This window comes from Nostoc sp. NMS9, assembly GCF_017114995.1.
Taxonomy (GTDB): domain Bacteria; phylum Cyanobacteriota; class Cyanobacteriia; order Cyanobacteriales; family Nostocaceae; genus Nostoc.
Window position 1 is genome coordinate 1 of sequence record NZ_JABXKL010000079.1, and the last position, 57,671, is coordinate 57,671.

A 57,671-nucleotide genomic window follows, 5' to 3' on the forward strand; every position below is an offset into this window, starting at 1 on the left:
TTTTGAACCCAGACTATTTGCATTATATGTCCTAACTCTCTTGGCGATTGCTATAACTGTGGCAAAGCCGATTAACACCAAAATGACTGAGGCAGTTCAACGGAAAGAGGTTTTAACTTTAAAAAAGTCTTGTTCAAGTTGCGAATAGCAGCCAGCACATGGGTAGAGTCGGTGCGCTGTTTTCCTCTTTCTTTGAGCCATCCGCGCTCTTTAAATTGCTTCAGTAAGGTGAAAAGCAGTTGTTGTTCTGCGCCACCAGCCACCAATCAGGCGCGAAATTCACACAATACAGAAAAATCAAAACCTGAGTCAGTCAATTTCAACCCTAAAACATATTTCCAGTCAATTCTACTGCGGACAGCAACAGAAAGGCTTGCCTATCTGACAAATCCTCAATAAATTGCAGCACAGAGATTAACACCAATCGCCAAGGTGTAACTGTTGGTTGACCAAGAGTGGGATACAAGATGGCAAAGTAACTGTCACTGTGTATTGTGTGCCAATTTATCTCGCAGGGTGAGATAAAGGTTCCCTTGAGGAAAGCAGCACGGGCGACACGAAGTGTTTCCTCTGGCACAGTCCTGCCTGACATATCCTTAACACTCCTGGCTATATATAGTACCAATCTTAGAGTGACACTCCACGGAATTTCTGTCTACTTTTGACTTCGCCAACAGCATCGGTTGCTCATTTCACCCCGTTACTGGTAATGTTTTGAGGGGAGGGATGGGAGATGGCGTTTCCGCCGACGTTGAAACTGAGTCCAGAGCAACACGCAGGTGAACACCAGGGTTGAAAGTAACACTACACTGGCACCAGAGGCGATGTCCAAGTAATAGCTGAGGTAGATACCCACAAATGCGATCGTTGCTCCCAGAATTCCAGAAAGAATCATTATGTGACCAAAGCGATCGCTGATCAGTCGAGCAATTGATGCCGGGATCACTACCGCAGAGATAATCAACGTTACTCCCAACACATTCAGTGTTGCTACTAGTAATGTTGCTAGCATCAAAGCAAATAAGGTATCCATCGCCACAACTGGTACACCATGAACTTGGGCAACTTCACGGTCAAAACACCAGAAAAGTAAAGGGCGGTAAAAGAAAAACACCAAACTCAAAAGCACAACGGTTACTACCGTCACTACCCACAAATCACTAGGTGAAACACCCAAGACATTACCAAACAGAGCCGCTTCAAAGTTATGGCTAAACTTGCGATAGCTACTGATCACAGCTACTCCTAAAGCAAAGCTAGCAGTTGTGACAATTCCAATAGCTGCATCCGAATAGACTTTGCGCCCTGTCAAGTACTGAATTAGTAAGGCGGCGGCAAAACCCCAAATCCCAGAACCAATATAGAAGTTTAAACCAAGCACGTAACTCAGTACGGCTCCTCCTAAAATCGCATGAGATAGACCGTGAGCAATATAGCTCATGCGACGAGTTGTAATATAAACTCCCATAACACCGCATAATAGCCCGGCCATCATCCCAACGAGGACGGCACGGCTAAAAAAATCATAACGAAAGGGCGCTAGAAGAAAATCCATAAGTCAATTTTGGATTTTGTGATTTGAATTTGCTTGCTTCAAGATTTGAGGCAAGTTGTCTTGCATTTGATGGCGTAGGGAAGTACCGCCACTAGCAATTAAAATCCGGTCTTCTTGTTGAAAAACTACCATTTCTCCCCCAAAAGTCTTTTCTAGGTTGGCGGGAGTAAAGATATCAATCGGTTGACCTTGACTGATTAAGCCGTGGTTGAAACATATTACCCAAGGTAGGTGTGTTGCTACTGAATTGAGGTCATGGGTAGAGAGCAAAATTGTTAAGCCTTGCTGATTCAAATTAGCCAACAGATGCAAAAGTTCGTGTTGAACGTGTAAGTCAGAACTACTTGTTGGTTCATCAAGAAGGACGATTTCTGGTTCTCCCACTAAAGCACGGGCGATAAAAATCCGTTGTTGCTGTCCACCAGATAAATCACCGATGGGTTTATGGGCAACATTAGCAACTCCCACACGTTCTAGAAGTTCTTGAGCCGCAAAGCGATCGCTTCTGGAAGCCCAAGGAAACATCTTCTGCTTTTGGTAACGCCCCATCATCACCACTTCCAAAGCCGTGACTGGAAAAGTCCAATCGACTGTTTCTACTTGCGGTACGTATCCCACTTTTGGCGGTGCTACTCCTGGCTTTAGTGGCCTTCCCCGGAACCAAATTTCCCCAGCCCAAGGATGAACTAATCCTAAAATTGCTTTGATGAAAGTGCTTTTACCGCAGCCTGAAGGTCCCACCAAGCCAGAAAGTTGACCTGGATATAATTTCAAATCCACCGACGTAAATATAGGCTGATTTTGATAACCGCAAGCTAAGTTTTTAACTTCAAGTATTGGTTGCATTCAACTGAGATACCTTTTTACTTAGCCGTTGTGGTTGTGGCGGTTGCTGTTGGGCCTACGACATTGGCTCTATTGAGACTGTCAACCAGCTTGGAATTACCCTTCAAACCATCAGCGATAATTCGCATATTGTTAGCCATCATGCCAATATAGGTGTGTTGAGGATTAGTATTTTGCATTGCATTCGCCAATCCCTGTCCAGGTAACTCGTCATCAGCAGTGTTGGCTGTTTTGACCTTGGCTTCGCGGGCAATTTGCTCTTCTACCTTGCTGGGGTAGACTTCAGAGCCAAAAATTGCGGGAACGCCGACTTTACGTACCTGGTCGATCAGCTTTGCCACATCTTGGGCGGAAGGTTCCTTAAAATCTGAAGGTTGGATAGCACCAATCACTTCAAAACCATATTCTCTTGCCCAATAAGCCCAAGAGTCATGGTAGGTCAAAAGTTTGCGGTTTTTGGCAGGAATACTTGCTACAACTTCTCTTGTTACCTTGTCGAGTGCATCAAGACGTTGCAGGTAGTTTTTCAAGTTTGTTGCATAGTAATCCTTACCAGCCGGGTCTAAGGCACTTAACTGTTGAGCCGCTAGTTTAGCGTAAGCCTCAGCATACTTGGGGTTTACCCATAAATGTGGGTTGGGATCGCCCTTTTCTTTAGGGAAGCTGAAGTCGAATAACCACTGGTCTTTAGTGATTGTATTACTACCAAGTTCGTAGATTTTAGTGTCTTTAGGTTTAGAAGCTTTAGCCAGCTTTTCCGTGGGGCTTTCTAAGTGTAATCCATTAACAATTACCAAATTAGCTTTTGACAGCAAACCAGTATCGCTAGGACGTGGTTCAAAGGTGTGGGAGTCAGTACCTTCAGGAATAATACCTTTAACTTCCAGGCGATCGCCTGCAATGTTACTGACAATATTCGTCAGGGGAGCTACAGTAGTTACAACTAAAGGTTTATTTTGAGTTTGGTTCTGGATAGGTTTTGCAGCAGGAGTATTTTCTGATGGGCTGGGGGATACTGCTGTGTTTTGAGGTGTACTGCAAGCTACCAGTGTTAAGTTCAGTACCAACAGCAATGCAGAGGTCTTTTTCATTTCCAGAAACTTAATAAAAATCTTTACAACTAGATTATCAGTAGACCAGCTTGTTCTTTGGTAATGCAATGCCCCAAGGGGGCATTTTTTGATAATTTTTTAGGTTTTTCCAGATAAATCTGCTTTCAGGCTGAAATTTCACTTCTGATAACTTCCAGGACTTACGCAAAATTATGAAAAAACGAACCACAAAGGACGCAAAGGACACGAAGGAATAGGAGTTTTGGAGGGTTTTTGCGTAAGTCCTAAACTTCTTTCTCTACTTGGAAATTTCTTTTTTGGAAATTATGATTTTGTAACCAACCTTGCTGTAACCAAGTCAAATAAAACACTGGGACTCTCCGAATCAACCCAGGCACGTCCGTACAGCCAACGAACCAATTGCCAGTGTCCTGCTTGGGCGCTTTCGCCAACAGTGTCAGTATCAGATGCTACTCAAACACCGTCACTATTGCTCTCAGTACAAGCGCTAACTGGCCTGTCTTGGGAATTCCTGAAAAGTGCGGCCATCCTAGTTAGCCACACTTTTGACATAAGATTGCAATGCCTCTGTCATTTAGATAGGTTTTACTAAACCTTACGTCAATGTTAATATAAGTAATTTTCATGAATGAAAACGAAATAGCTGGCTCAGTATGTTAGTACGGCTCATATAGAGTCTTATTCATCTGTTTTCAGGAATCTACTGTTCACTGCTGACTTTAGAAGTCAGAATGCCTGCCGAATCAACCATTAATATCGTTTTATTTGCGAGGTACAAAATGACAGTTCAATCTTCTAGTTCGATCCAGCAACAAGTCACCAGTCAAGTGCTATCAGTGCCTGTACAATCAGCGCTCTATGTCGCACTGTGTTCTTTGATTCTGTGGACAATTTATTTCACTACATACCCTGCTATCCATGACACGACTCACACTCTGCGTCACCACACACTGATGGTAAGTTGCCATTAGTTGATTGAGTCAATGATTAGGAGGAGTTGAAAAATCAAATGACGAGACTTAAGTGGTCTACGCTACTCGGTGCGATTTGCATAATCGGAATTACCCTGTATGGCTGGATCGGACTGGCCCAATCCCCTCAACCATCGGTGCGGCTAACAACTAATCCACCGATTAATCAGGTTCGACCCCTTGAGGCTGAAGCCACCACAGTGTTGGGATCGGGACACTACAATCCGCCAGTACAGCTGATGCTGCAAGCCTTCGATGCTCAAGGGCAATCTTTAAAGGATGCCAAAATCCACTTGCAATTGTTCACCCCTGGTAAAAACCCCTGGTTCACAACAGATTTTCCCATCGTCGAGGGAACAAAGTTGCTGGACATTGAGGGCAATGCACCAACGGGTCAGTTGCAAGTTCAACAAACCCTACCGATCCGGGGAACGTATCAACTCCTAGTAGGGGTTACTCCGCTCGTTGCCAATGCGTTTGAGCCGATTCAGCAAAAGCTGACGCTGACGCTGCCTGAAAATCCCTTAAAGTTCCGCTACTTTGGCATCCTGGTTGTGATTTTGCTGGCAGTTGGGCTACTAGGAGGTTGGGTGATTGGGGGCAGACAAACGATTCAACCGGGAGAAATTGCCCCGCAACGGGTGCGATTGCTGTTGAGTGGATTGATTGTGGTAGCGATCGCCGCGCTCCTCTGGGTCAACATCAGCGCTGAACTTGCCGAATCGCACCATACGATGTCGATGTCGATGCCAGGCATGGGAGAAGAAGTTCCGCCCTCTAGTAAGCCCGCTAAATTGCAGTCTCAAGGACTTTATATGCAACTATCGGGTGACCAGAGTGCAACGGTGGGTCAACCTGCCAAATTGCAGGTCAGCATCAGCGATCCCAAAACCAGCCAACCCTTAACAGATGTAGTATTGAAGGTAACAACTACCCAACTCGAAAATAATTGGGTGGCCTTTGCTTTTGAGGGGACTCCAGACAACAATGGAAAATTGGCGTGGGAGCAGGAGTTCTTTGACGGTGCCCCTCATAGCGTTGTTGTCGAGATTGCGCCGCAAGCAAACGCAAAAGAGCAATTTCAGCCATTCCAAGTTGCAGAAAATATTCCAGTCGAAGGTGTCGCTCCGCCGATGTCTGTCCGGTTGATTTCGCTGACTTACTTCACGGGAATTGTGGTAATTGGTTTGCTGCTGGGACTGTGGTTGCGACATCGGCAGACTCCGCGCACCGGGTTGACTTGGAATCGTAGTGTTTCGTAAGTCAGTGTTAAAGGGCGTTATTGCTGTGTCATTCGGTTGTAATACATTCGCCCTTAGTTTGTTCGCCCAATGACCGGACAGGCTGATTGCCTAAAATCCATGTCGGATACCATTGAGTGTTCGACATGTATTTTTATAGACACAGCATGAGAAATTGAACCCTGTAATTTATCTATGAATCATCAACACATTATATTCGTCTGTACGAGATGTGGAAGTAGTCATAACACAAAACAGTCTGTTGCTAAAAGCAGGGGTGAATTGCTGCTAGAGAAATTACAAACCCTATATCATGACTGGGTGTTGCAAGACGAGTTCTCGATTCAACCCGTTGAATGCATGGGTGTTTGTGATCAGGCTTGTGCAATTGCTTTCGTCTCTCATAACAAACACACCTACTTATTCGGCGACCTGCCTGCTGATGCTGAACGTGTAGAGAAGACAGCAACTGCCGTACTTGACTGTGCTAGTCAGTACCACGCCAAGCCGGATGGTTTGCTTCCCTACGCCAAGCGCCCTGAACTGCTCAGAGCCGGAGCGATCGCACGGATTCCACCGATACCGCCGTGTCAATGGACATTGTACTAAGAGATTGTCACGAAATAACCTTGACATTCATTGAGTTAGAAATGCTTTTTCAGTAAGCTTTCATCTTTGTGGATTATTGTCGCCAATTCATGGATGCAAACACCAGCAGGTGGCGAAATGGTGAATGGTAAATTTATGGTTCGCAGTTACCTAGAAGCCATTCTCAATCCAGCAGCTTTGAATAGTTGGTTTCACATGATATTAGCAATTCTGGAAACTGCGTTGTTTGTAATTGGTGGTATTAGTGCTTGGTATCTTCTCAACAAGCGCCATCAAGCATTTTTTAGCAAATCTTTCAAAACAGCGATCGCTCTTGCCATTCTCATCACTCCACTGCAAATTGTTGTTGGTAACTTTCGTCGTGTTTCCTTACATCATTCCCTTCCAAGTCACAATTTATCAGGCTTCCTTTTCCACTAGCGCCCAAGCTTTCATGATTGCTTTTACCGGGTATTTCAAGGTAAAGTCGTCAACCCCCATTACGGAGACTAAAGGGCTGTTATATTTGTCGATTAGACGTTGTGCTGTCTCGTTTTCCCTAGAGCGTTTGCTGCCGGCATAAACGACTCTTTCCAGTCTCCACTGTTTGGCATCTTAATTAGAACAGTGGGTGCAATGTGAGACAATAAATTGTAATTGTCCCGGTTCTCATCAATTGTGCCTAAGATTAAGTCTGGTTTAAGAGTCATAATCTTCTCTAGGTTCGTTGGCGAAAAAGCCGCGCCAATGTCTTCAATACCGAGCTGCTTATTATCTAACCCTAGCCCCTGGAGGGTTAAAGCCAGACCTAGAGCGCCCACCACCTTGACCCCCAGAGCTAGAGGTATTTGGACAAGCCATCGTTGGATGACGACGACTCGTTGAGGATGGACGGGAACTAGAGTTTGACCCATTGCGTGTTGGACTAAGTGGACTTCTACAGGTGATCTTTGACTTGAGGAAACGAGGCTGATATCGCGCTTTGGTAATTGAGGATTAAAGAAACTGCAAGCAGAAACCACTAGTAGCGTGAGCGGCACAATCAAATAGAATTTAAGCTTAGGCATATTGACAAAGTGAACAAGATAGAGGTCGTAGGAGAGTGATTGTAGTTAAGTGCGATCGCGTCAGCTTTGACGACAGCGATCACATCTTGGCTCTACAGAAGAAAAAAACTGAACTTAAAAATGTGTTTCTTTGAGTTCAACTTCCTTCGCCATACAGCTTCTTTCCTCAAAACTTCCAACTCACTGTTCCCTGCACCGTAAATGGATGAGAGGGTGTAGGAGTTGTACGGTCAAGAATAAACAACTCAATAAGAATACTGATGCGGCTAGATGATTTAAATCATCAGGTTCTCATGACAAATGAGTCAACTTAACGTTAAAAGGGCGGTTAGAAACCACGTCTACATAGACAAAACCCACCTCCGTGGGTTTCAAACCCTTAGTTCGACCTTAGTCCGCGGAGGCGGACTTCGTTGTTTCACAAGTTTATCGGGTAATACTCGTAATCCTTACTGAGACGACGATAGCGACCCAGCGACGCGAGTGTACGCTCTACTACCCAACGGCGAGGTAATACTTTAAACCCGTCTGTGCGATGCCTACGGCGGCAAGCTACGCAACGTTTGATAATTTCGAGTCCACAACCAATGAAATATTTCACCCAATCGACTAATGAGCCAGCATATCCGGCATCCGCCCAAATCAAATCTAGTTTAGGGAACAAGTGATCAATTTTGTCGAATACAAGCTTTGCGCCGTCACGGTCTTGAATTGAAGCTGTATGTACGACAACCATCAAAATTAAACCCATCGTATCAACAAGGATATGGCGTTTGCAACCATTAATCTTTTTTCCGGCATCATAGCCCTTCACCCCTGCTTTCTCAGTAGTTTTAACTGTTTGTGAGTCGATAATTCCTGCCGATGGCTCTATATCTCTTCCTTCCATCTGACGCAATTGCGATGGTGCTCTTTATTTTTTATTTATAAACACCCTCTAAAGCTGCATCATCACCATGTATTTGGTCTAACAAGCCTTTGTAAATTACGATTTTGTTTAACTCACCAGCGTAGGCATTGATATTATATTCATCAGTGATTTTTAATCCGACCTCACCAAATCGCGTTGCTCCCCCAGTTAACTTGAAAATTGAGCGATTGTATTTAGATAGAGAGTTCTTTTGTGTCCCAGTAATTCGTTAGTTGCAAGCTTTGGATATCCCATTTGAAATGCCAGCTATTATTCGAGGCAAATATGGAGGAACTAGACAGTTAATTAGAGGTTGCCACTGATGGTAGTCTGAAGTCCCATACTGACAAAGTGAAACACATTGAGTAGCCGTGTGCCGGGAAACTGGCAAGCACGGTTTCGGATGGGAGGGGTGGAACAGTAATGTTCCCCTCGACCCTCAAAAACCTGCAAGATGGTCTGGAAAGCCTTACTATATCTAACTTTCAGCGATTTACACTTCCATCGTTATAAGGCTTTCCACACAGTGGACAAAATTTATACCTCAAGGACACCACCTACTTACCCCAGATTATTGAGCCGATACGCTCAGAATATTTTACGTTCTTCTAGATGGGCAAGAATATCTGAGCGATCGCGCCACACAGGATGCAATTTTTTGTTGGCAAACATTTGTAACTGGTCGCTAATATGGGGCGATCCGGGTTGACTTGCATTACCATAGCTGGTGAGTGCCATTGCCCGTACAGGGTTGGAAAATTCAATTGCAGCTACATAAGAATCACCTGCAACGGCTTGGAACAGCCCATTTGCTTCAGGAGCAAAATCGAGTGCACGAAAAATTCCCAGATTGCCATCCCCACCATTGGCAGATAAATCCAGATCACCCAACCGTAGCCGAAAAACCTTGCCCCACGGTACATCAAGCGCCCCATAAGTCTTTTCTACCTGGGCTGCGACTGCTTCGAGAGTTGCAACTGCACTTTCAGGATTAGCTAAACCATCGGGTGTGGTGCGTGGAGAATTTTCATTCCACGGTTTACTAAACCCCTTATCCTTATCTAAGTGCATCTGTTGTACCCAAAAGGCAAATAATACGGCTCCGCGACTATCTGCATTGGCTTGCCGATCCCAGGCTTCTAAGACGTTAGCTGCTTGCTGCCCTAAATCCTTACCATACTTGCGTGCAGCCGGAATTAAATCATCCAAAATCCGATCAGCCAGTTCCATGCGGGTAGAGTGCTTGTCTGCAACCATTTCATCAAAGGAGATTTTGTCATCCTCAACCAACATCCTTACAGAACGTTGGGAGCGGAAATCCATGAAACGAGGTGCCATGTAAGGCGGGTAATCATCTGCTTTAATGGCGGCTGGAAATGTAGTTGTCCAAGGTGGGTCATTTGTATTTTGCAACCAGCCACTCTTAGGGTCAACTATGCGCGGTAAATCTTGGTAAGGATGAATTTTTGTCCACAAGGTTTTAGATGTATTTCCTGGAATTATGCCTTGCCAATATTTAAAGTCACCAAAGGAGCGTACCGGAACTTGACCGTTGAATAGGTGCATAATATGCCCTTCTCTATCCGCATACATCACCGTAAACATTGGCAATTGCAAGCGCTTGAGTACTGTTTGAAACTGGGTAAGGTTTTTTGCTCGTGCCATATCCCACCACTCCTGGAGTACACCTGGTCGGTCAAGACCTGCAACTCTCAGCGCCACGGCTTTATCATTTTTCTCGACGATCACAGGTCCGTGGACAGAACTTTTCACTACTAATGGTTGCTCTTGCAAGGAGCCATCTTTCTGCTTCACCTTTAAGGAAAGAGTTTTGGAAAGGAAGTTACGAACTTTGTCATCAAAGCGGTATCCATTACCTGCCAGTGTGAGTTCATAAACATCCCAACCATCATAGGTGTTAACGGTGTGAGTCCAACCTAAGTTGTTGTTAAATGCGATCGCTAATACGGGAATACCTACAAGTGTTGCCCCATAAGCATCAATTCCTGGTGCAGTGATTTGGGCTTCATACCACAAAAATAAATCTGACCAAGGTAGGTGTGGATTTGCCAAAAGCATTGCCTTACCACTGGCAGAATGAGTTGGTGCGATCGCCCAACCATTAGATCCTGCTTGCAATTTTTGTTTGCTTAAGCCTAATACTTCCTCCGGATTGACCACAAAGGTGAAATTGAGTACCCGATGTAAGTGAGCCATGACATCTTCTGCCTTGACTGGTAGCACCGCCTCAACTTCATCATTAATCAAGTTAGGATTTTGGGAAGCATAAGCATTGATCCCAGTAGCAAAAGCATCGAGATAACTGCGAAAAGTTGGACTCTGTGCCTTGTACCAAGAACGAGCACGTTCTGGTACTCCCATAGTCTGTACCCAACGATCTGACTCTAGGTATTTCTCTCCCCAATATTCAGCCGCGCGTCCCCGTGCTTGACCATAGAGACGCAAAAGCAAATCTCCATGACTTTGCATTTGTGCCCAACCAAAGGCATAAAATGCACTCTGGTCATCTTTTCCGTAGATGTGCGGCACACCATAGCTATCCCATAATATCTCTGTGGATTTTGTTGGTACCGCTATAGTGTGGCTGCCTACAAACAAAACCAGTATCAAACTGAGTATTAAGGGTAAAAGGCGTTTTGATTTTCTTTTGTAAACCCTGAGTAAAATATCAATCCTCATTAACACCACCATCTACAGATATTACGCCTGGTTACTGAAACAGCTATTGATCAGTCAGGGAAATGGCACTAAGAAAAGCCCAAAAGTTTATCTAACGATACAACTTTGTTGACAAATAATATCAAAGCTAAAACGGTATCTTTATTCTTTGGATGAGCAGATACCAGAACCGAAAGGCAGAAGCAATCCTCGTGTCGTGAAAAAAACTAGAGCCAAATTCCCCTTCAAGAAACCAATACACAGAGGGCAAGGAGCTAAATTAGAAACGCTCACTTTTTCTATACTCAATACTGCTTAGAGCTTAACCGAAGTGTATTGCATCCATACTCACACCCCAGATTGTACAAAAGATAAAACTGGCGTTCGAGGCTTAACTTTGCGTCCTCAAGAATTGCACGAAGCTCTAAGTGAAGCAAAATCCCGCCAACAAACGCCTGAATTTAAAGAGTAGTACGCAAAACGATCTGGTGTTGAAGGAACTATTTCTCAAGCCACAAGAGCATTTGGGTTACATTGATGCCGTTATCGGGGTTTTGAAAAAACTAGGCTACAACATATCATCACGGCTGCTGCCATTAATTTGGTTAGGGTTTAGCAGTGGTAGACCGAAGCTAATAATTTTGGCAAGAGTATTTCTCGCTTCGCAGCAATAGCCGTCTAAATTTGACCTCAAAGAATTCGCCAACAAAGTCATTTGCATCGCGAATTATTTTTCCTTTCTTTGGTCTTCTTGCCAAATTGGGATGTCCCCCTGAACGGTTACAGTTTAACTCCTTCAAATAGACTAAATTGAGAATTTTTTATTGGGATAATTTTAGTGAGTTTGAATCCAGCAGATTTAAACAAGTCTTTGAACTCTGTTTCAGTACGCTCTCGCCCACGAGAGCATACTACCAACATATGAACATCTTCGAGCTTGACATTAGAGAATTCATTTCCAGAAGGCATTATGCATTCTATCACTAACAATCGCCCTTGTTCTTTCATGGCTTGATGACAGCGCTTAAGAATGTTGATCGCTTGTTCATCATCCCACATGTGAAGAACTTCCCTGAGTAAATAAGCGTCTCCACCTTGTGGTACACCCTCAAAAAAGCTACCTCCTATGAGTTGACAGCGATTATGCACAGATGCTGGTTCACCTAAATTCTTAACTCTATCAATTGATTTTGGAAGATCGAATAACACACCTGTGATAGTGGGGTTACCTTCGAGGATAGCAGTAAGCAAGCTACCCGTACCACCACCAATATCAACCAGCTTGCCTATTGACGAAAAATCATAAGCCTCCAAGTATGGAGCATATAGCTCTAGTGACGGATTACTAGCATATTTATGAAACATTTCTCCTGCAACAGGATTTTGCTCATAATACTGAAATAAATCTACGCCATACAAATGCTCAAAGGCGCTTTCCCCAGTCTGTACGCTATACATCAAATTTTCCCAGGGTTTATAGTAAAACTCCTCGCCTCGGAGGATTGCATCCTTACGCACTGAACCCGGAACATCGCTCTGCAAGCAATCTGCTTGTGGAGTTAGTTCAAAGCATCGGGGTTGTGTCTCAGCAAAAATTCCAAAACCCGCAAGAGATCGCAACACTCGATAAAGAGAATCGCTATGGGTATTTGTTGCAGAAGCTAAATCATCGCAGTGCTGAGAACCATCTTTGAGCAAATCAGCAATGCCAAGTTTTGCAACAACATAGATCATCCGTGAAATCCAGTAAGCATATACCAACTCTCCTGTAGTTAATGAAAGCTCAATCTTGCTAGGCTTAGAGTTTAATAAAACCACGATTTTTCTCCCTTTTCCTTGAGTATTAGTAGTTTGAAAGCATTGCAATTGAAGAATCTACCTTGGTTTCGAGTATTCAGTGGAATATAAGACCAAGAGATAGCTTCAATTTTGATTTTTTAACTTCCAATTTTCTAGTATCCTTGCATCAAAACTTCGATCAGATAGAAATTTTTTAAGTATCAAACTAAGCATTAAAGAAGTTTGATGCTTAGATAAGAAATAACGTGTTTTGGGTTTGCTAGCTTCCAAAGCCTCTAGAATTGTATCTGCAACTTGTTCAGGTTGCATTCCTGTGCGATTTGATCTAATCAAACCCTCTACAAAAAATTTGTATGCATCACCATACATAGCTTTAGCTTCAGATGACATATTGGCAAAGTTTTTCTGAAAGCTTTCTTCAACTTTATCTGGTGCTGCTGAAGCAATTGATCCCGGTTCAACCAAAATTACTTCAATACCCCAAGGATCTAATTCCATTCTTAAAGCATCTGTAAATGCCTCCAATGCAAACTTGGAAGCACACAAGGAAGAGATAAATGGCGAGGAAATTTTCCCACCGACTGAACCAATATTAACTATCCGACCTTTAGCTTTTCTAATTAATGGCAAAAATGCCTGTGTAACCGCTATTTGCCCAAAGACATTGACTTCAAATTGCCATCTCAGGTCTTCAATGGCAACGTACTCTACTGGCCCATCCAGTAACAGACCTGCATTATTTACTAATCCAATCAATCCTTCATTATCAACAGCTTTTGATACAATGTCTGCGGCAAATTTAATTTCTTCTGTTTTGGTAACATCCATTAAGATTGTTGTCAAATTCTCAGATGCATTACGCTTAAGTGATTCAGCATCTTTTTCTTTACGAACTGCTGCAAAGACACGATATCCTTTTTTGTCAAGTAGGAGCGCTGTTGCTTGACCAACGCCTGTAGACGTCCCTGTAATCAAGACAGCACCTTTTTGATTATCAACCATTTTTTAACCCTTATGTTCAACAGAAATTAATTTGCGATTCCAATCTGAATAAGTTGTTTTTAACCTGTCATTTTTTCAACTTCCATTTTTTCTAAAGACTTAAATTCTTTCACAGTCAATAATATAACAATTAAGACAAATAAAATATTAGTAGCTATTATTCCGTAGTAAATACCATTTACACCTAGTAGTCTAGAGAATAAAAACACTAATGGAACGAAGATAAGTAGACTCTTGAAAAGGAGTACTGCTGCAACTATTTTTTCTTTCCCTGTATATAAAAATAGATTCCCAGTAAATCCAATAAAAGGCATAATTGGTATTAATAAATTGAGAATTTGAAAGTTAAATAAATCATTTTGAGTAAAATTAACATCTGGCAGTAGTAAGTTTAGAAATGTTTTTGGTAATAATTGTAGAGGTAACCAAAGTAATGTCAGTGTAGTAATTGCACCACTAATAAAAATCAAATAAGCTTTCTTAAGTCTTTTATAATTTCTAGCTCCATAATTTATACCGATTACAGGTTGTAAGCCAATTATGAAGCCACTTAAAGGAAGAAATGCTAATGAACTCAATCTTTCTGTTGCTCCAAAAAAAGCTATATCTTGATCTGTTCCATAAATAGATATTGATTTAAAAATTACAAAGTCCTGAACTAAACTTGTAACTGGAACTAGTATTAGTGATAGACCGATTGACAAAATACTAGGAAGTAAATCTATCGCTAGTGCAAACTTTTTATAATTAACTGGAAAAGAACTTTTACCAGAGAAGAAGTAAGTTAAGTTGAGAATACTATAAATAACCATCGCAAAAACTGTAGAAAGAGCTAATCCTCGAATTCCCCAGTGTAGAATAGCAGTAAAGATATAATTTAATATAATATCACTTGCAGCAAAAATTCCAGCAGATATCATAGCAAATTTGACTTGCCCTTCTGATTTAATAATTTGACTACAAGATATTGCCAGCATGAAAAATAGTGAACCTAGTATATAAGTCTTAAAATAGTCTGCTCCAGCAGAAGCAAGCTCACCTCTTGCTCCCATAAACATGATTAATTGTTCACCAAAACTATAGCCAATGATTGTAATGAAAGAAGCCATAATAATAATTACTACTATTAAGTTTCCAAATATTTTCGACTGATTTTTAATATCTCCAGAACCAATAGCTCGACTAAGAAGAGAAGCAGAACCTACTCCAATGATTTCAGCAAATCCACCAATAATAAAAGTAAGTGGTGCAGCAATAGATATAGCAGCAACAGCAGTTGTACTAATATATTGACCTGCAAAGAAAGCATTAATAAAACTGTTCAAGCCACTTACTAGCATTCCTAACATACCAGGTATTACTAACTTGAACATCAATTTAATCAGATTGCCTTGGAGAATCTCATTCGTCATTTGAGATTGTTTTTGTGAAGTCATTTTTAGGTTCTCGGCTTGTTTGTTCACTGAATCTTGACTAGATGGCTAACGTGATACTGCTTTACTGGTTTTAACTCCATTTGTTTTGCTGAATTCAATGCACTCATGACTTCACTGCTAACTTCTACTCTGGCTTCATAAACACCTGATATACTTCCATCTGGAACTGCATAATCAATACGTACTTCAGCCCAATCAGCATTTTCTTCTTGCTCACCTTCTTGAATAGCAACTACTTTGCCAGCTTTTAAATAGTTGAGCCAAGTCCAACCTAACTGCATCCAAATTTCGCGCTCGGCAATTTGCTCAAATTTGGTTAAACCCGCCCATCCCCGATAAAATTGACGCAAGTCAGAGACTGAGCCATGTTTGTTTACCAGTAAGTCAAGGACTTCTGGTTCCAAATGTCCCCATAAGCATCCTTGAGGTAAATCAACTAGGGTAGGAGCAAACTGATGACCACCAAAATGAGTTGTTTGCCAGACTCGTAATTTTCCATTGGAAATGGGCGCGTATTCCTTGCGTAATCGACGATATATAGGAGTCCCGAATCTGCCACAGGCAAGGTCAACTTGAGCATGGGTGCAAACCATCAGTTCACGGATGTGATTGCTTTGTTGCTGATACTCCTGAAACTTTGATAAATCATTGGGCTGTTGCATTAACTGCTTGAGTATTGTCGTAACCAAAGCAGTTACTTGCTCATCTGGAACGACAAACTCCTGTTTCTCAAACTTAGAAAACAGCTTTGCAGGACGATAGTAGTATAGGACGCGGGTAAAGCCAGGGTAAGAGTACTCGCGGTCAGGAGCCATCAACATTGGTCTCAGGTTGACCCCATCTTTGACAATTAACTCTTGGAACAAACCTATCAATGGCTTAATTGTGGGATTTTCCTGAAAGAGGTCTTGAGACCAAGGTTGTGGAATTTCCATAATCAACCAATGGTCGCAAGTACCTGCTGTACCAATTGGGTCTTCTTTGTTGGTTTTGGAAACTACGGAGCAAAAACGACAATCTGTCAGGGAAAGTAGATTCATCTGTTGATTTTGCAATTCAAACCCCTCCTGAAAAAAAGCTGTGAGGCGGCAGGGTTCTTAAACCCAAGCACTTAGAATTCATCATTCATCATTCCAGATAAATTAATCATTGAATCAAACTCAATCTATTTCTTAATCATGTCATAATCTCTTTGGGAAACGACCATAATCAAGAGTTTTATAAAAATACTGAGGTGGCATTAATAACTGACTTTTTATGAAAAAGCTTTCATCTGGATTGGAGTTACCCCAAAATATCGAAAAAGAACAACTCCAGATGAATCGAGTAGATCAATCTTTTCTGCTTTTCTAAAGCGGAAAAGATCTTCATAATCGTTACTATTATATACTATTTTTCCCGGTCTTCTTCCTAATAACTCGATTTTATGTTTCATGGCTTTTATTTGATATTTTTTGCATTAAGATTGTAACTGCTTACCCTAAGACAAACGCATCTTACGCTGAATTAGCAACGAACTGCTGTAGCTGCTCTTGGCCTGAACGATGATCGAGCATTACCATTTTCAAGCCACTAGCAGGGGGATAGTTAACACCTATAGCCTTGGGCTTTTCCACTCTTTTTTCATCCGCTAATACTAATTGATAGCGTGAAAGAATTGTTGCTAAAACCAGCTTCATTTCAAAAAGTGCTAATGCCTCGCCCGGACAGCGACGAGCACCACCACCAAATGGTAGAAATTCATAGGGAGAATATTGTCGCTCCAGAAAGCGCTCTGGCTTGAATTGCTTTGGTTGTGGGTATAAGTCCTGACGTTGGTGTGTCAGATAAATAGAGCCTCTGACCACTGTACCTGGACTTAACTCGTAGCCCATCACCTCAATTGGTGATTCTACGAGTCGTGGAAATGTGACTACCTGAGTTGGATAAATTCGTAGTGCTTCATTACAGACAGCGCTGAGGTAGGGTAGCGCAACGATGCTCATAGGATCTGGGGATTCACCCAAGGTATCGAGTTCTTCTAGCAATCGATCGCGAACAGCAGGTAAACTATGAATCCAGTACAATGACCAAGTTATGGCAGTGGCTGACGCATCCTGACCACCCAATAGCAATGATGGGAATAAATCCCGCATATCCTCATCGGTCATTGGTTGACCAGTTTCATCGCGAGCAAATATTAGTTCGGAGAGTACATCGCTGCGGGAGGGATCTGCTTGCTTGCGCCGTTCTGCAATCTCAGTGTAGAGTAGTTTGTCAAATTGTCGTTGGAGGTTCTGCCAGTATCCCCACGGACTCCACCGACCTAAATCTCGTCGGAGAAAGGGATAAGACAGGGATAGCCCTAGCCAACGAGACCGAGCAAAACTTAATAACTTGGAAAAGAGTACCCTAAATTGTTCGTAACGCTCTCCCTCATGCAAACCAAACAAAGCTTGCAATATCACCTCTAGAGTAATCTTTTGCACGGTAGGGTAGGCATAAAAAGATTCGCCGATCGCTAGATCGTTTATGACTTTATCTGTAACTTGACAGATACGCTGCCCGTATGCTTTTACCCTAGTTCCATGCAGGGGAGGCATTAACAACTGACGGCGATGTTTGTGACGCAAGCCATCAAGCATGAGTAATCCATTGTTTCCAACTAAGGGTGCGCCACCTTGGTTCAGCTTACCAGAAGCTGTGATCTCTTTGGCACTCGTAAAAATCTGCTTCATTCCTTGCGGGTTACTTACGATCACTAAAGGTGTATCACCACCTAGTATGGTGAAAATGTCACCGTAGCGATCGCCCATAACATCCATGAAGCCAAGAGGATCGGTCTTAAAATGATGACTCAGCGATCGAGGAGAATCTTTTGGTCCTTCAGGTAATTTCATTACTATTTTTTTTAATGATTATTTAATTATCGATAGCTATTAAATTGAACCAACAACCAATGGCTGCGACTGTCCTTGATGCTGACGCCGACTCTGCACAAGCATTTTCACGCCACTAGCTGGGTAACAAATCAGACCTCCAAATTTTGGCTTTTCTGGTCGCTTGTCAACCAGCCCTAATTGATAACGTGAAAGAATTGTCGCCAACACAAGCTTCATTTCAAATAAGGCAAAAGCCCCACCAATACAAGTACGAGCACCGCCGCCAAAGGGAAGAAATTCATAGGGAGAGTATTGTTTTTCCAAAAAGCGCTCTGGCTGAAATTGTTTTGGTTCTGGGTATAAATCTTCACGCTGATGCGTCAGATAAATATTCCCAAGTAGTACTGTTCCTGGACTTAACTCATAACCCATCACATTAACTGGGGACTCTACCAACCTTGGAAATGTGAATAACTGAGTCGGGTAAATTCGCAAAACTTCGTTACAAACAGCACTAAGGTAGGGCAATGCAACAATCCTCGTGGGATCTGGGTCTTCACCAAGACAATCAAGTTCCTCAAGCAGGCGTTCGCGAACGCCAGGTAAATGGTGAATCCAATATAAAGACCAAGCTAGAGCAGTTGCTGAAGCATCTTGAGCTGCAAATATAGGCGATAATAGGAGGTCGCGCACCTCTTCATTACTTAATGGTTCACCCGTTTCATCATGAGCAAATATGAGATCAGAGAGGATGTCACTGCGTGAGGGATCTGCTTGCTCGCGGCGTTCTTCGACTTCAGCATATAGCAATTGGAAAAGTTCTCGCTGGAGCTGAAGCATGTATCCCTTTGGACTCCACTGACCTAGATCCCGTTGTCCTAAGGGAAGTTGTGTGAGGATCTCATATAGAGGAGATTGCGAATATTTGATGATAGAAGCAAAGAGATGTTTGATTTTGTCATAGCGCTCTCCCTCACGCAATCCCATTACAACCTCTATACCCACCCGCAGGGTAATATCTTCGATAGTAGGGTAGGCAATAAAAGGTTTTCCAATCGCCTTTTGACTCATGATTTTTTCACTGAGTTCGCAGATCCGTCGCCCACAAGCTTGCATCCGCTCTCCGTGAAAAGCCTGCATTAAGAGCTTACGCCGATGTTTGTGACGGAAACCATCAAGTTGAAGGACTCCTTGGTTTCCTGTAACCAGAGCAAAATCGCTGTTCAATGCACCCCTAGCGATAATTTCTTTGGTATTGGTGAAAATCTGCTTTATACCTGAGGGATTGCTGACGTGCACTATTGGCACTATTGGCGCAGAATCAGACATTATGGTGAAAATATCACCATAGCGTTTGTAAACCGCATCCATATAGCCAAAGGGATCAGCCTGGAATTGCTGCTTTAGCAGCAAAGTAGGAGTTTTCGGTCCTGCGGGTAGTTTCATCAGTCTTGTTTACTCACATTTTCTATTTTACAATGTACTGAGCATTATCGATATGAATTCTCAATAGTTTGGCTAATTCCTGAATATTCGGTTCTACTAACATCGAGAAATGATCTCCAGAGACTTCAATGACATCAATAGGTTGACTGGAACATTTACCCCAACCTAGTAAAGGGTCATCAGTATGAAATTCTGGACTTTCAAAGTCATGAATAATATCTTCTTTTGCTCGAAAGAGAGTGATGGAGTCAGGATAAAGGAGCGGAACATAATCTCGCATGGCTTGGACATGAGCTTTGAAAAGTTTGTAATAGCGGAGAAAATCCTTAATCTCTGTGTCGCTCAAGATAAAGTTTGCTCTTTTATTTACTAAATGAAATTGCTCATCTAGTTGCAAATCTCGAAGTTCCTCAAAAGGAACGGAAAAGTTGATGTTGTTGTTAGTTTTTATTGATTCAGCCATGCGGAGTAAGAATTTGGCATCATCATCGTCTGCTACTTTAACAGCCGTTTCTGGTAATATGGCGTCGATGACAACTAGCAAACCTACTTTTTCACCCTGCCTTTGCAATTGTTGTGCCATTTCAAAAGCAATGACACCACCGTAACAAAAACCTCCTAAAAGATAAGGACCATTCGGTTGTACCTGACGAATTTCTTGGAGGTAGCGAGTTGCTGTCTCCTCCACTGAAATAATTTCAGGTTCCTCTTGGTCAGGGGTATGTTGCAAGCCATAAAATGGATAGTCGTCACCAAGTCTTCTGGACAAGTTAAAGAAGGCACGAATACCTCCACCAGCGCCATGCATACAGAAGAAAGGAATTTTGTCACCAGAAGACTGAATTGCTACTAGAGGAGAATTGGATATCTCACGGACTGGCTGGCTAAGAATTTGAGCTAGTTTTTCAATCGTCTGATTTTCAAAAAGAGTAGACAAGGGAAGATTGTGTCCAAATCGGTCTTCTATTTGAGCCATTAAGCGTACAGCTAAAAACGATTGACCACCCAGGTCAAAGAAGTTATCTGTTACTCCAATCGGACTAGTATTCAGAAGATTTTCCCAAGTTTTCACCAAAACCAATTCTGTAAAATTGCGGGGAGCAACGAAGGATTGAGTGGCGTTTGGTCGGATAACGTCGTCGGTAGGAAGTGCTTGCTTGTCTACTTTGCCATTAGATGTCAGTGGAAGCACATCTAGTAACACAAAAGTAGACGGTAGCATGTAATTTGGTAGCTTTTGCTGTAACTCAGCGTTTAACTGTGGCACTATATCTTGCTTATCTGTTACGACATAAGCGATGAGACGCTGATCACCTTGAGCATCATCTCGGACAATGACAATAGATTCTTTCACCTCTGGATGTTGTGCGATCGCTGCTGCAATTTCTCCCAGTTCGACGCGGAAGCCACGGATTTTCACTTGGTCATCACAGCGACCGAAAAACTCAAGATTACCATCGTTGAGATAACGCACCAAGTCACCAGTTTTGTAAAGTTTGCTTCCTGGAATAAAGGGGTTATTAATAAAACGTTCTTGAGTTAATTCAGGACGATGCAAATATCCCTTTGCCAATCCATCACCACCAATATAGAGTTCACCAACAACTCCTACAGGCGTTAGTTGCAAATGGCTGTTTAACACATAGACTTGCGTATTATCAATAGGGCGACCAATGGGAATGCTGTTCGGTTGATCTGGCAATAAACTAGTGTCGTAGTAAGTGACATTGGCAGAAACTTCCGATGAGCCATAAAAGTTAATTAGTTTTGCAGATGGCATCAATTCTCGGAATTTTTCAGCTAACTTAACAGACAGCGCTTCCCCACTTGTTATCCAGAGTTTAAGATGCGACAAATTATTGATCAGATAACTGTAGTTATCTAAGAGTAAGCCCAGCAGTGAAGGCACAAGTACAATACGCGTAACTTTGTGGTGTGCCAGAGTTTCTATGAACAATTGAGGGTCTTTAGCAATAGCATCGGGAATAATGACAGTGGGAATCCCTTGTAGTAAGGGAGCAAAAATCTCCCATACTGAGTCTACAAAGCTAATAGCTGTTTTCTGGCAACAAACCTCCTCTTTTGTGAAGGGATAAGTTTTCCACAACCAGTGCAAGCCATTGACTGTACCGCGATGAGTACCGAGAACACCTTTAGGAGTTCCAGTAGAGCCGGAAGTATATATAATATAAGCGAGATTATCACCTGAAGATATACTAGCTGGGTTGTCTTGACTTTCTTGCTTGATAAATTCCCATTCATTGTCTAGAAAGATGACCGTCATTTGTGAGGCAGTGCGATCTTGAGGAGCAACTGCTGAAGCCCGAAGGGGTTCTTTGTCATTTGTGATTTGTTTGAAGCTATTAACTAATGACGAATGACTAATGATCAATGACACTTGGGAATCAGAAAGCATGAAGCCAAGACGATTAACTGGATAAGTTGGGTCAATGGGAATGTATGCACCGCCAGCTTTGAGGACAGCTAAAATTCCTACGACCATTTCTACTGAACGTTCTAGACAAATAGCAACGAGAGTTTCTTTTGTTACACCCTGTTTTTTTAAATAATGGGCAAGCTGATTAACTCTCTGATTTAGTTGACAATAAGTCAGTTTTTCTGTTTGGCTAATTAACGCTAACGACTCAGGAAAACGCTGAAGTTGCTGCTCAAATAACTGATGAAGTGAGGCATCTTGAGGATAATCTGTGCTTTGCTGATTCCACTCGAATAATAATTGCTCTCGCTCTTTAGCTGTGAGTGGTGACAATTTTGAAATGCGCTGTTCCTCATTAGCAACAATACTTTCCAATAAAGCTTGGAAATTACTAATGAATCGAGTAATTGTTGTAGAGTCAAAAATGTCTGTATTGTACTCTAAAAATCCTGTTAATCCTTGCTGAGATTCGGATATTGACAGGTAAATATCCAACTGAGCTGTGCCGCTATCGAACTGCAAAGAACGCAGGGTTAAACTAGAAGCTTCCTGTGCAGATACTGGGGTGTTTTGCAGGACAAACATCACTTCATAAAGTGGATTCCGGCTTAAGTCTCGCTCAGGTTGCAATTCTTCTACAAGCATCTCAAAAGGCAAATCCTGATGTGCATAAGCATCAATAGTCACCTTACGCACGCGGTGTAGTAGTTCCCGGAAACTGGGATTGCCACTAAGGTTATTACGTAACACCAAAGTATTCACGAACAAACCCAGCATCTCCTCTAATTCGGCTCGATTCCGATTTGCAATTGGAGAACCAATTAGGATGTCTTCTTGGTCTGTGTAGTGGTACAGCAATGTATTTAATGCTGCCAACAGAGTCATAAATAAAGTAGCGTCTTCTCGCTGGCTGAATTTATTCAGTGCATCTGTCAGAGTTTTTGAAAATGTAAAGTATTGCTTGGCACCAATAAAAGTGGTAACGGCAGGCCGCGGACGATCAACGGGTAACTGTAGTATAGGAAGTTCACCGCTAAGTTGTTGCTTCCAGTAATTAACTTGGGTTGCTAGAACTTCACCTCGCAAGCGATTGCGCTGCCAACCTGCAAAATCTGCATACTGAATAGGGAGTTCAGGTAAGGGAGAAGGCTGATTTGACAAGAAAGCTGTATATAACGTTGCCAACTCCCGCATGAACACACCAATAGACCATCCATCCGTAATAATGTGGTGGATGGTCAAAAGAAAAACGTGTTCTTCCTCACCCAAGCGCAGTAAAGTTGCTCTGACTAGAGGTCCTTTAGCTAAGTTGAAGGGTTTTTTGGCTTCCTCAACTGCAAGTTGTTTAATCTCAGGTTCCCAATCTTTTCCAAACAAATGCTCAAAATTAATAATGGGTAAATCCCAAGTTAATTGGGGTGCAATCTGCTGCACTGGTTCTCCATTTACCAGCACAAAAGTTGTGCGCCAAACTTCATGACGCCTGAGAATCTCATTAAGACTTTGCTGGAGTGCCGTAATATTAAGCACTCCGCTTAAATGAAAGGCACTCGAAATATTGTAGAAGGGACTGTTGTGGTAAAGTTGGTCAATAAACCATAGTCTTTGTTGGGAGAAAGACAAGGGAATACTGTTGGATATTTGTCGCTTGGGAATCGTATCGGCTTGAAATTTTCCTCCCTTCAATTTTTCTAAAAGAGCTTTTTTGGCGGGTGATAAATGAGAGTGTTTTTTGTCCATTGCTGATACATTTTTAATATTTACTAATATTTATTTGATGAGGAACTACTAATTACAAGTAATTCCTCTGAAATTAATTATTGAATAGGGATACTTATGCCAAATCTGCGCTACTAGCCAAAAACATTTCTACCTCCTCTTCAGAAAATTCTTCAATTTTTTCCAACAGAAGTTGCTCAATCATTTCTGCCTGCTTGATAGGTATCATAGCTTCCAGTAAAAGGTCACGTAGTGGTAGCTCTACTGGGAACTTTGCTTGCAATCGAGAAACTAATCGAGTTGCAATGAGAGAGTCTCCTCCCAACTCATAGAAATTGTCGTAAATACCAACTTGTACAATTCCCAGAACTTCTTGCCATATTTCGGCAATTTGTTTTTCTAACTCGTTAGTCGGAGCAACATAGGAATTATTAAGGTTAGGTCTGGAGTAGCGTGAGGATGAGTCTACTTGACTAGAAGATTTTGAATCTAGTAGAGAATCTAGGTTAAATGTGCGATCGCTCCAGGCTTTGATATCTACTGTTGAAACAACAACCTGACTTCCTTCTGTTAAGGAGAATATGCGTTTAAATACTTCTACGCTTTCTGCCTCAGTGATGGCTAATTCAACTCCAGATGCCTGTCCAAGAGTTTTTTGTTCTTGGGTTGTATTCAGTTGTAATTTATCCCAAGTTATGGAAATCCAAGGCAAAGAGTTATTTTGATTATGTTTCAGAGTAAAAGTATCTATTAACTGGTTAACTCCTGAGTATAAAGATAATCCAATTCCTCCAAAAATGGAAGCTAAGGAAGAAATAATGATACAAAAATCTATTTTTCTACTCTGTAAGACTTGTTCTAATACAGTCATCTTATGAAGTTGAGAGTCAAGGAGTTTTCCTAACTCTGTCTTACCAATTTCTGGTATCGGGCATAATACATTTTCGCGGGTTGTTACAGTTGAATAGATAACTCCGTGAATTTGACCAATTTTCTCAGGTGCAAGGCTCTGGTGCATTTGTTCATAGTTAGTTCTATCTGCACGCACCAACAAAAATTTTACACCTAGTTTTTCTAATTCTATCAGTTCTTGGATTTTGCAACTCACTTCATCTTCTTGAGCATGAGTTTCTAGCCATTGCGAGTATTCGTCCTCTTGTGGGAAAGTTAAATCCTCAATGAATATGAGTGTTGCTTGTAAAGTTTTCGCCAGATATTTCGCTAGCCCAACTCCAAAACTTTCCAGTCCACCAGGAAACAGGTAAACGCCCTGTTTTCTCAGGGGAGTTTTTTCTTCAACTGCTGACTCTAGGCGCACTGACTCAAATGTTTGTATCCAGCGGTAGCGATCGCGATATGCAATAACCAAATCAGGTGATAAAGCTGCAAACTCACTAATGATTTGGTCTACGATATAACTGCGATCATCTCCTGCTCTTCCCTCTGCACCCTTGGCATCTGGGCGGTTCGTTAAAACAAAATCTATACTCCGACAAACAATATTAGGATACTCTTGAGGAATAACTTTACATAACCCTAATACGGTTGCCTTTTCTGGGTCGATAGTTTCATTACCATTAACTTCCTGGGTCTGGTTTGATACAACCCAGATTTGTAGGCGATGCCTTTGGCAAGCCGCTAAGGCGTCTACGCTAATTTTTAGCTTACTAAAACTCTGTGTTAAAAGCAGCAAACTGTTGAATTCTAGATAATCACCCGTTTGACGATTTCCAAAGATATTCAAACTCCATAAACAAGCAATATTTTGGGGAATTTTACCAAGTGTAATCAGTTCTTTGAGCAATGCATCATAGTCATCTAGACTTTGCGGATTAATCGCATAAACACGCTGACTTAGTTTGCTAAAGTGCTGTCCTACCTTCACCACAATGACATCTTTACCATTCTGTTCCAGTTTGTTAACTAACTGGGAACCCACGCTACACTCATCAACAAACAAAAGCCATTGTTCATCCTCTAATTCTGCGCGAGATGGAGGTAATAAAGAACGTTTCCATGAAGGGATGTAAAACCAGTTAGCAATGTCTTGTTTTTTATCTAAAGTTACAGAGTTGCTACTTGTAGAAAGTGATGGTGATTTTGCATCAATCCAGTATCTTTGTCGCTCAAAAGGATAAGTAGGCAAAGGCAGACGATGACGCTGCTCGTGAGTGTAAAATCCTGACCAATCTATTTCTACTCCAAATAGCCACAGCCGACCTAATGTCTGTAACAAAAAGCTCACATCTGATTGTTGTTCTTTAGCATGGCGTAAACAAGTCAACACCTGTTGTTTGGCTTCTGGAAAGAGATGTTGCGTTGTTAATGTGCTTAATGTCCGCCCTGGGCCAATCTCCAAGAAAACACCTTCAAACTGTTGCAACAATTGAGATATCCCGTCGGAAAATTTCACTGGTTGTCGTAAATGCTGGCCCCAGTAGTTGGGATTTGTAGCTTGTTCATCGGTAATCCATGTACCAGTGACGTTGGAAATGAAGCGAATACGTGGTGAATTTAGCTTCACTTTTTTCACCACTTGCACAAATGGTTCCAAGATCGGTTCCATCATCACAGAATGAAATGCATGAGATGTATGCAACAGCCGACATTCAATCCCTTTGGAAGATAATTGATTTTGGAATGTGGCGATCGCTTCAACAGTACCAGAAACAACGCACGAAGATGGACTGTTAATCGCTGCTACTTCGACCAATGACTGTGCATCTAAAAGGGATTGCACATCTTTGTATAGCAGTGAAATCGCCAGCATACTCCCTGTGGGTAACTCTTGCATGAGTTGTCCCCGCTTTGCCACCACTTCTATTGTATCTTCTAGGGAAAATACACCTGCAATGGTTGCGGCGACATATTCCCCAATGCTGTGCCCAATCATCGCTTCTGGACGCACTCCCCATGACATTAATAACTGAGCCAGGGCGTACTCGATGACAAATATTGCTGGTTGGGTAATTGCTGTTTGTTGGAGTTGTTGGCTAGCAGTTTCAATTTCTTCTTCTTTGGGGAAGAGTATATGGCGGATATCTATATTAAGATGGGGTTGAAGAATCTGAGCGCAAGTATCTACATATTTTCTAAAGGTGGCTTCAACTTGGTATAATTCTCGCGCCATGTTCACATATTGCGCTCCTTGTCCGGAAAACATGAAGATGACTGGACAATGAGTAGGCTTTTGGTGATTAGTGAAAACACGTTGTGGCTCAAAGAATGTCAGTACTTTCACTACATCATCTTGATTATGACAAACCACCATACGGCGATGGTCAAATGCCCTACGACCTACTTGTAGAGTATGAGCTACATCAGGGAGATTCAAATCAGGATGCTGCTGGAGGTGAGCAACTATAGAAGCTGTAGTTGTTTCCAGTGCTGTACTGCTTTTAGCTGAAAGCAGCAACAGTTGCCAAGGGCGAGAAGTACTAGAGGGTTGAACAATTGGGGCTTCTTCCAAAATAACATGAGCATTAGTGCCTCCAACTCCAAAAGAACTGACACCAGCTCTGCGGGGAGTCCCGTTGGTCTTCCACTCCGATAACTTGGTATTAACGTAAAAAGGACTATTAGCGAAGTCTATCTCTGGATTAGGTTGTTCAAAGTGTAAGCTGGGAGGAATCAAGTTGTGTTTGAGCGCCATAACCGTTTTGATTAAGCCCGTTACACCAGAAGCTATATTCAAATGTCCAATATTAGGCTTTACCGAGCCGATGGCACAGAATTGCTTCTTGTTAGTGCGAGCTTCAAACGTCTTCTTGAGAGCACTGATTTCAATAGGGTCTCCCAAGGTTGTACCGGTTCCATGAGCCTCAATATAGGTTATTGTCTCCGGATTAAACCCAGCATTCGCCTGAGCCTCAACAATCACTTTGGCTTGGCCACCCACACTAGGAGCTGTGTAACCCACTTTGGCTGCACCATCGTTATTGATGGCTGAACTTTTAATTACTGCATGAATGCAGTCGCCATCTGCAAAAGCATCTTCTAATCTCTTGAGGACGACAATGCCTACCCCGTCGCCGAAAATAGTTCCTTGTGCTTTAGCATCAAAGGCGCGACAGCGACCATCAGGAGAAATAATCCCTCCTTCTTGATAAAAATAACCTTGCTTTTGCAGAGACTGTATCGAAACGCCACCTGCCAAAGCCAGATCGCACTCGTAGTTTAGCAATCCTTGGCACGCTAAATGAACAGCTACTAATGAGGTGGAGCAAGCCGTGCTAATATTAATACTTGGTCCCTTCAGGTTCAATTTATATGAAACTCGTGTGGCGGCAAAATCTTGAACATTACTAAAGAAAATTGAGGAACCCATTGATTTGATTATATCTGGGTTGGAAGCCAGTTTGCTAAGCATATAGATACTCAGGTTGGTTCCTACGTAAATACCAGTCAAGTCTTTGCCTGCTCCCGGGTCATAACCAGCATTTTCCAGCGCTTCCCAAGCACATTCGAGAAGAAAACGATGTTGGGGGTCTATAATTTCAGCTTCCCTTGGTGAGACATCAAAGAAGGAAGCATCAAACATTTCAATGTCTGACAGACGAGCACCAGCTTTTACATACTGAGGGTCATGCAACGATGCTGGGTCTATGCCTGAATCTTCTAATTCTTCATCACTGAAGAAAGAAATCGACTCCTGCCCATTACACAGATTATGCCAAAATTCATCAATACTTTTGGCTTTTGGAAAACGACCGGACATCCCGATTACAGCTATGCCTTTGATGGAATCATGGATTTGTTGGTTATCCATCTGCCTTCCTCCTTTGTTTCATTAATTGTCTTTTTTCTTGCATAGCTGCTTCTTTTCTGCTGGCACGTTCATCAGCTTCCTGAAATGTTGGTTCTTCAACCTGTTGTCCACCAAGATATTCTGCCAAGGCATTTATAGTTGAATACTCAAATAGATCAGCGATTGATAAATTTTTGTTTAATGTTTTTATAAGTTTACTACGAACCTGAATTATGAGTAGTGAATCTCCACCTAATTCAAAGAAATTATCATGGAGACCTACATCTTTTATCCCAAGAACTTCTTGCCAGATGTTAGCAATCGTTTGTTCAATTTCGTTTTCGGGAGCTACATATAAATTTTGTAAATCAGGTCTGGGATGGAGTGATAATGAATTTACTGGTTGGCTAGCTAGTTTCTGTTGAAAAGATTCAAACTTAATCCATTGGTCAATTCTCGCTTGAAGTTCTCCAGTCGAAACAACTACATGATTAAATTCACTACAGTTCAAGATCCTTTGAAAAGCTTCTACACCTTCTTTAGGGTCAAACGCAAATTCAGTCACACTTGCGCCAACAGATGTACTTTGTTTATTTTCTTTTTCAAGTTGCCAACTATCCCAGCTTACACTTATCCAAGAGACGGGATGGCTCTGATTATGTTGGTGTACAAAAGCGTCCATGAAGATATTTGCTGCTGAGTAGGCGACATGTCCTAATCCTCCTAAAACTGATGATAAGGAAGACAGCAGTAAACAAAAATCAAGCTCTCTGTCTTGCAAAACCTTATCTAATACTATCAGTCCGTGTACTTTTGGTTGAAATTGCCGATCGCAATCAGTTTTACTTATCTTTTCAATAGCTCCAGAAGACTGACCTCCAAGTATTCCAGCAGCATGAACCACACCGTTGAGTTTACCAAACTGTGACTCTGCTTGAGCGATCGCCAAATGCATTTGTTCTGTGTTGCTCACATCAGCACTCACTACCAAAACTTCTGCACCCAACTGTTCGAGTTGTTGGATTTTGAGAATCTTACGGCTGGTGCTATCAGTCTCATCGTGAGTCAGCAACCATTGTTTCCACTCGTCTTTTTTGGGCAAAGCTGTTCGTCCAAGCAACAGCAGTTTGGCTTGCACAGTTTGAGCCAAGTATTCTGCCACAACAAGTCCAATCCCTCCGAGTCCACCTGTAATTAGATAGACTCCCCTTTGCCTTAATCGCGGCTTGACAATTTTCGCTTTATCAAAGCGCACTGGCTCAAAAGATTGCACCCAGCGATTGATACCTCGATAGGCAATCATTTGGTCACAGCTAGAAGCTGTCAGTTCCGTCAGCAATTTTTCTACGAGTTGTTCTTCTTGCCAGCTTCCAGATTCGGGAAGAATAACATCAATACTACGACAGATGATATTTGAGTATTCTTGAGATATGACTTTAATTGGTCCGAGTAAAGTTGCTTTCTGTGGACATAGCTTTTCAGTTCCTGTTACTGGCTGTAGGTTATTAGAAATGGCTGTTATTTGTACTTCATCAGCCATTTCCCGTCTTCCTAAAGCTTGGGCAAGAAATAGCAGACTGTAAAATCCGATGAATTGGGCTTTGTCAACTTCTTCAAGTTCTAATTCTTTGCCATTGACAGGTGTGACACTCCACAAATGAGCTATTGTCTTTGGCAACTTCTGTTGTGTTGACAGTTCCTTGATTAAGGCATCGTAATTATTAGGTTGTTGAGGATTTATAGTATACTGACACTTATTGAGCTTGGTGAACTCGCCTCCAACTGTTACAGTAATAACATCCCAATTTTGTTGTTGGAGTTGTTTGACTAATTTGGAACCCAAGCCATACTCATCGATAAACACCAAAATAGAAGATAATTGATCTGTTAATTCCTTGTGTTCGAGTTGTGGTGGAGTTAATGATGGTTTCCAGAAAGGGATGTAGAACCAGTCAGCAATGTCGGGCTTTTTGCTTAGTGATACTGGTGTAGCATGGTGATCAATTCCTTGTTTTTTGGGTTCAATCCAGTATCTTTGTCGCTCAAAAGGATAAGTAGGCAAAGGCAGACGATGACGCTGCTCGTGAGTGTAAAATCCTGACCAATCTATTTCTACTCCAAATAGCCACAGCCGACCTAATGTCTGTAACAAAAAGCTCACATCTGATTGTTGTTCTTTAGCATGGCGTAAACAAGTCAACACCTGTTGTTTGGCTTCTGGAAAGAGATGTTGCGTTGTTAATGTGCTTAATGTCCGCCCTGGGCCAATCTCCAAGAAAACACCTTCAAACTGTTGCAACAATTGAGATATCCCGTCGGAAAATTTCACTGGTTGTCGTAAATGCTGGCCCCAGTAGTTGGGATTTGTAGCTTGTTCATCGGTAATCCATGTACCAGTGACGTTGGAAATGAAGCGAATACGTGGTGAATTTAGCTTCACTTTTTTCACCACTTGCACAAATGGTTCCAAGATCGGTTCCATCATCACAGAATGAAATGCATGAGATGTATGCAACAGCCGACATTCAATCCCTTTGGAAGATAATTGATTTTGGAATGTGGCGATCGCTTCAACAGTACCAGAAACAACGCACGAAGATGGACTGTTAATCGCTGCTATTTGTAGAGAACTTTTATCTGGTATCTGTGTGTCTAACAGCGACTGTACATCTTTGTCTCTTAGTTGGATTGCAAGCATACTCCCTGTGGGCAACTGTTGCATCAGTTGTCCCCTTGTTGCGACAATAGCTAAAGCATCTTCTAGGGAAAATACACCTGCAATGGTTGCGGCGACATATTCCCCAATGCTGTGCCCAATCATCGCTTCTGGACGCACTCCCCATGACATTAATAACTGAGCCAGGGCGTACTCGATGACAAATATTGCTGGTTGGGTAATTGCTGTTTGTTGGAGTTGTTGGCTAGCAGTTTCAATTTCTTCTTCTTTGGGGAAGAGTATATGGCGGATATCTATATTAAGATGGGGTTGAAGAATCTGAGCGCAAGTATCTACATATTTTCTAAAGGTGGCTTCAACTTGGTATAATTCTCGCGCCATGTTCACATATTGCGCTCCTTGTCCGGAAAACATGAAGATGACAGGCTGTTCTCTATGATCCTGGTATGTAGTAAAAACCCGGATGAGATCCTGTGTTTCCAAGGCGGTTACAGCATCCTTAATGTCCTGACAAACCAACACTCGGCGATGGTTAAAAGCCCGACGACCTACTTGTAGGGTATGAGCCACATTGGCTAAATTTATATCCGGATGCTGTTTTAAATACGCAACCAAATTTGCAGTTGCAGTTTCAAGTGCTGAACTAGTTTTGGCTGATAATAAAAGCAAATGCCAAGGTCTTAATTCTTCAAAATGTTTGATTTCAGGGGCTTCTTCAAGAATGATATGGGCATTAGTTCCACCAAAGCCTAAGGAACTAACTCCAGCCCGGCGGGGAGTACCGTTTGCTTTCCACTCTACAAGTTCAGTATTAACATAGAAGGGGCTGTTAACAAAATCAATCTGAGGATTGGGAACTTCAAAATTTAGGCTAGGAGGTATTTGTTTGTATTTCAATGCCAAGACAGTCTTGATGAGACTTGCTACACCAGATGCTGTATCTAGATGTCCGATATTTGGTTTGACTGAACCGATAGCGCAGAAGCCATTTTTCTTTGTAAAGGTACGAAAAGCCTTAGTTAGCGCTGCGATTTCCACTGGATCGCCAGTAGCTGTTCCAGTTCCATGTGTTTCTATATACGAGATATCATCAGCATCTATTCCAGCATTTGCCAGAGCCTCTACGATAACCTCTGCCTGACCATTCACACTCGGTGCTGTATAGCTAACTTTCAAAGAACCGTCGTTGTTAATTGCTGAACCCTTAATAACTGCATGAATGTAGTCTCTATCTGCAATAGCATCTTTTAACCTTTTTAATACGATAATTCCAAGCCCACTGCCGAAAATGGTACCTTGCGCTTTAGCATCAAAGGCACGACAGTGACCATCAGGAGACAAAATTCCATCTTCTTGATAGAAATAGCCTGATTTTTGTGGAACTGCGATCGCCACCCCACCTGCTAAAGCAATATCACACTCTTCATCTAGTAAACTTTTGCAGGCTAAGTGTACAGCAACTAATGAAGTAGAGCAGTAAGTTTGGATACCTATACTTGGCCCTTTTAGATTTAATTTGTATGAGACATTTGTGCTAATAAAATCTTTATAAAGAGTATGTTTATTTGAAAAGTTTATCAAATTAGAGTTGGGAAAAATATTGTTAAAAAAGTAACTGTTTGTGCTTGTTCCAGCATAAACCCCAATCAACCCTTTATAGGTTTCTGGCTCATATCCAGCGTTTTCAAGAGCTTCCCAGGCACACTCCATGAAGAAGCGTTGTTGGGGGTCTATAACTTCAGCTTCTTTAGGGCTAAAGCCAAAAAACCTAGCATCAAAACTCTCAATATCTTCTAGTACAGGTGCTGCTTTAACATAATTTGGGTCGTTTAAAATAGCCTTTTCAATATTTAAATCTACTAAATCATCATTCGAGAAAAATGAAACAGACTCAACTCCATGTTGTAAATTATGCCAAAATTCATCAAGATTTTTTGCACCAGCAAACCGACCAGACATTCCCACTAACGCTATATCTAAATCTGCTGTTTGTTCAAATGTTGTATTTACATTCATAATTTTTTTAGAAAATCAATATAAAGTAACTTATCATGATAACTTGTCTTGCATTTTTCTCTCCCTTCTTCTTTGTCCTCGACTTAATCTTTGTTCAAAAGTGCTTTCCTGAGATTCTTCAGGAAGTAAAATATTGGACATAGCTCCTACGTGGGGACATTCATAAAGTTTGGCAACAGAAAAATTTAAATTAAACGCTTTATTTAAGCGAGAAATTACTTGAATGCCTATGAGTGAATCACCACCAAGCTCAAAGAAATTGTCATGAATTCCTATCTGTTCAATTCCAAGACTTTGTTGCCAAATATCAACAATTTTTTGCTCAGTTTCATTTCTAGGAGCAATATAGTTATTACTCAGTTCCGGTCTGGGATATTTTAATTTGGATTCATTGACCTTCTCTAAAAGTTCTAAGACGCGTAGTTCATCGTAAGAATTGTGCTGATGTAGTGAATTCAGCAAGTCAGAGCAGGATACTACAACTTGGGGTATTGTACTTCCTAAAATACGCATCAAAGCATCTATACCCTCATGAGGTGATATTACTTGTTTAAGATCTTCTGCACGCAATTCTTGGAGTTTTTGAGGTACCCCTGTGTTTACCGCCATCCCAACTTCTTGCCAAGCATCCCAGTTTATACTTGTAATAAATGTGCTACGTTCCGAGATATTGCAGTAAGCAAAAGCGTCAAGAAAAGCATTGGCTCCACAATAGTCTACCTGTCCAAATCCCCCTAAAATTGAATTGATTGATGATGTGAGGACAAAGAAATCCAATTGAATATCCTTGAGGATAGCATTGAGAACCAGTGTCCCCTTGACTTTGGGAGCTAAAATACTTTCCGCTTCCTCCTGTGTTTTTCGCTGAATCATCCCGCCTCCAGGAACTCCAGCAGCATGAACCACACCATTTAGTTGACCAAATTGTGACTCTGCTTGAGCGATCGCCAAATGCATTTGTTCTGTATTACTTACATCAGCACTCACTACCAAAACTTCTGCACCCAACTGTTCGAGTTGTTGGATTTTGAGAATCTTACGGCTGGTGCTATCAGTCTCATCGTGAGTCAGCAACCATTGTTTCCACTCGTCTTTTTTGGGCAAAGCTGTTCGTCCAAGCAACAGCAGTTTGGCTTGCACAGTTTGAGCCAAGTATTCTGCCACAACAAGTCCAATCCCTCCGAGTCCACCTGTAATTAGATAGACTCCCCTTTGCCTTAATCGCGGCTTGACAATTTTCGCTTTATCAAAGCGCACTGGCTCAAAAGATTGCACCCAGCGATTGATACCTCGATAGGCAATCATTTGGTCACAGCTAGAAGCTGTCAGTTCCGTCAGCAATTTTTCTACGAGTTGTTCTTCTTGCCAGCTTCCAGATTCGGGAAGAATAACATCAATACTACGACAGATGATATTTGAGTATTCTTGAGATATGACTTTAATTGGTCCGAGTAAAGTTGCTTTCTCTGGACATAGCTTTTCAGTTCCTGTTACTGGCTGTAGGTTATTAGAAATGACTGTAATTTGTACTTCAGAAGATGTTTCCTGTCTTCCCAAAGCTTGAGCAAGAAATAGTAGACTGTAAAATCCTGTTGTTTGAGCTTTCTCAACTTCTTCAAGTTCTAATTCTTTGTCAATGACAGGCGTGACGTTCCACAAATGAACAATGCTTTCTGGTAATTTTTGTTGTGTTAAAAGTTCTTTGATTAAGGTATTGTAATCATGATTGTGATCAGGATTGAGGGTATACTGACACTCGCCTAGCTTTGTGAACTCTGCCCCAACTTTTACGGTAATAACATCCTGGTTTTGTTGTTGGAGTTGTTTTACCAGGTTAGTACCCAAGCCACACTCATCAATAAATACCAAAACAGATGATTTTTGAGATGCTAATTCTTTGTGTTCGAGCCGTTTTGGGGGTAAAGATGGTTTCCAAAAAGGAAGGTAGAACCAGTCGGCTATATCGGGTTTTTTGCCCAGTGACACTGGAGTAGGATGGTCATCAATTCCTTGTTTTTTGGGTTCAATCCAATAACGTTGACGTTCAAAGGGATAAGTAGGCAAAGGAAGACGATGACGCCGTTCATGAGTATAAAATCCTGACCAATCTATCTCTACTCCAGCCAACCATACCCGACCTAATGTCTGCAATAAATAAGCAACATCAGACTGTTGTTCTTTGACATGGCGTACACAACTCAACACTATCTGTTTGGCATTGGCATTAGGCTGTAAATGCTGTGTTGTGATTGTACTTAATGTCCGCCCAGGACCTATCTCCAAGAAAACGCCTTCAAACTGCTGTAATAGTTGCGATATTCCAGCAGAAAATTGCACAGTTTGTCGCAAATGTTGACTCCAGTAGCCGGGATTGGTAGCATCATCATCTGTAATCAAGTTGCCTGTGACATTGGATATGAAGCGAATACGCGGCGCATTGAGTTGGACTTTTTTCACAGCCTGAGTGAATGATTCCAAGATTGGTGCCATCATCACAGAATGAAATGCATGAGATGTATGTAACAGGCGACATTCAATCCCTTTGGAGGATAATTGATTTTGGAGTGTGGCGATCGCTTCCACAGTACCAGAAACTACGCACGAAGATGGACTGTTAATCGCTGCTACTTCGACCAATGACTGTGTATCTAAAAGGGATTGCACATCTTTGTGTGGCAGTGGAATTGCCAGCATACTCCCTGTGGGCAGTTGTTGCATGAGTTGTCCCCGTGTTGCCACAACAGCTAAAGCATCTTCTAAAGAGAACACACCTGCAATAGTTGCGGCGACATATTCCCCGATGCTATGACCAATCATTGCCTCTGGACGCACTCCCCATGACATCCACAACTGAGCAAGGGCATACTCAATGACAAATATTGCTGGTTGGGTAATTGCTGTTTGTTGCAGTTGTTGGGTAGCAATTTCAATTTGTTGTTCTTCAGGGAAGAGTATATGGCGGATATCAAGATTGAGCAGCGGTTGGAGAATGTCAGCACAAACATCCACATGTCTGCGAAATGTGGGTTCTACCTCGTACAGTTCTCGCCCCATATCCACATATTGCGCCCCTTGCCCGGAAAACATAAAAATGACTGAACGGTGACTGGGTTTGTGGTGATTAGTGAAAACACGTAGCGGGTCTTGGGAATTTAGCACTTTTACTGCATCATCTTGGTCATAGCAAACCACTATGCGGCGATAGTCAAAAGCCTGACGACCTAATTGTAGGGTATGAGCTACATCAGCGAGTTTTAAATCAGGATGTTGCTGGAGGTGAGCACCTAGTTGCGCTGTAATGGTTTCTAGGGCTGTAGTCGTTTTGGCTGATAGAAGCAATAATTGCCAGGGGCGGGAAACACTAGACTTTTCAACAACTGGGGCTTCTTCTAAGATCACATGGGCATTAGTCCCGCCAATGCCAAAAGAACTAACACCTGCTCTACGAGGGGTTCCGTTAGTTTTCCACTCCGATAATTTAGTATTGACATAGAAGGGACTGTTAGCGAAATCTATTTGTGGATTAGGCTGCTCAAAGTGTAAACTGGGGGGTATTTGTTGATGCTTCAGGGCTTGTACTGTTTTGATTAACCCTGTGACTCCCGCTGCTGTATTCAAATGTCCCATGTTGGTTTTTACTGAGCCGATCGCACAAAAACCTTTTTTGTTTGTGCTAGCACGAAAAGCCTGTGTTAGAGCCTCAATTTCAATGGGGTCTCCTAACGGAGTTGCAGTACCATGTGTTTCTATATATGTGATAGTCGCAGGTTCGAGTCCAGCTAAGGCAAGCGCTTCTAAAATCACTTCCCTTTGACCATCCACACTGGGGGCTGTATATCCAACCTTTAAGGAACCATCGTTATTGACAGCCGAACCTTTGATAACCGCATGAATTAAATCGCCATCTGCGATCGCATCCTCTAATCTTTTCAAGACTACTACACCCAAACCACTGCTACTATTAGTGCCTTTAGCCTTTGTATCAAAAGCTCGGCAGTGTCCATCAGGAGAGTGAATTCCGCTTTCTTGATATTGATAACCAGATATTTGCGGCACTCCTATCGAAATGCCACCAGCCAAAGCCATATCACTTTCACCATTTAGTAAACTTTGGCAGGCTAAATGGACAGCAACCAAGGAGGTAGAGCAGGCAGTCTGAATATTGATGCTAGGCCCTTTCAGGTTTAACTTGTAAGAAACTTGCGTGGGCAAAAAATCCTTATCGTTTCCAATCAAAAGTTGGAAGCTGTCTACTGATTCCATAAAGTCCCGGTTGGGATATAAGTTTGCAAGCAGATAGCTACTTGCGGCTACACCAGCGAAAAGACCAATTTGACCATTATAGGTTTGGGAGTTGTAGCCAGCATTTTCTAAAGCTTCCCAAACACATTCTAGGAAAAGACGGTGTTGTGGGTCTGTAATTTCAGCTTCCCTAGGAGAAAAGCCAAAAAATGAAGCATCAAACAACTCTATATTTTCTAGTACACCGCCTGCTTTTACGTACAGAGGGTCATTCAGCAATGTTGGATTTACTCCAGCAGATACTAGCTGCTCATCTGTGAAAAAAGAAATAGACTCTACACCATCTCGGATATTTTGCCAAAAACCATCAACGTTTTTAGCTCCGGGAAAACGACCTGCCGTACCGATGATAGCTATTTCTTCTTGAGCATTTAAGTTATTAATACTATTTAACATATTCATCGGAGAAAACGGTTTTAAATTACCAAACAAAATCAAGGTATCAGTCGCCAGAATTCAGATTGAAATTTTTGCAGCAATTTGAATCTGGTCATTTAAAACTGCATCAATATCTTCTTCTTTAGTTAACGGATTGGCAATCACTGCACGCAGAGCAATAATCGGGATTTCTTTGCCAAAGCTGGTGATTGATTTTGTTGTTCTTGAAATAAACGTATGACCAATTTGGCGCTGGATTTTCTGCAAGCATTCATTAAATTTATTGATTAGTTGATTGTCGATTTCGGTTAACTGATTTTTGATAACAAGCTCCCTGAATGGCTCTGGAATGTAGCGATATAGAAGCAGATTAGTATTAGGTTTTGCTAACAACTCAAACTCAGGCATGGTACAGATCCGGTCTGCCATATATTCAGTTTTCCTAATACCTTCATCAATCAAAAATTCATATCCCTTAAGTCCGATTAGATTTAGCCCAGCATGTAAAAATAAAGCCATACCTGGCCTAGACCCTTCTAAGGCACGTTTACCTAAATCAAATGACCCTTTACGCATGGTGTAGCTAGCTTGCTTTTCGATCGCTGTTGCCAGATGCGGATCTCGCAGAAAGACCATACCAATGCCCATTGGCAAGTAGAGTTGTTTATGTCCATCAATAGTTACTGAATCAGCCCGTTCGATGCCAGCAAGCTTATGCCGATGTTGTTCAGAAAAAATGAGTGGCCCGCCCCAAGCAGCATCTACATGAAAATGAACGTGAGCTTCTTGTGCAATCTCGGCAATATCGAAGAGTGAATCCACCCCACCTGAGTCTGTAGTGCCAGCAATGCCTACAATAGCAATGATCAACAAGTTTTGATCACGACACTCCACAACAGCTTGGCGTAGCGCTTGGATGTCAACTCGATTGTTGCTATCAGTGGGAATTCTAATCAAACTCTGTGTACCAATTCCCATCAAATCCGCAGCTTTATCAAAAGAGTAATGCATCAAGTCAGAGCCAATAATCACTGCTCCTTTGTAGCCGTAGAAATCTAGAGATGCGCCTAAACCTTCTTTTTCTACACCAAGAAACTCATCTTTCGCTCCCAAAATAGCATTTCGAGCGCACCAAAGCGCTGTAATATTTGCCACTGTCCCACCGGAAACCAAAATTCCCAGTGTACTCAGGTTATTTTGAATGTGCTGACCATAGAAATTATCAGAAAAGTTGTAAATTAGTCGATGCAACATCGCTAAAGCCTCGCGTTCACAGAAACTTAGGGCTTTAGCAGTCTCTATTTTGACAACATTTTGATTCATTGCCGTCATCAATTTTGCCAGAGGACGCACAAAAGAAGGAAGCGCCGAGGTCATGTGACCGATAAATTGTGGCGAGGATGTATGTATTGAATGAGCAACAACATTGTTGCCTAAGTATTTGAGATAGCTCTCAAAATCAATAGGTTGAACAGGTATTTTGCTCTCAGAAAAATTTCCTAATAAAGAATCTAAATCAATGCGAGTGTTGGTGTCAATCGTGTTTAAAAAATCTTCAGAAAAATTATCAAACATTTTATCTATTTCTTTCTCAATAGATGTTGTTTGACTGGATAAAGCAAACATTTGCATTACTTGTTTTTGAATATCAGAATTAAATGCTTGTTCCGTCTCCAAAAAGTAATTTCTGCTCAGTATTTCTTGCTTACTTAATGTCATATTGCATCCTAGAATAATTTTGTTTTTTACTTTATTTTTGTGATTAAACACCCTTGTTTTTTGTCGCTGAACGATGTTCTTTTGTAGCTTGTTTGCGTTGTTGTACTGACGCTGTTCTGCTTTCAGGACGACGAGAATGTTGTGTAAAAGACGGTTGTTCGCTTGATTCCTGACTAAGATATTTAGCTAGATGGCTGATAGTTGGATATTGAAACATTTCCACCAAGGGGAAATTTCGCTCAAATATTTTTTGCAACTTGCTATGAACCTGAACCAAGAGCAATGAATGACCACCGAGTTCAAAGAAGTTATCATGAATTCCTACGTTCTCGACATGAAGTAATTCTTGCCATATATCAGCAATAGTTTTTTCTACCTCGGTTTGGGGTGGTTGATAAACCGCTTCCGATTCGGGACGTGCTTTATCAGGTGCAGGCAGCGCTTTGCGATCCACTTTACCATTAGGTGTGAGCGGTAGGGCTTCTAGCATGACAAAAGCTGCTGGCACCATGTAGTTTGGCAGCTTCAACTCTAAAAAGCGACGCAGTTCAGTAATCGTTAGTGTTTGCTTTTTTTGAAGGACAAGATAGGCAACCAAACGTTGAAAATCTGCTGAATCTTCACGAACGACAACTACAGTTTCTCGCACTGCTGGGTGTTGGCTAATGACTGCTTCAATTTCTGGAAGTTCAATGCGAAAACCACGAATTTTAACTTGGTGATCGATGCGACCAATGTACTCTATCTCTGCATTGGGTAGATAGCGGGCTAAATCTCCTGTTTTGTACAGACGTGCGACTGATTTATCGCCAAAGGGATTGGGAATAAACTTTTCGCTAGTTAGAGCAGGCTGATTGAGATAACCTCTAGCCAAGCCGTCGCCACTGATATAGAGTTCGCCGCTAACGCCAATGGGAACAAGACGCAAATGAGAGTCAAGTATATATATCTGCGTATTAGTAATTGGCCAACCAATCGAGACTTGCTTTCTAGTTTGTCGAGAGTGGGAGTGATATACACTACTCCACACTGTTCCTTCCGTTGGTCCATACTCATTAAACAGAGGTGTTTCTGACTTTAACTGGTAGTGACGTTGCACCAACTCTGTTGGACAAGGTTCACCCGCAACAATGACGGTACGAAGTGATGTTAACTGTTCCGGTTTTGCCTCCTGGAACAGGAGAGCATACAGAGAAGGAAGGCTTAATAGATGGGAAACGTGATTTTGGGCGATTAACTCTACCAGTTTTGGTATCTCCAGTTGTAAACCTTCTTGGGGAAGACAAAGAATTCCTCCAGAACAAAGTGTCCAAAAAATACCGACAACAGAACTATCAAAGGCAAACGAAGAAAGCAATAAGAAGCTGGTAACTGGTTCTTGGTAGTAAGTAATACGAGCAGTAGTTGAGTGAACTAGGTTCCGATGTGCAATCTGCACTCCCTTAGGTTTGCCTGTAGAACCAGAAGTGTAAATAACATAAGCTAAGTTCAAAGGTGTAACACTACTGTCGGGTTTTTTCTCTGTTTCTTGTGAGATTTCCCCCCAGTCTGTATCAAGATAAACAATGTGTACGTCATTCTCAGGAAGTTTAGGTAGTAACTTGTTCTGAGTTAGTAGCACTGACACTTGGGCATCTTTGAGCATAAAAGCTAATCGCTCTTGGGGATATGTTGGGTCAAGGGGTACATAGGCACCACCGGCTTTGAGGATGCCTAGCAGACCGATGATCATATCGAGCGATCGCTCTACGCAGATTCCCACCAGTACCTCTGGTTTTACTCTTAGCTGTTGCAAGTAGTGCGCTAGTTGATTCGCTCGGTTGTTCAACTCGCGGTAGGTTAGTTGCTGGTTTTCAAAGACGACTGCGATCGCATTTGGTGTTTTTTCTACCTGTGCCTCAAACAATTGATGAATGCACTTATCTTGAGAATAGTCTGTCTTGGTATCATTCCATTCAACTAACAACTGTTGTACTTCAGATGAGGTTAGTAATTGCAAATCTGAAATTCGTTGTTCGGGATTACTAACTATGCTTTCCAATAAAGTCTGGAAATGCCCCAACATCCGACTAATAGTAGCACTATCAAAGCGACGGGTATCATATGAAATCAACAGATTCAATAAATCTGATTTAGGCACTACCTTCACGCTGATAGGGTAGTTTGTCCAGTCAAAAAATGACTTAGATTCGCCCAATAACTGAGATTCTACAACCCCTATGCTTTGAGCAAGCGCTCCTTGATTGTAATCTACTAACTCATTATCAAAAACTAAAATACTATCAAATAATTGTAGACCACGGGGTATCTCACTCCATTGTTGAATTTTGAGTAACGGGCTATATTCGTACTCACGCATCTGAACTTCTTCAGCTTGCAGCTTTTTCAACCAAGGTAAGAGAAAAGCATTATTATCCACTTGTACTCGTAGCGGCAGTGTGTTGATAAAGAGTCCGACCATAGATTCTGCATCTGCTAGCGCAGTCGGTCGCCCTGAAGATGTAGATCCAAAAACTATATCTGACTCTTGGCTATAACGACTTAAAAGTAAAGCCCAAGCTCCTTTAATTAAGATATTTAAGGTCAGATGATGTTTTCGTGCCAAGGATTTTAGGGCAGTTGTCATAGTTTCCGATACCAAGACTTCTTGCCTTTGATAATCTTCTTTTTGGTCAGAAAAGCTAGCAGAAGTATTACCGACCACAATTGGTGTTGGTAATGTGAATCCTTTGAGTTTCTGCCGCCAAAAAGCCTCTGCTTTATCCAGGTCTTGCTGCTGTAGCCAAGCAATATATTCTCTGTAGGGACGCGGGCGTTCTAGATGTAAATCTTGACCTTGGCAAAAAGCATTATAAAACTCATAGAATTCTTTCCACAACCAGTTTATAGACCATCCTTCCATGAGGATGTGGTGAAAGCTGAAAACAAATTCATAAGTGTCATCAGCCAGTTGAATCAACGTTAGGCGGATGAGAGGAGCTTGGGAAAGTTCAAACCCGCGATCGCCATCTGCTTTTAAGAAAGCTTTTAGTTGCTTTTGTTGCTCTTGCAAAGATAATTGCCGCCAGTCTTGGAATTCCCAAGGCAAGTCTACTTGCTGATAAACGACCTGATAAGGTTTATCAAGATTATCCCAATAGAAAGAGGTACGCAAAATTGGATGGCGATCTACAACTTGCTGCCAAGCTTTCTGGAAGGCTGAGACATCAAGCTGAGTTTGCAAGGTGAAATAAACGTGCTCAAAATACACCACCGAATTAGGTGCAACAAGCTTGTGAAAAAGCATACCCTGCTGCATGGGTGAAAGTTCGTATATATCTTCAATATTATTTTGTTTCATTAGAAATTACTCCTGTCTAATTGACCAACTTGAGCTAGTAATCGGCTTAAATTTTCTTGATTGATGTTTGCTGCCGAAAAATCAGAAGGAGTATACTCCCCTGCTTCGGGAGACTGACAATGGGTGATGAGAGACTTGAGCGCTTTGGCAAAATTGTTAGACAATTTTTCTATTGTGTTACGTTTATGGATATTCTTGCTGTAGTTCAAATTCAGTTGCAACTGACCTTCAGTAACTGACGCAGTTATTTGTAACAGATAAGGCCGAATTGCTTGGGGGCTGGTCGTCGGTCCTGGTGATTCTTCCGTCCATTTAAACAAAGAATTCTGAGGCAAGCTTTTACCAATTTGACCAAGGTAGAGAAACATCACCTCTGCTTGGGGAAGGGATCGAATTTTCTCAGTCAGTACCGTATCATGACTCAGGTAGCGTAACACTCCATAGTCAATGCCCTTGTTAGAAACATTACGAAGTTGTTCTTTAACAACTTTCAATGCATCGCCAGGATTGTCTGCTCTTTCCAAATCTAAAAGTACAGGATAAGTAGTAGTGATCCAACCTACTGTCCTTGATATATCTACATCATTTATACCACTTGTACTTACCTCACGCCCATTTTCGTCGAGATTAATCAGTAGCAAGTTCACGCTTGTCCATTGTCTAAAAGCCTGTACAAGGGCAGTAAGCAAAACCTCTTGTGTATTAGTTCGATAGACTTTTGGAACCTCCTGAAGCAGCGCTTGAGTCTCTTGTTCGCTGAAAGCTACTGACACAATTTGATCTTCTGACGCTACAGTGTTTACACCGCTAGGGTAATCTATGGGTAAAGGAGAAACCTGCTTATGACGTTCGTTCAGCCAACGTTTTTGTTCTTTCTGCAACTTTTCTGACTGAGCATACTCCTCTAACCGAATAGACCACTGCTTAAAGGAGGATGTCTTTTGTGGCAGATTAATTACCTGACCCTGACTGAGCTGCTGATAAGCAGTCTGGAGATCCTCTAATAAGATTCGCCAAGAGCCGGGATCTACTCCCAAGTGGTGGATGACGATTAGCAAGCGGCTTGACTTATTGGTACCCAGTTCAAAAAGGGCAAACCGCACAATCGGTCCTTCTGAGAGGTTTAAACTGGCTTGGATTTCGGCGGCGGCTACCTCCATAGCAGATTTTTGATCTTTTGATGACAATGCCGACAAATCAATCTGTGTAAACGGCACTACTTCTTGGGGCCTAGTGTTGACCTGCTGCCAGCCAGACTCAGAGTGTGTGAACCGAAGGCGAAGTGCATCGTGGTGTATTAATAATTGCTCCAATGTTTGCTCTAACAAAGCTAGATTCAGAGATTGAAGTACCTCTAACAAAACTGCTTGGTTCCAGTAATGGGGTTCTGGTTGATTCAATTCAAAGAACTGGTGTTGAGCAGGCGTAAGGGGTACTAGGCCAGTTACTAAACCCTGTTCAGCCTGGACAACTCGGGTTGTGGTTACTACCTCTGCTAGTTTGGCGATCGTCTGATGCTCAAATAATTGTTGAGGAGTCAGCCGAAAACCTGCTTTAGCGGCTCTGGCACTGACTTGAATACCAAGCACAGAGTCCCCACCCAACTCAAAAAAGCTATCGTGAATACCTATTTGTTTAATACCAAGGAGTTCTTGCCAGATATTAGCGATAGTTTCCTCTACCTCACTTTTAGGAGCAACATAGGCATTATCTAAATTAGGTCTTAAATAAGATGAAGCGGAACTGGTTTTTGATGCCAGTTGAGAACCTTGACGAAATTCAAGTTGAATCCATCTCTTGATACTAGCTTGCAAATCTACAGTTGATGTGACTATCTGAGTAAACTTATTCGTAGATAAAGCACGTTTAAAAACCTCCAGACCTTCTTGCCGCGTCATCATGGAGTCCGCACCTTTAGGCACAGTGATTGATTCAGAGAATTCCTGAGTAATCCAGTCGCCATAATTGATGCTCAACCAAGGAACAAAACTTGTTTGATTGTATTTGTGTACAAAAGCATCCGTGAATATGTGCGCTGCTGGATAGGCAGCCATGCCCAGTACCCCCAAAACAGATGCTAATGACGATATGACTACGCAAAAATCAAGCTGTTTTCCCTGTAGTATCTTATCTAATACAAATAATCCATAGCCTGTAGAGCGTAATTGAGTTTCACACTCAGTTTTACTTATCTGTTGAACAGTGTTGTACACTCTCACCGTTGCAGCATGAATGACACCATGAATCTCACCAAAGCGGTTTAATACTTGAGTCATTACTGCTTGCATTTGTTCTAGGTTGCCAACATCGGCGCGGCAAATCACAACTTCCGCACCCAATGCTTCTAATGCTTGCACTTTCTGGATTTTGCGTCTGATATCATCGTTATCATCATGAGTCGCTAGCCATTGCGACCACTCTAGTTTTGCAGGCAAACCTGAACGCCCTGTGAGAATTAGCTTGACACCCGCTGTTTGGGCTAAATATTCTGCCAGCACCAAGCCAATATCTCCCAGACCACCAGTAATTAAATATACTCCCTCTTGCCTGATAGGAATTGTTTCTTTATTTGGCTTTTCAAGTTGTATTGGTTCAAAAGTTTGCACCCAACGATGTTTGCCACGGTAGGCAACCATGTTCTCAGATGCCGTTTGAGTGAGTTCTGTTACAAGTTGGTCTATGAGTTGATTTTCTTGGGGTGTCCCTGATTTCGGAATGACTACATCAATATGACGACAGGTGATGTTGGGATACTCTTGGGGAATCACCTTACAAATTCCAATGACAGTTGCCTTTTCTGGACACAACTCTTCATCGCCATTCACCTCTTGCACATTGTTAGTTGCTACCAGAATTTGCAGATCGTCGGTAACTTCTTGTTTTCCCAATGCCTGCGCCAGCAAAAGCAGACTATACAAACCTAAATTCTGACATTCTTCAAAAAACTGATGAGGTGATTCTGTTTGTGTGTTGGGGATCAGACTCCAAAAATGGGCGATCGCATTTGGTTTGAAATCCCATAGTTTTTTCAGCAAGGTATCATAGTCACAGCTCGCTTGTGGACGAATTTCGTAAGAGCGATCGCCTAGCTGGGTAAACTGCTCTCCAACCCTCACAGTAATGACATCATGCCCCTCTAATTCCAGTTGTTTAGCAACTTGTAAACTCACGCCAATAGTATCAATAAAGACTAACAAGCATAACTTTTGTGTTGGTTTTGATGCTAAGTGCCCAGATCGTTTCCAGGAAGGGATGTAAAACCAGTCGGCAATATTTGGTTTTTTATGTAATGTTTGCTGTGATCGCGTAGCCAAGTTAGCTTCAGGATTGGCATCAATCCAGTAACGTTGGCGTTCAAAAGGATACGTCGGTAAGGGAATGCGATCGCGTTGTTCGTGAACATAAAAACCAGACCAATCTACTTTTACCCCTGCCAGCCACAGGCGACCTAATGTATTCATTAAAAAGGCGACATCTGACTGTTGCTCGTAGGAATGCCGCAGGGAAGAGAGCATCACAGACTTGGCTCTATCGTGATTTTCTAGACATTGCGATGCGAAACTGCTTAATGCCTGACCAGGGCCAACCTCCAATAAAATCGGATGATCTTTTTTCCACAACTCTTGCACTCCATCTGCAAAGCGTACTGCTTGGCAGAGGTGCTTCACCCAATAACTGGGATCTGTTGCTTGGTCTGCTGTAATCCAAGTTCCCGTGACGTTGGATAAATAGGGGATTTTCGGGGGTTTGAGGCTAAAGGTTTTGACTAAATCGTGGAAGGTAGGTGCGATCGCCTCCATCATCACAGAATGAAAAGCATGGGAAGTCTGCAAACGCTTCCCAACTAAACCCTGTTCACTCAACTGCCGTTCCAATTCTTCTATAGCATCTGTGAAACCTGCAATCACACACAAAGATGACCCGTTGATTGCAGACATGGAGATTTGATCATTCAACAGAGGCTGTATTTCCTCCTCTGAAAGCCCAACCGCCAACATTGCCCCACTTGGCAACTCTTGAATCATTTGCGCTCTTTTCGCTACTAGGGTTAAAGCATCTTCCAGAGATAAAACCTCGGCTAGAGTCGCCGCTACATATTCACCGATGCTGTAGCCAATCATTGCCGCCGGACGAATTCCCCAAGATATCCATAACTGAGCTAAAGCGTATTCAATGACGAAAATAGCTGGTTGGGTGAGAAAAGTTTGATTCAGCTTTTGAGTACGTAGATCTGCTTGTTCCGTTCCACGACCTAACATTTTTCGCAAATCTAGCCCAGCATAGAGAGTATTTTGCTTTTGCTTATTTCCATTCTCACTGTTTCTACTGGGATACAGGACATCTCGCAAATCAAGATTAAGGTGGGGTTTGAGGAGTTCACAGCATTGATCAACTGAGGTACGAAATGTTGGCTCAGTTTGGTAAAGTTCAAGAGCCATATCAACGTAGTGAGTTCCCAGTCCAGAAAACATGAAGGCAACAGGGCGTTCCTGAGTTTTCTGAGTACTGGTAAAAACTCGCTTTGGTTCTTGAAGTGCGTTGACAGCATCTTGAATATCTCGGCAGACAACTGCACGCCGATAGTCGAAATTTCTGCGCCCAACCTGCAATGTATAAGCCACATCGGCAAGATTTAAATCAGGGTGTTCTCGCAAATAATTAGCTAAGTTTGTTGTAGCTGTTTCCAGGGCTGAATTGGTTTTGGCAGATAGCGTTAACAACTGCCAAGGGCGAGAAGAACTGGAAGCTTCGACAACCGGGGCTTCTTCGAGAATTACATGGACATTGGTTCCCCCTAACCCAAAGGAACTAACTCCTGCACGTCGGGGAGTGCCATTTGTTTGCCATTCGGAAAGTGTGGTATTGACGTAGAAAGGACTATTGGCAAAGTCAATTTCGGGATTAGGCGAAGTAAAGTGTAAGCTGGGAGGTATTTGTTTGTGCTTGAGTGCCAGAACGGTTTTGATTAATCCCGTTACACCAGCCGCAGTATCCAAATGCCCAATATTGGTTTTGACGGAACCAATGGCGCAGAATCCTTTCTTTTGGGTACTAGAGCGAAAAGCTTGTGTCAGGGCAGCAATTTCAATGGGATCTCCTAAGGCTGTTGCTGTACCATGAGTTTCAACATAAGTGATAGTTTCCGGTTCTACTTCGGCTACTATTTGGGCTGTTCTAATTACTTTTGCTTGGGTATCGATGCGGGGTGCTGTGTAGCTGACTTTGAATGAACCATCATTATTGATAGCCGATCCTTTGATTACAGCATAAATGCGATCGCGATCGTTAAGAGCATCTTCTAATCGCTTCAGCACTACAATACCTACACCTTCACCACTCACAGAACCCTGTGCCCTAGCATCAAACGCACGGCAATGTCCGTCAGGAGACATTATTCCCCCTTCTGTGTACATATATCCAGCTTTTCTTGATGCACTGATAGCAACTCCACCAGCTAAAGCGATATCACATTCACCATTCAGTAGGCTTTGACAAGCTAAGTGAACTGCAACTAATGAAGTTGAGCAGGCAGTTTGAACAGTAAAACTAGGCCCTTCTAGATGGAGTTTGTAAGAAACGCGCGTGGTCAAAAAATCTTTGTCACCTGCTACCATGAGTTGCAGAGGATCGATAGAGTCTATAATATTTTGATTTAAGTAAACATTAAGTAAGTAGCTGCTTAAACCAGCTCCAGCATAAACACCAATGGCACCTTTATAAATTTGTGAATCATATCCAGCGCTTTCCAGAGCTGACCAAGCACACTCTAGGAAAAGTCGGTGTTGTGGATCGGTTATTTCTGCTTCTCTGGGATTAAAGCCAAAGAAGGAAGCGTCAAATAATTCTGCATCTTCTAATATAGCCCGCGCTTTTATATAATTAGGGTTATTTAGTGTAGATGAACTGATCCCTGAAGATAACAGTTCTTCCTCAGAGAAAAAAGAGATTAATTCTCTTCCCATCTGAAGATTTTCCCAAAAATCTTCAATATTTTTAGATCCTGGAAAACGTCCCATTAAGCCAATAATTGCTATTTCTGAACCATTTATTGAATTAGGTGTTGTTTGAATACTCATAATGCGTGTTGATTCCTTAAAATGTTTTCAACAGACTTAGTAATTTTGATTAGTGACAAATCTGTAATCTAGAGCCAATGCCTTCAGCATAAAGTCAAACAATTTTAGATTTGCGTTTTAGCATTTTTCATTACTTTACTTTTGTGAGAGAAATATTAAAGCCAAAATCTGAAATCCAACTAAGTATTGGGGATTTAAACTTTAATTTTTCAGAATACCTCAGCGATAAATTTAAAGCGTTCTTTCCAACTTGGCATATTATTCGATGGAACCACTACCGTAGGGGCAATTTGAGTAAGCAGAGGATAAATTGTTTTCCCACCCATCCCAAGCCAGGATTAAATCAGGCTTCAGCAGTAATATTTTCTCCAGATCCATCTGATATTCAATACCTAATGCTCAATCGCGCTGGTGCTACAGGCTGAGACGATCGCGATTGTAAGTATTAATAGCAATCGTTGTCTTGCCTTCCTGAATCCCCCTTTCCAAAGGGGAGATTTTGGTGTTTGTTCCCTGCCTCGATCAAGGGCAGGGCTAGGGTGGGGTTGATTGCCATAATTGACAAATCGTCTGAGCGATCGTCTAGAAAACTCCATCCAGTTGTCGATCCACCTGCTCATTCGTAAACCTCACTACACAAATTCACTTCACTTTACTCCCTTGGGGGAACAACAGTAGTTTTGGCTCCGTTCCCTTGGTAAGGGAAGGGTTGGGGAGGGGTCACAACTCCCACGAAATCGTGCCCTGCACGGTGAACGGCTCACCAGGATAAACTTCCGATAGACCAGAAGAACTTTCAAAATAATCCACATTGAACAGATTTCTAAAATTAACGGCAGCGCGGAGCTGTCCTTGTTTATAGGAAATAGCAGCATCAGTACGTAAATAGCTCGGCAACTGAAAGCTATTCTCTAAATCTCCCTGGCGATCGCCCACATAGAATAATCCCAAACCAAAGCCGAGTCCCTTGAGACTACCAGATTGAATTTCATACTTCGTCCACAAATTGAAACTATTTTTTGGGACATTGTTGAGGAGATTACCTGGTGTGTAAGTATTGTCTTTGGTGATTGTGGCATCCGTGTAAGCATAACCTGCAATCACATTCAGCCCTTTTAAGATTTCACCCCCAATGTTGAATTCGATACCCCGGCTGCGCTGCTCACCTGTTTGAATCGAAAAATCTGGATTATTTGGGTCTTGAGTCAAAACATTAGAGCGAGTCAGATTATAGAAAGCAAGTGTTGTAGAAATTCTCTCATTCAAATCTGCCTTGACCCCAACTTCATACTGAGTGCCACGCTCTGGTTGGAATGGACTACCATCAAAAGTCGTGCCGCTGTTTGGGAAAAATGAGCGACTATAGCTGGCATAAAGTGAAATGGGTTCAATGGGTTGATAAACAATACCGACACGCGGAGTGAAGGCATCCCCCGATTGACTAGTGGTATCACTCAGAAAACGATTGGTTTGGTCAAACACATCAAATCGCCCGCCTAGCAACAACTTGAGATTTTCTGTTAGCGTCACCTGGTCTTGAACATAAATCCCCAGAGTTTTTGTTAATCCTGCACCATCAAAAGCTAAAGCGAAAGGTCCAGTAACAAGCCCATACACAGGGTTGAATATATCTATTGGTGCAGGTGCAGTATACCTCTCAAATCCTAAGAACGAGCTACTCAGATCGACCCCAAGGAGTAGCTGATGCTTAATTGACCCAGTTGAGAATTTGCCAGTCAGGTTAGTGGCTAGGTCGTAGTCGTCATAATCAACAGTATTGATAATCGCATTACGATTTAAGGTTCGATTATCGTCGTCGGCAAGACCAACAATAATCGGATAGAACTCATTTCCGGGTCTATTTCTCTGAATTCTTGCCCAAAATACATTTTGTAATGACCAGTTATCGCTGAACTGATGCTCCAACCGATATCCTACTCTGGTAAGAGATGCATCAATAACACCCTCAGGTTCTCCAGTGAAACGAGCGCGCGGGATCTGACCATTGGGGTTGGGGAGTACTGTACCGACTGCTGGCAAGCCTGAGTAAGCAAGAGTGCTTCTTTCTGTGTACTCACCTTCCAGGGTCAAGCGAGTTCGCTCTCCAATCGCCACACTCACGACGGGTGAAATAGTGAAGATACTTCTGTCATAGAAATCAATGAAGCTTCCTGTATCCTGGTAGCCTACATTGAGGCGATACAACAGTGTTCTGGAGTCATTTAATGGTCCAGACAAATCAATAGCACCTTGATAAAAGTCATAACTGCCAATGGTGGCATCAATGGCATAGAAGGGATCTCTGAGGGGTTGTTTCGTCACTATGTTGATAGTGCCACCCGGATTAGCCCCCCCGTAAAGCACAGAAGCCGGACCTAAGAGTGCTTCGATTCTTTCGATGTTGGGGGTAAAATCCGATAGTATATCTCCACCCTCTCTTAGTCCATTTCTGAGAAAACTGCTACCATTGCGGCTTGACGTACTAAAACCTCGAATTGTATACCCAGCGCCTCCGAAGGCTTGTGGAGGAGTGCCTGTAGTTACTCCACTCACGTTTCTTAAGGCTTCATTTAGGTTGTTGACGTTTTGATCGCGCAGTACTTCTTGAGACACTACCTGAATCGATTGGGGAATATCGCGCAGGGGCGTATCGGTTCGTGTACCCACGCTGGCATTTGGTACGCGATAACTATCTTGCTCTCCCGTCACGACTAATTCAATCGGCTGATCATTTTGTGCCGATGGTTTCTCTGGTGGTGTCTCACTTGCTGGCTGTTCCGGCTCAGGCTGTGTCGCTGTTACAGCAGGTGTCAAGCCAAAAATTAAACCCTCATTGCTGTCAAATAACTCTACTTTTGGCAATCCCACCTCACCCGTAACTGTCACCCGGATAGTATTGGCATCTAGATTTGTAACTGTTATTTCAGTAATACCGTCAACTGGTTTTTCCGAGCGGAATATAAAGGCATCGCCACTAGGTAAACGCAGTTGGGCATTGGGAATGTCAGCAATAAATTTATTATCAGCACTGCGATTGTTGATTTGTAGTTGTTCTCCCTGAGCCGTCTGTAAAATTACCTCTACACCTTTGTCAGTGGGATTAGCTTGCACTCTTGTAACTTGGATAACTTTTGACAAGGGTGCTGCTTCTGGTGCTGGTGACTGCACTAACATTTGGGCGCTAGTGCTGGGAAATTCTATCTCACCGAGTTGGCGAATCTCTCTAATTGAACGTGAATTACGTAGTATCGATGCAACAGATTTACTCTTTACCTCTGGTTTAGATACTTCTTGAGCAGTTGCGCTCATTACACCCCAAAGCCAAATAGAACTCGTCACTAAAAAAATGTTAGATAACTCTTTAAGTGTCATTTGCTACTCAATATATTTAGAAATACTACTAAAATGCAATAAATAGCCTTTATCTATTGAGAACAATTACTATCAGTACGAGAATAAAGATAAATTAAATGGTAAGCAATTGCAAGTATTTCTCGATTTTTCTCACAAATCAGTGACATTTGACCCCATATTCCGTACTCGCGGAGGCTATTTCTAAAGAAATGTAAAGGGTAGAAATGCGGTGATCGCATCAGTTGTAAGTATGGTTCATGTGATGTTGAAACAGATCAGAACACCTAAATGCTGACCTTCATAATCCTTTACAAACAGCCTCTGAGATTATTCGAGCCATTCTTTAGATGCTGTCGATAGATTTAAGCTTTTGTAGACGCTTTCTTTGTTGAACTTTACCATGTAAAATTTTTTCAGAGGGAATTTCTATCAAATAGGACTGTGGTAGATTTTTGATTTGACTAAAATATTCTGCTAAAGACCTTATGGTCGGATATCTAAACAGCTCGATAATGGATACATTACTTTTAAATGCTTCGCGTAATTTACTATGAACCTGAACTAGAAGCAATGAATGACCACCGAGTTCAAAGAAGTTATCATGAATTCCTACACTCTCAAGATTCAGTATTTCTTGCCAAATATCAACAATAGTTTGTTCCACCTCAGTTTGGGGTGGCTGATAAACCGCTTCCAGTTGGGGACGTACTGTATCAGGTGCTCTTAGAGCTTTGCGATCAACTTTACCATTTGGTGAGAGAGGTAGTGCTTCAAGTGTGACAAAAGCTGCTGGTACCATGTAGTTTGGTAGCTTTGACTCCAAGAAGTGACGCAGTTCAGAAATTACCAGTGTTTGTTCTGTTTGTGGGACTACATAGGCTACTAAATTTTGAGCATCTGTGGCCACAACTACGGTTTCCCGCACTCCTGAGTATTGGTTAATCAGTGCTTCAACTTCTCCGAGTTCGATGCGGAAACCACGAATTTTAACCTGATAGTCAATCCTACCAATGAACTCAATCTCTCCATTGAGTAAATAACGGGCTAAATCGCCTGTTTTGTACAAGCGTTCGGAATAATTTGAGGATTGGTCTTGTTTCCCTCCCCTGCTCCCCTGCTCCCTCCGTTCGCGCTTCGCGTCTCCCCTTGGGAGAAGTTCCGATGGTTGGAAGCCTGCGCTGGGACTTGTCTCTGCTCCCCTGCCTCTTTGGAAGGGATTAGGGATAAATTTTTCTGCTGTCAAGTCGGGGCGGTTGAAATAGCCTCTAGCTAGTCCTACACCACCGATATATAATTCACCTGGTACGCCGATGGGTACTGGGTTGAGATGTTCATCCAGCAGATAAATCTGGATATTGGCAATTGGGCGACCTATAGGAACTGTGTTTTGGTTGGTGACACTATCTTGACACTGCCAAAAAGTGACATCAACAGCCGCTTCCGTTGGCCCATAAAGATTGTGCAGTTGGGCATTGAGTCGATCGCCGGAGCGTTGTTGCAATTGTACTGGTAAGGGTTCACCACTAACTATCACCCGCATCAGAGATTGACATTTTTCTAAACCTTCGGCTTCCAGGAATACTTGCAGCATCGAAGGGACAAAATGTAAAGTCGTAATTTGCTGCTGTGCAATGACATTTACTAAATAATTGGGGTCTCGATGTCCTTCTGGTTGTGCTACTACTAACCGCGCACCTGTGATTAATGGCCAGAAGAATTCCCAGACTGAAACATCAAAGCTGAATGGTGTTTTCTGTAAAACTCGATCTGTGTCCGTGAGTTGATATTGGTCTTGCATCCACAGCAGGCGGTTACAAATTCCTCTGTGGGTATTCATCGCCCCCTTTGGTTTGCCTGTGGAGCCGGAGGTATAAATGATGTAAGCTAGGTTATCGTTACTGGGATGGTAATCTGGATTTTGTTTGCTGTGTTGGGCGATGAGTTCCCAGTTGCTGTCTAAGCAAACTAGTTTAGCTGTGTAAGTTGGGAGATTCTCTACTAGCTGCTGTTGTGTTAATAAGACTTTTGGTTGGGAGTCTTCTAACATGTAGGCTAGGCGTTCTTTAGGGTAACTAGGGTCTAATGGTACGTATGCGCCACCTGCTTTGAGAATGGCTAATAGTCCGATGATCATGTGGAGCGATCGCTCTGTGCAAATTCCCACTAATACTTCTGGTTTTACTCCCAATAAACGCAAATAATGCGCCAATTGGTTAGCTCTGGCGTTGAGTTCACGGTAAGTCAACTGTTGGTCTTCAAACACCACTGCTATAGCATCGGGTGTATGTTCTACTTGAGCTTCAAACAAATGATGGATGCATCGATCTTGAGGATACTCAACTTGAGTATCATTCCACTCAACCATTAATTGATGCTGTTCCTGTGAGGAAAGCAGAGAAATAGACTCATAGCGTCTCTTGGGTTCTGCTGCTATTACGGCAAGTGTTCTAGCATAATAACCACCAATAGCTTCAATTTGTTTGGAGCTAAACTGTCTGACATCATATTCCAAATCTAAATTAATCTCAGATGAAAATTCGTCTAAACTAAATTGAGTACAAAGTGCAAAATTTGTTACTGCAAAATATTTACTACTCAATAGTTGAACTTCGTTCAGTCTTACTATACCTTGATAAACGTGAAAGTTAGTAAAGTTAAACGCTGTTTCAAATAAAGGTTGCTGACCTAAAATCCTTTGTAACTCTGCTAGGGGATACCGCCGATGTGGTAACAATTCCCGCTCTGTGTCAAAGGTTCTTTGCACCAAGTCTAACCAGGTTCCTCCAGATAGTTGCAAACGAAATGGTAAGGTATTAAGGAAAAGTCCGAGAATCCGCTCTCCATCTACTTCTTCTAATCGACCATTTGACACTAAACCTGTGACAACATCTGTCTGGCTACTTAGCAAACTTAATACTCTCAAGTGTGCAGCTAACAAAATACTCTTGAGTGGAACGCGAGCAATTTGAGCTAATTGTTTTAAAGCAAGAGAAACATTAAGAGATAACTCAACATTGTGTACGCTAATGCTCCTAGAAATATTGCTAACTTGATCACAATTTAACCACCAGCGAGGGAGAGTTGTTACCGTGCTGTTGTACAACTTTTGACGCCAATACCGCAAACACTCATCTGATTTCAGTACTTCTCGTTCTAGAGCGATAAAATCTCGATACGCAGTTGTTGGTGAAGATTCTGGAAAGGAAATGTTTTCACCCAAGAGAGATAAATAACGCCTAAATAACTCTGTAATCATGGAAGCCACGCTCCATCCATCCAGAATCACATGGTGTTCGGTAAAGCTAAACTGAAAAGTCTCTTCACTGCGGCGATGAATTTGAAAGCGTAGCAGTGGTGGGCACGTCCAGTCAAACTTTTGGCTCTTTTCAGCTTCATACCAAACTGCTAGAACATTCTCTTGTTCATTTACACAAAGGTGTCGTAAGTCTTCAACCTGTAAGGGAATAGAAATATTTTTATGTACAAGCTGTATCAACTCGTTATATTTTTCCAGTTCAAATGAAGTTCTTAGTACAGGATGATAAACCGCCAGTTCTTGAATAGCAATCTGCAATTTCTCCAAGTCAAAAGGAGCTTTCAGATGCAGGCTAGTAACGTTGTGATAGATTGCAGTATCGGGGCTGGAAATACTATGAAACAACATTCCTGCCTGAAGTTGACTTAGAGGGTAAGCATCTTCTAAATCATCAGGTAACTTTTGTCTATCTGCTTGAGAAAGTAAGCTAAATGGTTCAACTGGTTTTACATTTATGTTACTTTCTTTTGCAGCCACTAAAGTTTTCGCAAGTTCGTAAATGGTTTGAAATCGAAATAACTGTTGTATTGAAAAATTTAAACCATGTTTTTGTGCTTGAGACTGAACTTGGATGCTACGCATAGAATCTCCACCTAAGGAAAAGAAGTTGTCGTGGATACCCACCTGCTTGATACCAAGAACTTTAGCCCAAATATCAGCTAGTATTTTTTCTTCTTTTATGCGAGGTGCGACAAAAGCTTTTTCTAATTCAGGTCGCGCAGTGTCAGGAGTGGGTAATGCTCTGCGGTCAATCTTTCCATTAGCTGTGAGCGGTAGTGCCTCCAATGTGACAAAAGCTGCTGGCACCATGTAGCTTGGCAACTTTGACTCTAAAAAGCTGCGTAATTCAGAAACTGTCAGTGTTTGTCCTTTTTGAGCAACTACGTAGGCAACTATTCGCTTAGAATCTCCTGAATCATCGCTTACTATAACTACAGTTTCTCGTACTGGTGGGTATTGGCTGATTAATGCCTCAATTTCTCCCAGTTCAATCCGAAAACCACGTACTTTTACTTGGTGGTCAATACGACCTAAATATTCAATGTCTCCATTCGGTAAATATCGTGCTAAATCACCGGATTTGTAAAGACGCGCATTGAGTTTATCACTAAAGCAATTAGGAATAAATCTTTCAGGAGTTAGTGCTGGTCGGTTTAAATAACCCCTGACCACACCAGCACCACCAATATACATTTCACCTGGTACTCCGATGGGTACTGGCTGCCCATATCTATCTAGTAAATAAACTTGCAAGTCAGGAATTGGACGACCAATTAAACTTGCTGATGCTACTTCTAAGTCTGCCATTGTTAGCGGACGATATGTAACATGCACAGTTGTTTCCGTAATCCCGTACATATTGACTAACTGTGGTGACTGGTCGCCATGACGTTCAAACCAAGGTCTTAAACTCTCAATTTGCAACGCTTCTCCACCGAAAATGACTTTTCGCAGGCTTAAGTTGTTACTATTTCCCAGCGATTCCTCTACCTGTATCAGCTGACGGAAAGCAGAAGGTGTCTGGTTAAGTACAGTCACTTGCTGTGTTAACAACAATTTATAAAACTCTTCAGGTGAACGACTCAGCCAATACGGTACTACTATTAACTGTCCACCATACAGCAATGCCCCCCAGATTTCCCAAACAGAAAAATCAAAGGCTATAGAATGGAATAGTGAAAAGACATCCTGTTGATTAAATTTATACCAGGATTCAGTTGTTGCGAATAAACGAACAACATTGCTGTGATTAACTAAGACACCCTTAGGTTGACCTGTTGAGCCAGATGTATAGATGATATAAGCCAAGTTCTCAGTTGTACAGTCATTGATTGGGTTTTGTTGACTTGACTGAGCTATAATTTCCCAATATGTATCTAGACAAACAACCCTAGTCTGATGTTGTGGCAAATTCTCTTTTAGGTGCTGCTGCGTTAGTAACACTGACACAGAAGCATCTTGCAATATGAAGGCTAAACGTTCTGGTGGATAGGCTGGGTCTAGCGGTACATAAGCACCACCAGCTTTAAGGATGGCTAATAGACCGATGACCATATCAAGCGATCGCTCTACACAAATCCCGACTAATACCTCTGGTTCCACGCCCAGCTTTT

At 42.1% G+C, this 57,671-nt stretch carries 28 protein-coding genes and 2 pseudogenes (1 of these 30 running past the window's edge); 5 read left to right on the forward strand and 25 right to left on the reverse strand.

Annotated features, from left to right (window positions below; all coding sequences use genetic code 11):
* Window positions 1–266: 266 nt before the first annotated feature.
* The 5 genes from HWQ40_RS23985 to HWQ40_RS24005 form a co-directional block, all read right to left on the reverse strand.
* Entirely contained in the window at window positions 267–323 is a 57-nt protein-coding gene (locus HWQ40_RS23985) for a hypothetical protein (protein WP_292782879.1), read from the reverse strand.
* 2 nt (window positions 324–325) lie between these two features.
* The gene (locus HWQ40_RS23990; RefSeq protein WP_292782722.1) at window positions 326–592 is read right to left on the reverse strand and encodes a hypothetical protein; all 267 of its coding nucleotides are present in this window, start codon (window positions 590–592) and stop codon (window positions 326–328) included.
* A 108-nt stretch (window positions 593–700) separates the two neighbouring features.
* Entirely contained in the window at window positions 701–1,555 is an 855-nt protein-coding gene (locus HWQ40_RS23995; RefSeq protein WP_292782725.1) for a metal ABC transporter permease, read from the reverse strand.
* A 3-nt stretch (window positions 1,556–1,558) separates the two neighbouring features.
* Complete coding sequence (locus HWQ40_RS24000) at window positions 1,559–2,401, reverse strand: metal ABC transporter ATP-binding protein (RefSeq protein WP_292782728.1); 843 nt, start codon at window positions 2,399–2,401, stop codon at window positions 1,559–1,561.
* Window positions 2,402–2,418: 17 nt separating this feature from the next.
* A complete protein-coding gene (locus HWQ40_RS24005; protein ID WP_292782731.1) occupies window positions 2,419–3,492 on the reverse strand; it encodes a metal ABC transporter substrate-binding protein in 1,074 nt (357 codons plus the stop codon).
* A 761-nt stretch (window positions 3,493–4,253) separates the two neighbouring features.
* Here HWQ40_RS24005 and HWQ40_RS24010 point away from each other — a divergent pair.
* The 4 genes and pseudogenes from HWQ40_RS24010 to HWQ40_RS24025 all read left to right on the forward strand — a co-directional run.
* Window positions 4,254–4,445 (forward strand): CbtB-domain containing protein, encoded by a 192-nt coding sequence (locus tag HWQ40_RS24010; RefSeq protein WP_292782734.1) that lies wholly within the window; start codon window positions 4,254–4,256, stop codon window positions 4,443–4,445.
* 38 nt (window positions 4,446–4,483) lie between these two features.
* Window positions 4,484–5,707 (forward strand): hypothetical protein, encoded by a 1,224-nt coding sequence (locus HWQ40_RS24015; RefSeq protein WP_292782737.1) that lies wholly within the window; start codon window positions 4,484–4,486, stop codon window positions 5,705–5,707.
* Between the two features lie 174 nt (window positions 5,708–5,881).
* Complete coding sequence (locus HWQ40_RS24020; RefSeq protein ID WP_292782740.1) at window positions 5,882–6,295, forward strand: DUF1636 domain-containing protein; 414 nt, start codon at window positions 5,882–5,884, stop codon at window positions 6,293–6,295.
* Window positions 6,296–6,346: 51 nt separating this feature from the next.
* A pseudogene (locus HWQ40_RS24025) lies at window positions 6,347–6,649 on the forward strand (cytochrome ubiquinol oxidase subunit I); the annotation flags it as partial.
* 158 nt (window positions 6,650–6,807) lie between these two features.
* On the opposite strand, the gene HWQ40_RS24030 reads toward HWQ40_RS24025, so the two are convergent.
* From HWQ40_RS24030 to HWQ40_RS24040, 3 genes and pseudogenes are all read right to left on the reverse strand, one after another.
* Complete coding sequence (locus tag HWQ40_RS24030; protein WP_292782743.1) at window positions 6,808–7,341, reverse strand: ABC transporter substrate-binding protein; 534 nt, start codon at window positions 7,339–7,341, stop codon at window positions 6,808–6,810.
* Window positions 7,342–7,780: 439 nt separating this feature from the next.
* A pseudogene (locus HWQ40_RS24035) lies at window positions 7,781–8,245 on the reverse strand (transposase); the annotation flags it as partial.
* A 594-nt stretch (window positions 8,246–8,839) separates the two neighbouring features.
* Entirely contained in the window at window positions 8,840–10,951 is a 2,112-nt protein-coding gene (locus HWQ40_RS24040; protein ID WP_292782746.1) for an acylase, read from the reverse strand.
* A gap of 407 nt (window positions 10,952–11,358) precedes the next feature.
* On the opposite strand from HWQ40_RS24040, the gene HWQ40_RS24045 reads away from it, so the two are divergent.
* Complete coding sequence (locus HWQ40_RS24045; protein ID WP_292782749.1) at window positions 11,359–11,604, forward strand: hypothetical protein; 246 nt, start codon at window positions 11,359–11,361, stop codon at window positions 11,602–11,604.
* Window positions 11,605–11,710: 106 nt separating this feature from the next.
* Here the strand turns inward: HWQ40_RS24045 and HWQ40_RS24050 are convergent, their stop codons facing one another.
* The 17 genes from HWQ40_RS24050 to HWQ40_RS24130 all read right to left on the reverse strand — a co-directional run.
* Window positions 11,711–12,748, reverse strand: coding sequence for a methyltransferase (locus tag HWQ40_RS24050; RefSeq protein WP_292782752.1), 1,038 nt, complete (start codon window positions 12,746–12,748; stop codon window positions 11,711–11,713).
* 105 nt (window positions 12,749–12,853) lie between these two features.
* Entirely contained in the window at window positions 12,854–13,732 is an 879-nt protein-coding gene (locus HWQ40_RS24055) for an SDR family oxidoreductase (protein WP_292782755.1), read from the reverse strand.
* Between the two features lie 59 nt (window positions 13,733–13,791).
* On the reverse strand, window positions 13,792–15,168 hold the full coding sequence (locus tag HWQ40_RS24060; RefSeq protein WP_292782758.1) for an MATE family efflux transporter: 1,377 nt from the start codon (window positions 15,166–15,168) through the stop codon (window positions 13,792–13,794).
* Window positions 15,169–15,191: 23 nt separating this feature from the next.
* Window positions 15,192–16,208 carry a sucrase ferredoxin gene (locus HWQ40_RS24065; RefSeq protein ID WP_292782761.1) on the reverse strand — a complete coding sequence of 339 codons (1,017 nt, stop codon included), beginning with the start codon at window positions 16,206–16,208 and terminating at the stop codon, window positions 15,192–15,194.
* A 215-nt stretch (window positions 16,209–16,423) separates the two neighbouring features.
* The gene (locus tag HWQ40_RS24070) at window positions 16,424–16,603 is read right to left on the reverse strand and encodes a hypothetical protein (protein WP_292782764.1); all 180 of its coding nucleotides are present in this window, start codon (window positions 16,601–16,603) and stop codon (window positions 16,424–16,426) included.
* Between the two features lie 61 nt (window positions 16,604–16,664).
* A complete protein-coding gene (locus HWQ40_RS24075; protein WP_292782766.1) occupies window positions 16,665–18,047 on the reverse strand; it encodes a cytochrome P450 in 1,383 nt (460 codons plus the stop codon).
* 39 nt (window positions 18,048–18,086) lie between these two features.
* Complete coding sequence (locus HWQ40_RS24080) at window positions 18,087–19,475, reverse strand: cytochrome P450 (protein WP_292782769.1); 1,389 nt, start codon at window positions 19,473–19,475, stop codon at window positions 18,087–18,089.
* 22 nt (window positions 19,476–19,497) lie between these two features.
* Entirely contained in the window at window positions 19,498–23,652 is a 4,155-nt protein-coding gene (locus HWQ40_RS24085; RefSeq protein ID WP_292782772.1) for a non-ribosomal peptide synthetase, read from the reverse strand.
* Between the two features lie 94 nt (window positions 23,653–23,746).
* Window positions 23,747–28,399: a type I polyketide synthase gene (locus HWQ40_RS24090; protein ID WP_292782775.1), complete on the reverse strand. Its 4,653-nt coding sequence runs from the start codon at window positions 28,397–28,399 to the stop codon at window positions 23,747–23,749.
* The gene (locus HWQ40_RS24095) at window positions 28,392–33,071 is read right to left on the reverse strand and encodes a type I polyketide synthase (RefSeq protein ID WP_292782778.1); all 4,680 of its coding nucleotides are present in this window, start codon (window positions 33,069–33,071) and stop codon (window positions 28,392–28,394) included. Before HWQ40_RS24095 ends, HWQ40_RS24090 begins: the two co-directional genes overlap by 8 nt.
* Window positions 33,072–33,104: 33 nt before the next feature.
* Window positions 33,105–37,775, reverse strand: coding sequence for a type I polyketide synthase (locus HWQ40_RS24100; protein WP_292782781.1), 4,671 nt, complete (start codon window positions 37,773–37,775; stop codon window positions 33,105–33,107).
* Window positions 37,776–37,829: 54 nt separating this feature from the next.
* Entirely contained in the window at window positions 37,830–39,470 is a 1,641-nt protein-coding gene (gene panP, locus HWQ40_RS24105; protein ID WP_292782784.1) for a pyridoxal-dependent aspartate 1-decarboxylase PanP, read from the reverse strand.
* Between the two features lie 43 nt (window positions 39,471–39,513).
* Window positions 39,514–42,810, reverse strand: coding sequence for an amino acid adenylation domain-containing protein (locus HWQ40_RS24110; RefSeq protein ID WP_292782787.1), 3,297 nt, complete (start codon window positions 42,808–42,810; stop codon window positions 39,514–39,516).
* The gene (locus HWQ40_RS24115) at window positions 42,810–48,887 is read right to left on the reverse strand and encodes a type I polyketide synthase (RefSeq protein ID WP_292782790.1); all 6,078 of its coding nucleotides are present in this window, start codon (window positions 48,885–48,887) and stop codon (window positions 42,810–42,812) included. Before HWQ40_RS24115 ends, HWQ40_RS24110 begins: the two co-directional genes overlap by 1 nt.
* 392 nt (window positions 48,888–49,279) lie before the next feature.
* The gene (locus tag HWQ40_RS24120) at window positions 49,280–49,507 is read right to left on the reverse strand and encodes a hypothetical protein (RefSeq protein WP_292782793.1); all 228 of its coding nucleotides are present in this window, start codon (window positions 49,505–49,507) and stop codon (window positions 49,280–49,282) included.
* A 100-nt stretch (window positions 49,508–49,607) separates the two neighbouring features.
* Entirely contained in the window at window positions 49,608–52,259 is a 2,652-nt protein-coding gene (locus tag HWQ40_RS24125) for a TonB-dependent siderophore receptor (RefSeq protein WP_292782796.1), read from the reverse strand.
* A gap of 325 nt (window positions 52,260–52,584) precedes the next feature.
* A protein-coding gene (locus HWQ40_RS24130; RefSeq protein ID WP_292782799.1) for a non-ribosomal peptide synthetase crosses the window boundary here: on the reverse strand, window positions 52,585–57,671 show its 3' portion. The gene runs 1,639 nt beyond the window's last position; 5,087 of the gene's 6,726 nt are visible here — the last part of the coding sequence; its start codon lies off the right edge, out of view — the gene reads right to left on this strand; its stop codon occupies window positions 52,585–52,587.

Bases quoted from the DNA above. Each gene is read 5' to 3' on its own strand.
- HWQ40_RS24060 (WP_292782758.1), bottom strand. From the start codon at position 15,168: ATGACTTCACAAAAACAATCTCAAATGACGAATGAGATTCTCCAAGGC.
- HWQ40_RS23990 (WP_292782722.1), bottom strand. From the start codon at position 592: ATGTCAGGCAGGACTGTGCCAGAGGAAACACTTCGTGTCGCCCGTGCT.
- HWQ40_RS24000 (WP_292782728.1), bottom strand. From the start codon at position 2,401: ATGCAACCAATACTTGAAGTTAAAAACTTAGCTTGCGGTTATCAAAAT.
- HWQ40_RS24010 (WP_292782734.1), top strand. From the start codon at position 4,254: ATGACAGTTCAATCTTCTAGTTCGATCCAGCAACAAGTCACCAGTCAA.
- HWQ40_RS24095 (WP_292782778.1), bottom strand. From the start codon at position 33,071: ATGAATGTAAATACAACATTTGAACAAACAGCAGATTTAGATATAGCG.
- HWQ40_RS24065 (WP_292782761.1), bottom strand. From the start codon at position 16,208: ATGAATCTACTTTCCCTGACAGATTGTCGTTTTTGCTCCGTAGTTTCC.
- HWQ40_RS24080 (WP_292782769.1), bottom strand. From the start codon at position 19,475: ATGAAACTACCCGCAGGACCGAAAACTCCTACTTTGCTGCTAAAGCAG.
- HWQ40_RS24115 (WP_292782790.1), bottom strand. From the start codon at position 48,887: ATGAGTATTCAAACAACACCTAATTCAATAAATGGTTCAGAAATAGCA.
- HWQ40_RS24120 (WP_292782793.1), bottom strand. From the start codon at position 49,507: ATGAGCAGGTGGATCGACAACTGGATGGAGTTTTCTAGACGATCGCTC.
- panP (WP_292782784.1), bottom strand. From the start codon at position 39,470: ATGACATTAAGTAAGCAAGAAATACTGAGCAGAAATTACTTTTTGGAG.
- HWQ40_RS24085 (WP_292782772.1), bottom strand. From the start codon at position 23,652: ATGGACAAAAAACACTCTCATTTATCACCCGCCAAAAAAGCTCTTTTA.
- HWQ40_RS24015 (WP_292782737.1), top strand. From the start codon at position 4,484: ATGACGAGACTTAAGTGGTCTACGCTACTCGGTGCGATTTGCATAATC.
- HWQ40_RS24075 (WP_292782766.1), bottom strand. From the start codon at position 18,047: ATGAAATTACCTGAAGGACCAAAAGATTCTCCTCGATCGCTGAGTCAT.
- HWQ40_RS23995 (WP_292782725.1), bottom strand. From the start codon at position 1,555: ATGGATTTTCTTCTAGCGCCCTTTCGTTATGATTTTTTTAGCCGTGCC.
- HWQ40_RS24090 (WP_292782775.1), bottom strand. From the start codon at position 28,399: ATGGATAACCAACAAATCCATGATTCCATCAAAGGCATAGCTGTAATC.
- HWQ40_RS24030 (WP_292782743.1), bottom strand. From the start codon at position 7,341: ATGCCTAAGCTTAAATTCTATTTGATTGTGCCGCTCACGCTACTAGTG.
- HWQ40_RS24040 (WP_292782746.1), bottom strand. From the start codon at position 10,951: ATGAGGATTGATATTTTACTCAGGGTTTACAAAAGAAAATCAAAACGC.
- HWQ40_RS24020 (WP_292782740.1), top strand. From the start codon at position 5,882: ATGAATCATCAACACATTATATTCGTCTGTACGAGATGTGGAAGTAGT.
- HWQ40_RS24055 (WP_292782755.1), bottom strand. From the start codon at position 13,732: ATGGTTGATAATCAAAAAGGTGCTGTCTTGATTACAGGGACGTCTACA.
- HWQ40_RS24005 (WP_292782731.1), bottom strand. From the start codon at position 3,492: ATGAAAAAGACCTCTGCATTGCTGTTGGTACTGAACTTAACACTGGTA.
- HWQ40_RS24070 (WP_292782764.1), bottom strand. From the start codon at position 16,603: ATGAAACATAAAATCGAGTTATTAGGAAGAAGACCGGGAAAAATAGTA.
- HWQ40_RS24125 (WP_292782796.1), bottom strand. From the start codon at position 52,259: ATGACACTTAAAGAGTTATCTAACATTTTTTTAGTGACGAGTTCTATT.
- HWQ40_RS24100 (WP_292782781.1), bottom strand. From the start codon at position 37,775: ATGAATATGTTAAATAGTATTAATAACTTAAATGCTCAAGAAGAAATA.
- HWQ40_RS24110 (WP_292782787.1), bottom strand. From the start codon at position 42,810: ATGAAACAAAATAATATTGAAGATATATACGAACTTTCACCCATGCAG.